A 54,117-nucleotide genomic window follows, 5' to 3' on the forward strand; every position below is an offset into this window, starting at 1 on the left:
GCGCCGGCCGGCCTCGTCGAGCCGGCCGGCGCTCGCAGTTCAGCCCAGCTTCTTCAGCAGCCCAGCTTCTTCAGCAGCTCGGCGGCGAGCGGGGCGGAGGAGGCGGGGTTCTGTCCGGTGACCAGGTTGCGGTCGACGACCACGTTGGGCGCCCACGGCTCGCCGGCCTGGACGTCGACGCCCGCCTCTTCGAGCCGCGTCTGCAGCAGCCACCTGGCCTTGTCGGCGAAGCCCGCCTGCGTCTCCTCGGCGTTGGTGAACGCGGCCACCCGGTAACCGGCGAAGACGTTGGAACCGTCGCCCTTCTCGGCGGCGAGCAGCGCGGCCGGGGCGTGGCAGACCACGCCCAGCGGCTTGCCGGAGCCGAGCGCGTCGACGAGGAGCCGGCCGGAGGCGGCGTTGACGGCGAGGTCCTCCATGGGGCCGTGGCCGCCGGGGTAGAAGACGGCGTCGTAGTCGTCCAGGCGGACGTCCTCCAGCCGGATCGGGTTCTCGATCTCGGCCATGGAGGCGAGGACGGCGGCGATCCGGTCGGCGCCTTCCTGGCCGCCGTTGACCTCGGGCGCGAGGCTGCCGCGGTCGACGGCCGGGACGACGCCGCCGGGCGTGGCGACGACGATCTCGTGACCGGCTGCCTTGAACGCCTCGTACGGGGCGACGGCCTCCTCGGCCCAGAAGCCGGTGGGGTGCTTGGTGCCGTCGGCCAGCGTCCAGTAGTCGGCGCCGGTCATCACGAAGAGGATCTTCGACATGGTGCTTCTTCCGGGAGGGGAGAAAGTTCTCGCTCTCGAACGTAGGGCTCCGAGCCATTCGTTTCCAATGAGGACTCCAATGCCGGACATTGGAACTCCTATGGCTACATTTGATGCGTGAGCGACAACCCCCTCGATCTGAACCTGCTGCGCACGTTCCTCGCGGTGTACCGGTCGGGTTCGTTCACCGGTGCCGCCCAGCTGCTGGGGCTGTCGCAGCCCACGGTGACGACACAGATGCGCACCTTGGAACGGCAGACGGGGCGGGAGCTGTTCGAAAGGCTGCCGCGAGGGGTCGCGCCGACGGCCGTGGCGGACGAGCTCGCGGTGCGGGTCGCGCCGGGGCTCGACCTGCTCGCCGCCGTGGCCGGACCGGATCCTGCGGACGGCCGTACGGCCGAGCCGGTGCACCTCGCCGGTCCCGCCGAGCTGCTGTGCACCAGCGTGCTGCCGGTGCTGGCGCCGCTCGTGGCGGACGGGGTGCGGCTGCGGGTGGCGACGGGCCTGACCGACGCGCTGCTCGAGGAGCTGCGGGCGGGCCGCCACGACCTGGTGATCGCCACGCTCCGCCCCCGGGGCCGTGCGCTGTCCGCGGTGCCGCTGCTGGACGAGGAGTTCGTGCTGGTGGCGGCGCCCGCGTGGGCCGAGCGGCTGAAGGAGCCGCTCGCCGCCGACGGCCCCTCTGTGCTGCACCCGGTTCCGCTGGTGACGTACGCGGAGGACCTGCCCATCGCCCGCCGCTACTGGCGGCACGTCTTCGGCCGCCGGCTCTCCTGCCCCGCCGCCGTCACCGTGCCGGACCTGCGCGGAGTGAAGGCCGCGGTCGTCGCCGGCGCGGGCTTCACCGTGCTGCCCCGCTATCTGTGCGCCGGTGAACTGGCCTCCGGATCCCTCGTCCCCCTGTACGAGCCCGACGACCCTCCGATCAACACCGGCTACCTGGTCGAGCGACCGGGCGTCCAGGACAACCCGGACGTGATCCGCGTCCGCGACCACCTGCTGCGTGCCGTCGGCGGCCGGTGACGGCACGGCCCGTGGACCACCAGACCTGCAGTCGTGGAGAGCGGCACGTCCCGGACGCCGTCACTCAGTGGGCACGCTCCTCGCGCGGGTGCCTCTCGGCGGCCCCGGGCAGGGGGCGAGGGGCGCTCCCGCCGGAGGTCTCCCCGGGAACCGGAACCGGCTGCCGGTAGCGCGTGGAGGTGTCGATCCCCGGCGCGGTCCGGCCGAGCCGCTGGGCCGTGGCCCTCGCCTCGTCGTCGTCCGGTACGGACACGGCGAGGAGCCGGAAGGGAGCCGAGGGCCGCAGTTCCAGGACGACGGCGGGTCTGCCGGGCCGCAGGGCCACGAAGTCCGCGCCGCCGGTGTGGCCGCGCGTGCCGATGGACCAGCCGCCGGGAATCCAGGTGCCGCGCTGCCGGACTCCGCGCAGGGCGCGCCACCAGGCGGCTTCGACCGTCACCCGGCACACCGCCGCCAGCGGCACCCGCACGTCACCGCGGCGGGCGGCCGCCCTTTGCCACCACGACAGGCGTACGACCACGTCGTCCCCGTCGACGAGAATGCGTGCCATCGCTCAGCTCCTCCGTTCCATACTCGTCGCTCCGCCGCGCGGCCGCCGTCCGCCGCCGCGGGCGTTGCCGCTCGGCAGCCGAGCTCCCGAAGCCGCGGACACGTCGGTGCGTGCCCCGTGTCGTGGCGGTGTTGTCCGGGTACCCGGCCGGGGCGCCGGAGGGAGGTGCCGTGTGTCCGTCCGGTCGTCCGAGTGCGAGCAGGCGCACCTGCCGGGCGCGAGCCGTCGTACGACCCCACGTCGTGGCCCGGTGACGAGCACGGCGCAGGTGTGGAAGGAGTCGACTGGGCATGCGGTTTCATGATCGCGTCCACGCCGGCCGGGAGCTGGCAGAGCGGCTGCGCATCCGGCAGGAGGCGGGGGCACTGACGCATCCGGTCGTGCTGGCCCTGCCGCGTGGCGGGGTGACGGTGGCCCGCGAAGTGGCGCGGGCGCTGGAGGCACCGCTCGACGTGGTGGTCGCCCGCAAGATCGGCGCGCCGTTCCAGGAGGAGCTGGGCGTCGGGGCGCTCGCCGGTGACGATCCTCCGCTGTTCGACAAGCTGACCCTGGACGAACTCGGTCTGACCGAGGAGGCCCTGGAGGAGGCGGTGGAGCGGGAGCGGGCCGAGCTGCACCGCCGGGAGCAGCGGTACCGGGAGGGCCGGCCCGCGCCCGAGGTGCGCGACCGTACCGTGATCGTGGTGGACGACGGGGTGGCCACCGGGGCGACCGCGCGCGCGGCGCTGCGCTGGCTGCGCCGGCAGTCGCCGGAGCGGCTGGTGCTGGCGGCGCCGGTGTGTTCGCCGCAGGCGGCCGAACTGCTGCGCGGCGAGGCCGACGAGGTGCTCTGCCTGCAGCGGCCGACCGTGTTCCTGGCCGTGGGGGAGTGGTACGAGGACTTCGAGCAGCTGACGGACGACGACGTGCTCGCCGCGCTGCACGGGCAGTGACGCCAGGGCGTGCCGGGCCGGAGCGGAGGCCGCGATGGAGTTGGTCGAGGAACGTTCCTTCCGCTACCGCATCGAGCCGCACGCGGGCATGCGGGTGCCCGGGGTCGTGTTCGCGTCCCGGGAGCTGCTCCGGGACGCCGAGCAGTCCCTGGAACAGGTCGTGCACGTGGCCATGCTGCCCGGCGTCGTCGCCGCCTCGTACGCCATGCCCGACATCCACTGGGGGTACGGCTTCCCCATCGGCGGTGTCGCCGCCACCGACGTGGACGCCGGCGGGGTGGTCTCGCCGGGCGGCGTCGGCTTCGACATCTCCTGCGGGGTGCGGCTGCTGGCCGCCGACTGCGACGGCGACACACTCCGGCCCGCGCTGACCGCCGTGATGGACGGCCTGGACCGGGCGATTCCGCGCGGGGCCGGTCCCGGCGGCGTGTGGCGCCTCACCGGCCCCGGAGAGCTGGAGCGGCTGCTGGACGGCGGCTCCCGCTACGCCGTGGAACAGGGCCACGGGGAGGAACGCGACCTGCTGCGCTGCGAGGACGGGGGCGCGGTCGCCGACGCGGACGTGACCCAGGTCGGGGAGCGGGCCCGGGAGCGGGGCCTCGGCCAGGTGGGCAGCCTGGGCTCCGCCAACCACTTCCTGGAGGTGCAGCAGGTCGCCGAGGTGTACGACGGCCCGGCCGCGGCCGCCTTCGGGATCGGGCCGGGCCAGGTGTGCGTGATGATCCACTGCGGCTCGCGCGGGCTCGGACACCAGATCTGCACCGACCATGTGCGGTTCATGGACCGCGCCATGGCCCGCTACGGCATCTCCGTGCCCGACCGGCAGCTCGCCTGCACGCCCGTCGACTCGCCCGAGGGCCAGGACTATCTCGGGGCCATGGCCGCCGCCGCCAACTACGGCCGGGCGAACCGGCAGTTGCTGTCCGACGCGGCGCGTGGCGTGTTCCGGCGCGCCGCCGGTACGAGGCTGACGCTGGTGTACGACGTCTCCCACAACCTGGCCAAGATCGAGACGCACCCGGTGGACGGTCAGCGGCGGCGGCTGTGCGTGCACCGCAAGGGCGCCACCCGTGCCTTCCCGCCCGGTCATCCCGAACTGCCCGAGGACATAAGGGAGTTCGGGCAGCCGGTGCTGATCCCCGGCACCCTCGGCACGGCCTCGTACGTGCTCGCCGGCGTGGAGCGGGGCGACGCCTTCCACTCCACCTGCCATGGTGCGGGCCGCACCATGAGCCGTCATCAGGCCGCGCGCAGCATCACCGGCAGTGAGCTGCGGGCGCGGCTGCGGCACGCCGGCATCGCCGCGCGCCCGAAGTCCTGGCGCGGCCTGACGGAGGAGACACCGGAGGCGTACAAGGACGTCGACGCAGTCGTCGCCGCGAGCGAGGGCGCGGGGCTGTGCCGGAAGGTGGCCCGACTGGTGCCGCTCGGGGTGGTGAAGGGCTGACACCGGCGGCCTGCGGGCGCCCGGGCGGCAGGGGTGCGCGGGTGCGGTCACACGTCCACGATCACCGTGCAGGACCATCCGTACGCGTCCGGGCCGATGTGCAGCTCCTGCCAGGAGGCACCCTTGGGCGCCGCACCGATGACGGTGACGTTCGCCAGGTCGGCGAGCGACAGCCGTACCGCCAGCCCGCCGTCGTCGGTGGGCTCCGCCTCCACGTCGACGGGGACCCGGCCGGTCACCTCGAGCCGGTAGACCACCTCGTCCAGCAGCGCGACCAGCAGGTCCGCGTCGTCTCCGGGGGCGAGACGGACCCGTTCCATCGTGGTGGGGTGCGCCTCGGACACATCGGCGAAGGCCTCGACCATGGCGCCTACGGCCTCGGTCAGGCACTGTTCCCGGGTGGTGCCCCAGGCCTGCAGACGGGTGTCGGCCGTGTGCGGCATCGAGCGGTGACCGTTCTCGCCCTCGCGCCGCGCGCGCAGCTCGTCGCTGATGTCACCCACCATGGCCGCCGTGGTCCCTTCTGCGACTCCCCCTCGGGTTCCATCGTCACTCGCCGGGCCCGACGGCGCCATGTCTGCTCCCCGCCGCCCGGTGCGGACAGCCGGTGTGGCCGGGGTCCGCCGGGAACCGCGCGCGGCGCATACCGCACGAGCCGGTTTGCCTGTGCCGTCCCTGGCTACGCGGGCGGTCGAGGCGGTACGCCTCACCATCTCGGATCCGGGAGGTGCCCGATGACACGGCGGATACGTGACGTGATGTCGCCAGGCGCGGTGGCGGTGGAGCCCATGACCACGGTGGAACGGGCGGCGCTCCTCATGCGGGAGCACGACATCGGTGACGTGCTGGTCGCCTACGACTGCGATCTGTTCGGAGTGCTCACCGACCGCGACATCGTGGTCCGGACGCTCGCCGTGGGACTGGACCCGCACACCACCACGGCCGGCACGGTGTGCAGCCGGCCTCCGGTGCTGACCCTGACTCCCGAGGACACCACGGACCACGCCGTCGAGCTGATGCGCCGGCACGGCCTGCGCCGGCTCCCCGTCGTGGAACGCGGCGGCTGCCCGGTCGGGTTCGTCAGCATCGGTGACCTGGCGGCCGTGGAGGACCCCCACTCGGCGCTGGCGGAGATCAGCAGGGCGGAACCCAACCACTGAACCGTCCCCCGCCGGCATCGTCGAGACGACCGCCGACCGCCGGGTGAAGTCCTGTGCGGTGGGGAAGACCGGATCGATGGCATGGCGGCGGTGGCGGATCGGGGGGAGTCCGGTGGAAACGGGTACGGGCAGCCCGGCCTGCGCCGGCAGCTCGGGCACTCCGGCCGCGCCGGCAGCCGGCCCGCGTGACCCACCGCTCGGCGTCCGCACCGGCCGGTACCCGCAAGCCCATCGCCCCGCCCATGACCGCCGCCCCCTTTCCCCGCTTGACCGAGCCTGACGCCGTTGCCGCAGGTCCCGATGCCGTCGAGGCCGCCGACGTGGCCGCGGGGACGGGGCCGGGCGAACAGTGGGTATGGAGCGGGTGACAGCCGTCAGGGCGCGAGCACCCGGGCCCGGCAGGCCGACGGTGTGCCCCAGGAGGTGCGCAGTGCGCGGGCCTTGCGGATCCACAGGGACAGGTCCGGTTCCTCGGTGTAGCCGAGGGCGCCGTGCAGCTGCAGGGCGGTGCGCGCCGCGGCGTACGCGGCCTCACAGGAGCAGACCTTCGCCGCGGCGATCTCGCGCCCGCACCCGGCGTCGCCCCGCTCCATCGCCAACGCGGCCGCGTGGAGCAGCGGTTGGCTGAACTCCAGGGCGATCAGCGTGTCGGCCAGCCGGTGCTTGACGGCCTGGAAGGAGCCGATGGCGACCCCGAACTGCCTGCGCGTGCACACGTGTTCGACGGTCCGGTCGAGCAGGGTGCGGCCCAGCCCGAGGGCCTGCGCGGCGGTGGTCAGCGCCGCGACCTCGGCGGCGTGCGCGGCCGCGGCGGCGACGGCCGGCCCCCGGGCCAGCACGGTGCCGCCGAGCGGCCGGGCCGGCCGCCGGGCCGGGTCGAGCGAGCGCTGTACGGGACCGTGCGCCTCGGCCAGGCGCAGGGTGTCGCCCTCGACGACGAACACCGCGTCGGCGGCGTCCGCGTCCAGTGCGTAGGGGCTGTCGGGGGACAGCAGGCAGACCGAGGCGACGACCTTGCCGGCAGCGATCCCCGGCAGCCATGCCGCGGCCGTCGTCGCATCGCCCAGCCGGTCCAGGAGGGCCGCCGCCGCGACCGTCTCGGCCAGCGGGCCCGGCACCGCGTGGCGCCCCAACTCAACGAAGCCCACGGCGAGTTCGACCGGCCGGGTGCCCAGGCCGTCATGACGCTCCGGTATCCCGAGCGCGAACACCCCGGCCTCGGCCAGCCTGTTCCACAGCGCGCGGCCGGGGCCGGTGTCACCGGCGGCCCAGGACCGTACGACGTCCGGCGTGCCCGCCGCCGTCAGCATCGCGTCCAGTGAACGGGCGAAGTCGCGCTGCTCGGCGTCGAGGAGGAAGCGCATCACCGGCGTCCCTTCGGCAGGCCGAGCAGCCGCTCGGCGATGATGTCGCGCTGGATCTCGTTGGTGCCCGCGTAGATGGGGCCGGCCAGGGAGAAGACGTAGCCCTCGGCCCAGCCGCCGTGCGCGGGTGCCTCGTCGGCGTCGTCGGCGAGGTCGCCGTAGGGGCCGAGGAGATCGAGGGCGGTCTCGTGCAGGGCGATGTCCAGCTCGGACCAGAACACCTTGTTGAGGCTCGACTCCGCCCCGATCGGGCTTCCCGCAGCCAGGCGTGAGGCGGCCGCGTAGGCGAACAGCTGGTAGGCGCGGGCGCCGATCACCGCGTCGGCGACCCGGTCGCGCAGCGCGGTGTCGGACGGGTCGGCGGCGGAGTGCCACAGCGCGGTGAGGCGGTCGGCGGCGGCCGTGAACCGGCCGGGGCTGCGCAGGGTGAGCCCGCGCTCGTTGCCCGCCGTGCTCATCGCCACCCGCCAGCCCTGGCCGGGCTCGCCGATGACGTCCGCGTCGGGCACGAACACCTCGTCGAGGAAGATCTCGGCGAAGGCGGGCTTGCCGTCGAGCCGCCCGATGGGCCGGACCGTCACCCCCTCCGCGTCCAGCGGGAACATCAGGTACGTCAGCCCGTGGTGCGGCAGGTCGGCGTCCGGGTCGCTGCGGAACAGTCCGAAGGCGCGGTCGGCGAACGCCGCCCGCGACGACCAGGTCTTCTGGCCGCTCACGCGCCAGCCGCCCTCGGTGCGTACGGCCGTGGAGCGCAGCGAGGCGAGGTCGGAGCCCGACTCCGGTTCGGACCAGGCCTGCGCCCAGATCACCTCGCCGCCCGCCATGGGCGGCAGGACGCGGGCGCACTGCTCCGGCGTGCCGTGCTCGAGGAGGGTGGGGGCGAGCAGGTTGATGCCGTTCTGGCTGACCCGGCCGGGCGCACCGGCCGCGTAGTACTCCTCCTCGAAGATCAGCCACCGCAGCACCGAGGCGCCCCGGCCGCCGTACTCCTCGGGCCAGGAGACCACCGACCAGCGGTCGGCGAACAGGGTGCGCTCCCAGTCCCGGTGGGCCGCGAACCCCTCCGCCGTCTCCAGCGAGGGCAGCGGGGTGCCGGGCACATGGTCGGCGAGCCAGGTGCGGGCCTCGGCGCGGAAGGCGTCGTCCGCGGCGGAGAAGTCGAGGTCCATCAGCTGCCCGCCTCCCTGCTTGGGCGCGGTGTCCCGGCGATCCGGGCCGCCGACTCCCCGCTGTTCATGGTGGCCGCGGCGACGGGGTCGTGGCGTGCGGAGCGGACGGGTTCCCTCGGCGCGGTGCGGGCAGCGGGCATCCGCCCTCCTTCCCTAACAAGTGTTTGGTAGGTTAACGTACGGCCCGTCAGCCGTCGAGAGCCGACCGGAGCCCTCGTCGCCGAGCGCGTACTCGGCCTGCCGAAGGAGGCCCGTCCGTGACCACGCCCCCGCCGCCCTACGTCCCCGGCCACGCCCTCCTTCAGGGCCGTACCGCCGTGGTCACCGCCGCCGCGGGCGCCGGCATCGGGGGTGCGACCGCGCGCCGGCTGCTGGAGGAAGGCGCCCGTGTCGTGCTCTCCGACGCCCACGCCCGCAGGCTCAAGGAGTCGGAGGCCGCGCTGGCCGCGGAGTTCGGCGCGGACCGTGTCGCGGCGCTGCCCTGCGACGTCACCGCAGAGGGCCAGGTCGGCGCCCTCTTCGACTTCGTGGAGGAGCGGCACGGGCGCCTGGACGTCGTTGTCAACAACGCCGGACTCGGCGGGACCGCCGACCTGGTCGAGATGACCGACGAGCAGTGGGCCAAGGTCCTCGACGTCACCCTGGGCGGCACCTTCCGCTGCACCCGCGCCGCGCTGCGCCGGATGAAGGCGGCAGGCGCCGGGGGCGTCGTCGTCAACAACGCGTCGGTGATCGGCTGGCGGGCGCAACGGGGCCAGTCGCACTACGCCGCCGCCAAGGCCGGAGTCATGGCCCTCACCCGCTGCGCCGCCGTGGAGGCCGCGGAGTACGGCGTGCGGGTGAACGCCGTCTCGCCCAGCCTCGCCATGCACCCGCACCTGGTGAAGGTCACCACGCCGGAACTGCTGGAGGAACTCACCGCCCGGGAGGCCTTCGGCCGCTGGGCCGAGCCGTGGGAGGTGGCCAACGTCATCGTCTTCCTGGCCAGCGGCTACTCCTCCTACCTGACCGGGGAGGTCCTGTCCGTCAGCAGCCAGCACGCCTGAGCCCCGCGGGCGCCCTCCGCCAGAAGGGTCCGCGTACCTGGCGAGCCGGCCGTGTTCCCACCGACACCGCAGGCATCACCGATCCCCCGCACCGATCCCCCACACCGACCCCCAAGGAGTGGCCGTGGCCGAGGCATACATCGTGGAAGCCGCCCGCACCCCGGTCGGCAGGCGGAGCGGCGGGCTCGCCGCCGTCCACCCGGCCGATCTCGGCGCCCATGTGCTGACGGCGCTGATGGAGCGCTCGGGCGTCGACCCGGCCGCCGTCGAGGACGTCGTCCTCGGCTGCGTGGACACCGTCGGCCCGCAGGCCGGCGACCTAGCCCGCACCTGCTGGCTGGCCGCCGGGCTGCCCGAGGAGGTGCCGGGCGTGACGGTGGACCGCCAGTGCGGTTCCTCCCAGCAGGCCCTGCACTTCGCCGCGCAGGGAGTGCTCTCGGGCACGCAGGACCTGGTGGTCGCGGGCGGCGTGCAGAACATGTCGATGATCCCGATCGCCTTCGCCACCCGCCAGGCCGCCGAACCCCTGGGGCTCACCCAGGGCCCCTACGCCGGCTCCGAGGGCTGGCGGGCCCGCTACGGCGACCGGCCGGTCAACCAGTTCACCGGCGCCGAGATGATCGCCGAGAAGTGGGGCGTCTCCCGCCGCGACATGGAGGAGTTCGCCCTGCGCTCCCACCAGCGGGCCGTCCGCGCGATCGACGAGGGCCGCTTCGACCGCGAAGTCGTCCCCTACGGCGGGGTGACCCGCGACGAGGGTCCCCGCCGCGACACCACCCTGGAGAAGATGGCGGGCCTGAAGCCGGTGGTCGAAGGCGGCCGGCTGACCGCGGCCGTCTCCTCCCAGGTCTCCGACGGCGCCTCCGCCCTGCTGATCGCGAGCGAACGAGCCGTACGGGAGCACGGTCTGACGCCCCGCGCCCGCGTCCACCACCTCTCGGTGCGCGGCGAGGACCCCATCCGGATGCTGTCCGCGCCGATCCCGGCCACGGCGTACGCCCTGAAGAAGGCCGGGATGACCCTTGACGACATCGACCTCGTGGAGATCAACGAGGCCTTCGCCTCCGTGGTGCTCGCCTGGCTGAAGGAGACCGGCGCCGACCCGGAGAAGGTCAACGTCAACGGGGGAGCCATCGCCCTCGGTCACCCGCTGGGCGCCACCGGCACCAAGCTCATGACCACGCTGCTGCACGAACTGGAGCGCACCGGCGGACGCTACGGCCTGCAGACCATGTGCGAGGGCGGCGGCCAGGCCAACGTCACCATCGTCGAGCGGCTCTGACGCAGGGGAGCCCGCTACTCGGCCGGGGGCAGTCCGCGGAGTGTGGCCCGGGCTTCCGCCATGATCCGGTCGACGAGCTCGGCGCAGGACGGAAGGTCGTCGATCAGACCGGCGACCTGACCGGAGGCCATCACGCCCAGATCGGTCCGGCCCTCGACCATCGACGCCCTGAGCAGCATGGGGGTGTTGGCGGCCAGCAGCACCTGACTCCACGTCAACTCCTTGCCGTGCCGCATGGCCAGACCGTCGCGGACCATCCGCGTCCAGCTCATGCCGGACAGCGCCTTGAAGGACGCCGCGTGCCGTACGGCGCGCAGCAGCGCCCTCGCCCGGCCCGAGCGTTCGAGGGAGTCGACCAGCTCGGTGCGCAGCATCCGGTGGGGGAGTCCGTCGACCTTGGTCGTGACGGTGACGTCGTCCACCGTGGCCGCCAGGTAGCGGGCCTTGACCGCGTCGGGGACGGTGCTGTCGGAGGTGAGCAGGAAGCGGGTGCCCATGGCGATGCCTGCGGCGCCGTGGGCGAGCGCGGCGACCAGTCCGCGGCCGTCGTGGAAGCCGCCGGCCGCGACGACCGGGATGCCGACCGCGTCGACCACCTGGGGAAGCAGGACGGAGGTGGCAACCTTCCCGGTGTGCCCGCCGCCCTCCCCGCCCTGCACCACCACCGCGTCGGCGCCCCACGCGGTGACCTTCTCGGCGTGCCGCCGGGCGCCGATGGACGGGATGACGACCACACCGGCGTCCTTCAGCCGGGCGATCAGCTCCCGGGAGGGCGCGAGCGCGAACGAGGCGACCCGCACCCCCTCCTCGACGATGATCCGCACCCGCTCGGCCGCGTCCGAGGCGTCCGCCCGCAGATTGACCCCGAAGGGCGCGTCGGTACGGGACTTGACCTCGCGGACGGCCGCGCGCAGCTGCTCGGTCGTCATGGTGGCCGAGGCGAGGATCCCGAGCGCGCCCGCGGCGGCGGTGGCGGACACCAGACGGGGACCGGCCACCCAGCCCATTCCCGTCTGCACGATGGGGTGCCGTACACCGACGAGCCCGGTCAGCGGGGTGGCGATCGCGAAGTCGCTCACGCGGGCACCTCGCGCTCGCGCAGCGCCCTCGGGTCGATGACCTCGCGGATCAGCCGCAGCTCTTCGGGGGTGGGGTCCCGGGTGTACGGCACCTCGTCCGGCACGGTGAGCGCGAAGCCGGTGGCCTCGGCGACCTGCTCGACCGTGACCCCGGGGTGCAGCGAGCGCAGCCGCATCGTCCGGTCGGGCGTCCGGAAGTCGAAGACGCCCAGGTCACTGACGACGTCCGCGATGCGGTGGTGGCGGGACGCGGAGGGACCGGCCGCGGCGGCACGGTCATAGCCGACGCCGCAGACCATGTCCACCTGCGCGACGAACACCCGCTTCGAGTGCCGCGGGACCCAGTAACTGGTCGGATTGTTGAGGGTGTTGGCCGGGGCGCCGCGCACGCCCAGCAGCTGCCGGGTGGGCCGGGCCCAGTCGCCGATGCAGGAGATGTTCTGGTTGCCGTACCGGTCGAGCTGGCTCGCGCCCATCATCACGTGCCGCCGCCCGGTCGCGGCCAGGGCCAGGTGCTGCCGGAACGGCAGCCAGCCCTCGACCACCCCGGCCCTGGCGCCGACCGCCGGGACGTCGCCGATCAGCAGGGCCTCGCCGTCGGTCAGCAGCAGGTCGGGGGAGAAGGTCAGCTTCGCCAGCCGCGCCCCGATCGTCGGGACGGTGCCCATCGGGCTCGCCAGTATCTCCCCCGCATCCCGCCATGCCTCGGCGCAGGCCACGACGCAGTACTCGGCGCGCGTCGCCTTCGCCGTCGTACGGGTGTCACTCATGCGCCGCCTCCTCGTGGAACGCCGCCACCGCGGCCTGGTACGCCGCCTCGTCGCCGGACAGGAACCGCTCGGCGAAGGCCCGCCAGGCCTCCGGGTCCCGGGCGGCCCGTGCGTAGGCCCGCTGGAACGCCTCGTCACGGTCGTGGTCGGGGACGCAGGAGGTGAAGTGGGCGCCGTTCGGTGTCTCCACGACGCCGTTCACGAACGCGCGCTTGACCAGCAGGGTCTGCGGCCCGGCGTCCTTCAGCAGGTCGGAGCTGTCCACGATCCGCTCGCAGGAGACGTAGGCGGCGTCGGCGGCCTCGCAGAACAGGTCGTCGAAGTACGGGTCGGGGCCGAGGTACTGGGCGTTGCCGTGCACGTCCGCCCGGTTGAGGTGCACCAGCGCGGCATCAAGGCGCAGGGCCGGGACGGCGACGAGCTCCTCGCCGTCCTCGTACGGCGAACGCACAGTCCGCAGGCGGGGGTTGACCCTCATCACGTCGGATCCGAGACCGGCCCGGACCGGCATGAAGGGCAGCCGGTGCGCGGCCGCCGTCAGCCCCCACATGAACATCGCCTCGTCCAGCTCCACCAGTTCCAGCGCGCCGCGCTGCCGGGCCGCCGTGAAGTGCGGCTCCAGCGGGATGGAGTCGAGGGTGGCGAAGGCCGCGACCAGTGTGTGGATCTTCCCGGCGGCGGCCAGCAGGCCGACGTCCGGGCCGCCGTAGGAGACGACGGTCAGGTCGGTGACGTCCGAGCACAGCAGCGCCCGCACCAGTGCCATCGGCTTGCGCCGCGAACCCCAGCCGCCGATGCCGATCGTCATGCCGCTGTCCAGCCGGCCGACGACCTCCTCGGCGGTCATGGTCTTGTCCCTGCTCACGGCTGCTGCTCCTCGTCCCTGCCGGTGAATTCCCGGTCCTTGCCGAAGGTGCCGCGGACCCGGTCGGCGACGCCGCTGAGGTTGGCCTCGAAGGTGAAGCCCTGCTCGAAGCGGTAGCTGCGGCGCACGTCGACCGGGTCGATGCCGTTGATCGCCGCCTTGGCCAGGCGGATCAGGGACCCGTCCTTGGCGCCGATCTCCCGGCCCAGTTCCAGTGCGGCATCGAGGAGTTGAGCGCGCGGGACCACCCGCCACACCGAGCCGTGCCGGTGCAGTTCCTCGGCGGTGACGGTGCGCGAGGTGTAGTACAGGGTCCGCATCAGGTGCTGGGGCACCAGCCGGGCGAGATGGGTGGCCGCGCCGAGGGCGCCACGGTCCAGCTCGGGCAGGCCGAAGACCGCATCGTCGGCGGCGACGATCGCGTCGGCGTTTCCGGCCAGTCCGATGCCGCCGCCCAGGCAGAAGCCCTGTACGGCGGCGACCACCGGGACCTCGCAGTCGTACACGGCGGCGAACGCCTCGGAGCAGCCGCGGTTGGCGCCGATGAGGGCCTCGTGTCCGGCCGTGCGCTGCATCTCCTTGATGTCGACGCCGGCGTTGAAGCCGCGGCCCTCGGCGGTGAGCACCACGCACCGGACCTTCGGGTCGGCGCCGGCGGCGCGCACGCGGGCGGCCAGTTCGTACCAGCCCCTTACGGGAAGGGCGTTGACCGGCGGGAAGTCCACGGTGACGACGGCGACGCCTTCTTCGGGGACGGAGGTGGAGACACCCATGAGCAGATCAGCTACCTTTCCACCAAACGTTTGTTAGGCGAGAAGGTAGCAGCGGAGCGCGCGCTGCGGGAGGTGTCCTTTGGCGGCGGTCATCGATCTCACCGGTCGCGTCACGGTGGTCACCGGCGGAACCCGGGGCGTCGGCGCCGGCATCGCCCGGGCGTTCCTGGAAGCGGGCGCGGACGTCGTGACCTGCGCGCGGCGGCCCCCGGAGGAACCCGTCGAGGCGGCCGGCCGCACCGCCCGCTTCCTCCCCGTCGACCTCCGCGACGCCGACGCGGTCGACGCCTTCTTCGCGCGGGTGCGGGGCGAGTACGGACGCCTGGACACCCTCGTCAACAACGCCGGGGGCACCCCCTTCCGGATGCTCGGCGAGGGCGGAGCCGGCCGGCACGCCCGGGTCGTGGAGCTGAATCTCCTCGCCCCTCTCACCGCGTCGCTCGCCGCGTACGAGGTGATGCGCGGTCAGCGGGTCGGCGGGTCGATCCTGATGATCGGCAGCGTCAGCGGGACCCGCCCCTCACCCGGCAGCGCCGCGTACGGCGCGGCCAAGGCCGGCCTGGACCACCTCGCCCGCTCCATGGCCGTGGAATGGGCACCGCGGGTGCGGGTCAACACGGTCGTCCCCGGCATGGTCCGCACCGAACTGTCGCACCTGCACTACGGGGACGAGGACGGCCTCGCCGCCGTCGGCCGCACCGTCCCCCTCGGCCGCCTCGCCGCGCCCGCCGACGTCGGCGACGCCTGCGTCTTCCTCGCCTCCGACCGGGCCGCCTACATCAGCGGGGCGAGCCTGCACGTCCACGGCGGCGGCGAGCGCCCCGCCTTCCTCGACGCGGCAAGTGTCAACAAGTGACGCGCTCTTCGACACCCACGAGAGGACTCCTCCCATGACCGGACTGTGCACCGGACGCGTGGCCGTGATCACCGGTGCGGGCCGTGGCCTGGGCCGCGCCCACGCCCTCGCCTTCGCCGCCGAGGGAGCCAAGGTCGTCGTCAATGACCTCGGCGTCGGCCTCGACGGCGCCGGCGGGACCGCCGGACCCGCTCAGCAGGTGGTCGACGAGATCCGCGCGCTCGGTGGCGAGGCGGTCGCGCACGGAGGCGACATCGCCACCGCCGAGGGCGCGGCCTCCCTCGTCGCCACCGCGCTGGACACCTACGGCCGCCTGGACACGCTGGTCAACAACGCCGGCTTCCTGCGGGACCGCATGCTCGTCAACCTCGACGAGGACGCCTGGGACGCGGTCGTGCGCGTCCACCTCAAGGGCCACTTCCTGCCGCTCAGGCATGCCGCCGCGCACTGGCGCGCCGAGACGAAGGCGGGCCGCATGCCCGGCGCCCGCGTGATCAACACCAGCTCCGGAGCGGGACTGCTGGGCAGCGTCGGCCAGGGCAACTACTCGGCCGCCAAGGCCGGGATCGTCGGCCTGACCCTCGTCGCCGCCGCCGAACTGGGTCGCTACGGCGTCCAGGTCAACGCCATCGCCCCGGCCGCCCGGACCCGGATGACCGAGCGGACCTTCGCCGGGACCATGGCCGCCCCTCGGGGCGGCGGCTTCGACGCCATGGCCCCGGAGAACGTCTCCCCGCTCGTGGTCTGGCTCGGCTCCGCCGCCTCAGTGGGAGTCACGGGCCGGGTCTTCGAGTCCGAGGGCGGCCGCATCACCGTCATGGAGGGCTGGCGCCCGGGCCCCACCGCCGACAAGGGCGCCCGCTGGACCCCGGCGGAGGCGGGCGAGGCAACCCTGAAACTGCTCGCCGAGGCGGAGGCGCCGCGGGCTGTCTACGGCGCGCAGTGAATTCCCGCACTCCGCGAGCGTTCGCACCGGCCCAGGGGCTGGGCGCTGTGGAGGGCCCGACCCCGCCTTGATCGGCGCACCGTCCCCAACGGCCGCAGTGCCCCGGCCGTCGCGCCGAGCATCCCGCGGCGCGTCCAGGCCGGTGTGCTGACGGGGGCGGCGCCCGGCGACTGCCGATGGCCGGCGAGGAAGTCGGCCATCGTCGTGACCAGTTCCGGCGAGCCGGCCGCCGTCCAGTGGTCTCCGGGCACCGCGACCCCGGTGGCCTGCGGCAGGGCCCTGACCAGCTGGTCGGCCGAGGAGGCGGCACCGCTGTCGTCGGCGCCCACCGCGACGAGCGTCGGTACCGTGACCCGGCCGAACGCCTCGGGCGGCGTGGCGAGGAGTGGATCGAGGACATGGAAGAGCGCGACCGGCTCCGCGCCGCCGGAGCGGAGCCGGCGTTCGGAGCGTCACATGCAGCCGGCGTTCGGAGCGTCACATGCAGCGCCCCGCCGAGCCGGCTCGATCCGTCGGGAGCGATGCGTACGGCGCACCGCCTCTCCCGGAGGGCGCGCCGCACGCATGGGGAGGGCCGGGGTGTGCCTAGCCGAGGGTGAAGTCGTCGGCGTGGACGTCGGACTGGCCGTACCAGCCGTGGACGTAGACGGTGACGCTTCCGCTGCCGCCCGTGGTGAATCTGACGGTCAGCTGGTTCCAGTTCGTGTTGTTCGACCAGGTGCTCGCGGTGGCGCCGCCGCTGACCCCGATGTAGGCGTAGGGGCCCTGCACCCAACCGGTGAGCGTGTAGCTGTGGTTGGGGGACAGGGTGACGTTCTGGTCGCACTCGCCGGTGCTGCTGGAGCTCGGGGTGACCTGGAGGGCGTGGCTGCCGCTGTGGACCGGGCTGGAGACCACCGAGCTGCCGCCCGTGCAGGTCCAGGGGCCCAGGCTGCCGGTTTCGAAGCCGGCGTTGGTCAGCGAGCCCCCGCCGCCCCCGCCTCCGCCGCCACTGGAGGTCACGGTGAGCGTGTAGGTCGCGCTGTGGCTGCCGCCGGCAGCGGTCCCGGTGACGGTGATCGGGTAGGTGCCCGCGGCGACGGAGGAGCCGACCGTCGCCGTCAGCGTCGAGGTGCCGCCGGACGCCACGGTCGCGGGGCTGAAGGAGACGCTGACGCCGGAGGGCGCGCCGGAGGCGGAGAGGCTGACGGATTCGGCGCTGCCGGAGGTGACGGCCGTGGCGACGGTCGCGGTCGTGGAACCACCCTGGGCGACCGAAGCGGAGCCCGGCGACAGGGACAGGGAGAAGTCGCTCGTCGTGCCTCCGCCTCCGCCGCCCGAGCTGCCCTCGTACGGCACGAACGCGTCCGTGAACGCGAGGCTGTTCTGGCTGATCTCGCTGCACGTGGGGAGAGAGTTGGCGCTTCCGCTGCACGGCTGGTCCCGGTTGACGGACCAGAAGGCGAGCCGTCCGACGCCGTTCTGCGCGGCGAAGTTCTCCACGGTCCGGGCATCGGCGAGCGTGAACGTCGAACCGTCGTCGTTCTTGCCGATCATCGGGGTGATCCCGAGGTCGGCGTAGGTGTAACCGGAGTCGACGGACTGCATCTGCGCCAGCGTGGCCTCGGCCGCGTCGACCGCTCCCTGGCCCATCTCGGTGCCCGTGCCCGCGTAGTAGTCCATGGCCATGATGTTGACCACGTCGATCCTGATGCCCGCGTTCTTGGCGGCTTTGAGGATGTTGACGCCGTCGTTGGTCAGGCCACTGGTCAGCACCGGCAGGGTCATGGAGAACTGCAGGCCGGGGTTGGACGCCTTGAGGTCCTTCATCGCCTGCATCTGGCGGGCCGCGGCCCCGGTGTCCGCGACGGCGGCGCCCTCGACGTCGAAGTCGAGCCGGGTGACGCCGTAGTCGTTGATGAGGGCCTGGTATCCGGCGTCGATGCTGCTCTGGGTGGAGCATGTCCAGGCCAGCGGCTCACCGCTCGCCCCGCCGGAGGAGATGATGACGGACGCGCCCTCGGACTTCGCCCTGGCTATTTCGGGGTCGGTGTAGGAGTCGTTGCCGATGGGGAGGGTGTCGCCCCAGATCTGGTTGCAGCCCTCGCCGAGCACGAACGCCGCGGTATAGGCCTTGAGTTGGTGTCCGGTGATGGCGGTGTCGAGGAGTCCTTCCTGACTGTTGGACATGTCGACGTAGGGAGCCACGGAGTAGACGCTGCTCGCCGCCGCCGCGGCGCTGCCGGCCGGTGCCAGTGCCACGGCGGCGCCAGTGGCCGCGAGCGCGAGCGCGCAGGCGGAAGCCGCAAATCTTGCCAGGTGCATGACAGTGCCCCTTCTGGGGATGCCTCGGGCGTGGAGTGGTGGGGTGGTGCCGTGCGAGCCGAGTTGGTACATACCAAAGCGCCGGCGGGTCACCTCGTCAAGAGGACTAGACCAACTCGGTCCCTCCGGATTTCAGAAGCCTCTGACGGCGCGTGGAGTCCGGGGGGCTGAGGAGGCCGGCTGCCACGGCGGGCGTTGGTTGGTCGCGCGCGGGCCGTATTAGGCTGGGTGACCGTGTAACCGGCACGTCGAGTGACCGCGCCGGGCTCGAGCTTCAGGGAGTGACCGATGACCGTGGGAACCGAGCGGGCCGTCCTGGCAGGCGGTTGTTTCTGGGGCATGCAGGATCTGATCCGCAAGCAGCCGGGCGTGGTGTCCACGCGCGTCGGCTACAGCGGCGGCGACACGCCGAACGCCACGTACCGCGATCACGGCGACCACGCCGAGGCCATCGAGATCGTCTTCGATCCCACGGTGACGAGCTACCGCGACGTCCTGGAGTTCTTCTTCCAGATCCACGACCCGACCACGCGGGACCGCCAGGGCAACGACATCGGGCGCAGCTACCGGTCCGCCATCTTCTACGGTGACGAGGAACAGCACCGCGTCGCCGTGGACACGATCGCGGACGTCGAGGCGAGCGGGCTGTGGCCGGGGAAGGTGGTCACGGAGGTGGAGCCGCTGGGTGACTTCTGGGAGGCGGAGCCCGAGCACCAGGACTACCTGGAGCGCTACCCCAACGGCTACACATGCCACTTCCCGCGACCGAACTGGACGCTGCCGAAGCGGCAGTCGTCCACGACGGACTGAGCCGGGGCGGGGAGCGGAAACTCCGAAGGTCGTCGACGAGCATCCGGCCGGGTCAACTCGGCCTGGGTCAACTCCGCGCGCCTGGAAGGCCGTAGCGGCTGCACGCCCTGCACCGGGCCGCGTGGCACGGCGCCGCGCCGACACGGTCGTACGGCGGCCGGCGGACGCTGACGGCCGGCCGCCGACGGCACTCGTGTGCCGTGGACATCGCCGTCCGGCGCAGGCACGAGCACCGCACCGCACTGCTCCGCCCGGACCTCGGACACCCCCTGCCGTCCGAGGCGATAGCCCGCCTCCGGGAACACCTGCACCGCCTGATCCGGGCCCGGGCGGTGTGGGGTACGGCTCTCATCCGCACCCGCGGACCTGCCACGGCGTCCGAGGCCGTCGACGTCCCACGCACCGCCGCCCGTCCGTCCGCAGGCAGGACACGGCCGTCGACCGCCGTGCCCCGGGGTCCGTGAATCGCCGTGTCCGGTCCGTCTCCGGATCTCAGGCCGGCCGATGCCCGTCCCCGGGGGTCGGAGGCAGCGCGAGGTGGGCCAGGTCGTCCGGCCGGGGTGTGGTCACCGGCCACAGGGGAGCGGCTTCGCCGTCGGCGAGCGCGGCAGGCGCGTCGGTGAGGTTCATCCGCTCGCGCAGCCGGCCGTAGAAGTCCGTCGGGCCCAGCCGGACCGCCTTCAGCCGGCGCGGTGCGGCGTACACGCCGATCCAGTCCCCGGGGCCCAGCACCCCGCGCAGCTGGCCGTCGATGCTGACGGCGGCCTGGCCCGAGCGTTCGAGGATCTTGAGCGCGACGGGCTCGTCGGGGGCGGCCACGACCGAGCGGTTGAACACCATGTGCGGCGCGACCGGCGTGAAGACCAGGCCCTCCGCACGCGGCGAGACCACCGGGCCGCCCGCGGCGAAGCTGTACGCGGTGGAGCCCGTGGGCGTGGCCACCAGCAGCGCGTCGGCGGAGTAGCTGGCCAGCAGCCGGCCGGCCAGATAGACCCCGACCGACACCTGCCGGTCCCTGGCCAGCTTCTCCACGACGACGTCGTTGAGCGCGGTGACGTTGAGCGCGACGCCCCATTCGTTCCCGGCCTCGCACTCCGCGCGCACCCGGGGCGGCGGCAGCATGGGGCCGCGGCCGTACTGCAGCAGCGCCTCCATCTGCGCGGGCACCTCGAGCCGGCACGAGGCTCGCATGGTGAGGAGCATCCGGCTCTCCACGGTGATCCGCTCGGACCGGACCGCGTCCAGCGCCGCGCGCACCGCCGAGGCCGGGACCTCGGTGAGGAAGCCGACGCGGCCGAGGTCGACGCCGAGGACCAGGGCGTCGTTCTCGGCCGCCAGCCGGGCGCCGCGCAGAAAGGTGCCGTCCCCGCCGAGGGTGACGATGAGATCGGGATCGCCCGCCGCGTCGACCTCCTCCCGGGCACTGTGGCGTGCCCCTTCCCGCCACACGTCGATGTCCGCGCATCCCACGGCGTGCTCCGCGCACCACTCGCGCACCACGCGCGCGCCGGCCATGGCCTCGGCACGGCCGCCGTGCACCACCAGGCCGATACGGTTCACCGTCATACCCACCTCCGAGCCGGCTGCTCCCGCCCGCCATCCTCACCGCGCACCGCCCCGCCGCCGCACACGCCACGCCGCCGACGCGGCCGCATGGGCAGGCGTGCGTGTGAAGGCGAGCCTCCCCGGTGTGTGGGCGTTCCGGGTGACGTCCCCGACGTCGTGGATCTTCCGCACCCTGCCCGGCCCGCCGCGTGCGTGGCGCTGACCTCCGCCGGTCTGTACGTGCCGTTCTCCCTCCAGGTCACCCTCGGCCAGGACTGTCCGCCCTCCCGTGCCGGCACGGCCGCGGGAACGACCCCGGGTCCGGCCGTCAGCGTCGGCGGACCGGCGAGCGCGCTCATCGGCCGGCTCGCCGACGCCACGACCCCGCGGTCCGCCCTCACCCCGCTCGTCCTCATGCTCGCGCTGAGCTGGCTGATGCTGCGCACCCTGCCCGAGCCCGCAACTCCGCCGCCCCCGACCGCAATTCCAGCGGAAGGAGCCGAGAAGAGGCCGGAACGAGCCGGGAAGAAGCCGGAACGAGCCGGGAAGAGGCCGGAACGAGCCGGGAAGAAGCCGGAACGAGCCGGGAAGAGCGACGAAACGCGTCCCCACCCGACGGCTCCGCCCCGGTGACCTGCGGCGATCCCCCCTCATCGTGTCCGCCGCCGTAAAGAAGGCGAAACGGCCGGGTAATGGCGTGGCGCGAACCTTCCCTGCAACGCCCCGGGGCCCACCGGGGCGGACCGCAGGAAGAGGGAGCAGCCGTGACGGAGACCGTCGACAAGCAGGCGCCGCCAGCCCCGCCGTCCTCCCCGGGCGGCCGGACGTACAACGGGTGGACCCGGAACGACACGCTGGAGGACTACTCACTGCGCTACGCGCCCAAGTCCTTCCGCCGCTGGACGCCGTACGTCGTGGCCACCACGGCCCTCGGCGGCATCGCCTATCTCGCGGACTTCGCCATCGGCGGCTCGATCGCCGTCTCCCACGGCTTCTCCAGCGCCATGGTGGCGATCCTGACCGCGGCGGTGGTCATCTTCCTCACCGGCATCCCGATCTCGTACTACTCGGCGAAGTACTCCATCGACATGGACCTGCTGACCCGGGGTGCCGGATTCGGCTATCTGGGCTCGACGCTGACCTCGGTGATCTACGCGAGCTTCACCTTCATCTTCTTCGCCCTGGAAGGCTCGATCATGGCGCAGGCCCTCGAACTGGGCCTGCACATACCGCTCCCCGTCGGCTACGTCATCTGCTCGCTGATCATCCTGCCGCTCGTCGTCCACGGCATGACCGCGCTGTCCAGGATGCAGGTGTGGACCCAGCCGGTCTGGCTGGTGCTGATGGTCGCGCCGTTCGTGTCCGTAGCGATCCAGGAGCCGGGAAAGTTCGCGGAGTTCACGCACTTCGCGGGTGACTCGCCCACCGGTTCCGGCATCAGCATGCTCGGGGTCGGGGCGGGCGCGGGCGTCGCCCTGTCGCTGATCGCGCAGATCGGGGAGCAGGTCGACTACCTGCGCTTCATGCCCGACAGGACGGCCGGCAACGGCAGGCAGTGGTGGGCCGCGGTCCTCGGCGCCGGACCCGGCTGGGTGGTGCTGGGCGCGCTGAAGCAGATCGGCGGCGCATTCCTCGCCTTCTTCATCGCCGGAAGCGTCGGGCTCGCCAAGGCCGACGAGCCGATCCAGCAGTACGTCCACGGGTTCGGGACCTTCGCCGCGCCCGTCGCCCTGGGACTGGCCACGTTCTTCGTCATCCTGTCCCAGATTAAGATCAACTCGACGAACGCGTACTCCGGTTCGCTGTCCTGGTCGAACTTCTTCTCCCGGCTGACCCACCGACACCCCGGCCGGGTCGTCTACATCTTCCTCAACGTGGGCATCGCCCTCGCCCTGATGGAGGGCGGCGTCTTCGGCTTCCTCAACACCGTCCTCGGGTTCTACTCCAACGTGGCGATCGCCTGGATCGGCGCGGTCGTCGCCGACCTGGTCATCAACAAGCCGCTGAGGCTGAGCCCGTCGTACATCGAGTTCAAGCGGGCCCATCTCCACCACTTCAACCCGGTGGGTTTCGGCTCCATGCTGATCGCGTCGGCGGTGTCCATCGCCGCGTACTTCGACGCCTTCGGCGCCTACGGCAAGGCGTTCTCCCCCTTCATCGCGCTGTTCCTGGCCATGGTGCTCTCGCCGCTGTTCGCCGTGCTGACCAAGGGCAAGTACTACATCGCCCGCGCGGACGTCCTGGAGGAGCCGCTGCTCGGACCCGACGGGCTGCCCTCGGCGGCCACCCTGACCTGCTCGGTGTGCGCGACCGGCTTCGAACGGCCCGACATGGCCGGCTGCCCGTTCCACCAGGGCACGATCTGCTCACTGTGCTGCAGCCTGGAGAAGGACTGCCACGACACGTGCAAGACCGCGCAAGCCCCGGAGGGCCCGGTCGAACTGGGCGTGCCCAAGGTGCGCGCCGTGGACTGAGGCAGGGCACAGGCAGTGCGTGCGGCGGCCGGTGACCGGCCGCCGCACGCCGTCGTCCGGTCACTCGTTCTGGAAGACCGCCGTGCTCACCTCGGCCGGGTTCTGGAACTGCTTCTTCCCGAGGTGGTCGATACGGTCGGTGATCTCCCTGGACGCATGGTTGTCCTTGGCGACCTTCTTGAGCTGCTCCGTGGCGGCCGGGTATTCGGCGCCGGACAGGGCTTTCTGCAGATCTGGGGGACGGATACCCGCCATGGCTCCTCCAGGCGGTGAGGCGGTGCTGGGTCCGTACGCCGGCGCCGCATGCTGCGCCGGGACCGGTCAGGTACCCGTCCCCCCGGCAGCGGATTCATGGATCCTCCCCGGCCATGGGAGGCCGAAGGGACGGGTACTCGGGGTCTTCGACAACCGGCACTCACGCGTGTGGGAGGCCCCGATGAGCGAGAGCACCCCGTCGCAGGCCGAGGGCGAGCGGGAGCCGGGCATCGCGGAGGCCGAGCAGCCCCCGCGTACGACTCCGTCCCAGGCAGAGGGCGAGGACACCGCGGACGAGAACGCCGAGGAAGGCGACGAGTGAGGAGGCGCCATGAGTACGGCACACACCAGCGTCCCCGAGGTGCTGGCCGCGCTGAAGGACGTGTCGTACCCGGCCGACAAGGAGCGCCTGGTCACGGCCGCGCAGCAGGCGGGCGCGTCGGACGAGGTGGTCAAGGCGCTGCGCGGCATACCCGCCGAGCAGTACACGGGCCGTGACGACGTGGCGAGGTCGGTACGGGTGGACCCGGACCTCGACCGCACCGCGGCACAGCGCGGGGAACAGGCACGGAAGGGCGGCAGGCCCGGCCTCTCCCAGCACCTGCGGGAGGAGCCGAGGACGCCGATCCAGGAGGAGTTCGACCGCTGAACGCGCGAGTGACGTCCGGGCCGTTGGGCGTCGTTCCCCGGTCATTCCCGAATCTTGACGGCCCCGGCGCGCCAATCCTAGCTTCGTACCTGAATAGACACGTCTAGACAGGTAGGCAGGTGGCTCGGCGATGACGCAACCGCAGGACCCGCTCGGCATCGCCGACGGAAGACCCGCCGGCCGCCCGATCCAGGTGGAGACGCACGGACTCGACGTCATCGGGGACGCCGAGCGCAAGGGCACCCCGCGCACGCTGTTCTGGCCCTGGTTCGGGGCCAATGTCTCCGTCCTCGGCCTGAGCTACGGCGCCTTCGCGTTCGGCTTCGGGATCTCCTTCTGGCAGGCCCTGGCCGCCGGCGTCCTCGGCATCGTCGGCTCGTTCCTGTTGTGCGGGTTCATCGCGGTCGCCGGGAAGCGCGGCTCGGCGCCCACGATGGTGCTCAGCCGGGCGGCGTACGGAGTGCGCGGCAACCGCCTGCCGTCGGTGATCTCCTGGATGCTCACCGTCGGCTGGGAAACCGTCCTCACCGCGCTCGCCACGATGGCCACCGCGACCGTCTTCGGCCGCCTCGGCTGGGGCGGCGGCACCGGGACCAAGGTCGCCGCCCTCGTGGTCGTGGCCGCGCTGACCGTCGTCGGCGGCGTCATGGGCTTCGACCTGATCATGCGGCTGCAGACGGCGATCACCGTGATCACCGGGGTCCTCACCGTCGTCTACGTCGGTCTCGTCGCCGACCACATCCACTGGAGCACGGTCAGCGCCGTTCCGTCGGGTACCGCGCAGGAGTTCATCGGCGCGCTGGTGTTCATGATGACCGGCTTCGGCCTGGGCTGGGTGAACGCCGCCGCCGACTACTCCCGCTATCTGCCCCGGAGTTCGTCCAGCCGGTCGGTCATCGGCTGGACCACCTTCGGCGCCTCGGTGGCTCCGCTGCTCCTGCTGGTCTTCGGCCTGCTGCTGGCCGGTTCCTCGCCGGCGTTGAGCAAGGCCGTCGCGGCCGACCCGATCGGCGCGCTCACCACGATCCTGCCGACCTGGTTCCTGGTGCCGTTCGCCGTGGTCGCCGTCCTCGGCCTGGTCGGCGGCGCCGTCCTCGACATCTACTCCTCGGGCCTCGCGCTGCTCTCCGCCGGCCTGCCGGTGCCCCGTTATCTGGCCGCCTTCCTCGACGGCCTCCTGATGATCGCCGGCTCGGTGTACATCGTGTTCTTCGCCGGCGACTTCCTCGGCCAGTTCATGGGCTTCCTCACCACGCTCGGCGTCCCCATCGCCGCCTGGTGCGGCATCATCCTCGCCGATCTCGCCCTGCGCCGCCGCGACTACGACGACGGCGACCTCTACCGCCCGCACGGCCGCTACGGCGACGTCCCCCTGCCGCCCCTGCTCCTCACCCTCGCCGCGACGGCCGTCGGCTGGGGCCTGGTCACCAACACCGCGGCGAGCTGGCTGACCTGGCAGGGCTATCTCCTCGGTCCGATCGGCCTCGGCGGCAAGACCGGAGCCTGGGCGTACGCCAACCTCGGCGTCCTGGTGGCGCTCGCGCTCGCCTTCCTCGGTCACCTGCTGACGGGCCGGGGCCGGGTCCGCGCGCAGGAGGCGCAGGCGCCGAGCCCGGCGACCGACGAGGGGGTGCTCCGCTCATGACCGCCGGCCACCTCGCCGTCATCGACATGCAGCGCGTCTTCGCCGACCCGGCGAGCCCATGGGCCACGCCCCGGTACGCCGACGCGGTGGCGGGCGTGCGCAGCCTGCTGCCGGCCTTCGCCGACCGCGTCACCTTCACCCGCTTCCTGGCCCCCGGGAATCCGGCCGGGGCCTGGCGCGCCTACTACGACGCATGGCCCTTCGCCCTGCAGCCCCCGGACGCCGAACTCTGGCACCTTTCGGACGAGTTCACCGGCTTGACCGGCCAGGTCGTGGACGCCAACACCTTCGGCAAGTGGACCCCGGAACTCGCCGCCCGCGTCGGCCCGGACGCCCGCCTTGTCCTGGCCGGTGTCAGCACCGAGTGCTGTGTGCTCTCCACCGCCCTGGCCGCCGCCGACGCCGGCACCGAGGTGCTGGTGGTCGCGGACGCCTGCGCGGGCGTGGACGACGACTCCCACCTCAAGGCCCTGCAGATCATGGAGCTGTACCGGCCGCTGGTCCGGGTCACCACCGTCGGCGACCTCCTCGCCGAGGCCGGGCCGTGACCGGCGTCCCGCTCAAGCACCAGCGGATCAGCGGGATCCTCGCCCGGGAGATCCGCGACGGCACCCGCCGAGCCGGTGAGCGGCTGCCCGGCGAACACACCCTCGCCGAGCGGTTCGGCGTCAGCCGTACGACCGTGCGCGCGGCCCTCGCCGAGCTGTGCGAGGAGGGCCTGATCGCCACCCGCACCGGGAAGGGCTCGTACGTCGTCTTCGACGGCCGTCCGCCGGAGCAACGGCTCGGCTGGGCCCGCGCCCGGGCCGTGCGGGGCGAGCCCACCACCGTCCGGACCCTCGCCGTACGCGAGACGCACGAGGGTGCCCTCGCCGCAGAACTCGCCCTGGAGGGAGACGAGTTCGTGTGCGTGGAGCAGGCCCGTGAGCTGGTCGCGGACGGCACCGTGGTGTCGTACGAGCGCAGTTTCCTGCCGCCGGTGCCGGTGATCCGCGAGCTGCCCGCCCGCGGCCTCGGCCAGGAGCCGGTCACCGAACTGCTGCTGCGGGCGGGGCTGCGGCCCGACCGCGGGGAGCAGCGGGTCTCCGGGCGGCCGGTCGACGCCCGGGAGGCGGAGCTGCTGCGGCGTGCGCCGGGGGACTGGTTCCTGGAGACGCGGCGGACCAGCCGAGCGGCCGACGGTTCCTTCGTCGAGCACGTCGTCGGCCTGCTCGACCCCGGCCACTTCGAGCTGACCCTCACGTTCGGCTGACGCCGACGCGCTCTCCGCGTCAGGAGCGCCCCGTGCCCCGGTAGAGGTCCAGCTCCCCGTCGAGCTCCACGGCGAGCACCGTGGCGTACTCGTCCACGTCGCCCGCCGCCGGCGCGTCCAGCCAGGTCACCCCCGGCACCTCGTGCAGTCCGCCGGTGACACGGTGGCCCAGCTCGGCGCCCGTGCCGAGCACGCTCACCCGGCGCACCCGGTTGCGCAGGCCTCGCACGGACACCGTCTCGCGCGGGACGTCGAAGCACACGAGGTACAGCGTCCGCCGGTCGGCAGACAGCGTGCTCGGGCCGTAGTGATGTCCCGGCGGCAGGCCGGTCACCGTGCCGTACACGGCCTCGGCGTGCCGACCGGTCCACGCCCCGAGCCCCGCCAGGCGCTCCGCCTGCTCAGCGGTGATCGTGCCGTCCTCGCGCGGGCCCACGTCGAGGAGCAGGTTGCCGCCCGCGCCGATCGTCTCCGTGAAGTAGCGCACCAGCTGACGCACCGACTTGTGGTTGTGGTCCCGGTGCTGGAATCCCCAGGAGTCGTTGACGGTCAGGCACAACTCCCAGGGGCCCTCGGGTGCTTGGAGCGGCACGCCCTGCTCAGGGGTGGCGTAGTCGCCGTGGCTCAGCATGCGCGCGTTGAGGACCGTCTCCGGGTTGCCGGCCAGGATCCGGGCGGCCAGGGCGTGCAGGCCCCACTGCTCCTCCGTGCGCTCCCACTCGCCGTCGAACCAGAGCAGATCCGGCCGGAACCGGTCCACCAGCTCCCCGACCTGGCCGTCCCGGTAGGCGAGGAACCGCGCCCAGGCCGCCGGATCCTCCTCGCCGGGCCGGGCGTGCGCCAGGGGGTTGGGAGGATCCTCGTCCGGCGCGGGGTGCCGGGTGCTCGCGTAGTCGGGGTGGTTCCAGTCCGAGTGGGAGTAGTACAGGCCCACCCGCAGGCCCCGCTCGCGCAGCGCGTCGGCGTATCCCGCGATCAGGTCACGCCCGGCCGGCGTACGGCGCGTCACGTTCAGGTCGCCGTGGGCGCTGTCCCACAGGGCCACACCGTCGTGATGGCGCGCGGTGAGCACGGCGTACCGGGCACCGGCACGGGCGAACAGGTCCGCCCAGGCGCGCGGGTCGTAGCGGGAGGCGGTGAAGCCGTCCAGCTGCTTCATGTACTGCTCATGGGACACCTGTCCGGTGTAGAACGACCAGGACTCCGGGACCCCGTCCACCGCGTAGACGCCCCAGTGGACGAAGATCCCCAGCTTCGCGTCGCGGAACCATGGCTGCATCGGCATGCGGCCACGCTAGGGCCTCCCGCACGGGCGACGGTGGCCTCTGTCCGTGGATTTTCACCGTCCCGGGCCACCGCCGGGGCCGGTCCACCACCGTATCTCTCGCTGATCCTCACGCATGTCCCGCGGCCCACCGGGTACGCGAGGCGGAGCACGCCCGGGCGCGGTTCCACCCCCCGGGTGGCCTGTACGACCGTCGCTACCTGGGGACATGCCATGGAGACACCTGCACAGAACGACCTGCCGACGCCGGCCCAGCAGGCGCTGGACGCGTTGGCCGTGAACGCCGAGGACCAGAGCGCGCTGGACGTCCTCGCCCACAGTGACGTGCTCGTCCCCGTGCCGGACGACGCGGTCGACGGGGAGGGCGCCGACGCCACCACCGTGGCCCTGCCCGTCCTGGAACAGCCCGGAGGCGATGCGGTCGTCCCCGTCTTCACCACGGAGGGCGAGATGGCCGGGCTCCTGCCCTTCGTCTCCCGCTACCGCCTCATCCCCCTCGGCGCCCTGGCCTCCCAGTGGCCCGACGAGGAGCTTTCCCTGGCCATAGACGGCAACTCCACGCACGCCTTGACGCTCACGTCACAGGGGGTGCGTACGTTGTTGGCGCGGTGACCGGCGCCCCTGAAAGCGGCGCGGGGCCGTATCGACATGCGGCTCCGCCGCGTGGGCGCGAGAAACCACGAACGACCCGCACCCGCACTCGCGCACGAAAGGAATCACCCACCCCATTGGGTGACAAAACGCCCGCGCCCCGGTGAAGGACGGCCGGAACTGCTCCCCGCCAAGGGTGGTCACACGTCTCCGGAAGGGAAAGATCCCCGGCGGTAGACAGAATGCCGCGCGCGAAGGAGTAGGGGTCGTGAGGGTCGTCCTGCTGGGTACTGCCGCCGGTGGCGGCTTCCCGCAGTGGAACTGCGCCTGCCCACTGTGTACGGCGGCAAGGGACGGCAAGCTGCCCTCCCGCACCCAGGAGTGCGCCGCCGTCACCGGCAACGGCCGCGACTGGTGGCTGCTGAACGCCTCACCCGATCTGCGCGCCCAGCTCACCGCCACACCGACGCTGTGGCCCGGCCCCGGCCCCCGGGACACCTCCCTGCGCGGGGTCCTGCTCACCGACGCCGAGGCCGACCACGTCACCGGCCTCGCCGAGCTGCGCGGAGCGGCGGGCCTGAAGGTCTACACCGCCCCGCCGGTCCGCGCCGTGCTGGCGCCCGCCCGGGCCGCCCTGGACCGCTACGCCCCCTGGGAGTGGGCGGACAGCCTGGCCGACGGCGGGTTCGTGCTGGCCGGCGGGCTGGTGGTCACGGCGCATCCGGTGGGCGCGAAGATCCCGAAATACGTGCCGGTGCAAGCGCCGGAACCGGCCGGCCCGTGGGTGACGGCGTACCGTGTCGAGAACCTGGCCAGCGGGGGAGTTCTGGTGTACGCGCCCTGTGTGGGTGCGTGGAGTCCGGAGCTGGACGAGTTGTGCGCCGAGGCCGACTGCGTGCTGCTGGACGGCACTTTTTACGCGGCCGACGAGATGGGCACGACGGTACGGTCCGGGGCCCGCCAGGCCGCCATGGGCCACCTCCCGGTCACCGGCCCGGACGGCACCCTCGCCGCCCTGGCCCGGCATCCCGGTGCACGCCGGATCTACACCCACCTCAACAACACCAACCCGCTGCTCGACCCGGAGTCACCGGCACGCGCGCGTGTCGCCGAGGCGGGCGTGGAGGTCCTGCCGGACGGGGCCGAGCTGGTGCTCTAGACGGGGCCGAGCCGGTGCGCCGGACGGCGTCGAGCCGGCGCTCCGGACGGGGAAGAGCCGGTGCTCTAGTGATCGTGCCCGGTGCTCAGGGGCTCCTGCTCAGTGCTCCGGCGATCCTGCCCGGTGAGCATGCGCTCCAGCACGGCGCGCTGCAGCGGCAGCACCTCGGCGTGCAGCGCGCGGCCCCTGGGGGTGAGCGCCACCCACACCCCGCGCCGGTCCTCCGCGCACACCGAGCGCTCCACCAGTCCGTCCTTCTCCAGCCGGCCGATCAGCCGGGACAGCGCGCTCTGGCTGAGATGGACCCGGCCGACCAGGTTCTGCACCCGGCACTGGTCGCCCTTCGCGGGCGACTCGGTCGCCAGGATGTCCAGCACCTCGAAGTCGCTGGCACCCAGCCCGTACGGATGCAGGGCCCGGTCGATCTCGCACATGGTGTGGGCGTGTACGGCGAGGATGTCCCGCCACCGTTCCTCGAGCCGGGCGTCGGCCGTCTTGACTGCCATACCCGCACCGTAGCACCGATCCGGCCAATCATTGAGTGTGCAACTAGTGCGGGTGCAAGCAGGCGACTCGTGCGAGCGGGGCCGGGACTCAGGCGGCCGGGTCCTGGAGAAGGCCGATCATGTTGCCGTCGGCGTCCTTCACGGAGGCGATCAGCCGGCCGTTGCCGACGTCCCGCACGTCCTGAACAACCTCGGCACCCGCCTCCAGCAGGGCCGCGAGCCGCTCCCGGAGATCGGTGACGTGCCAGAACGGCACCGGTCCGGTGAGCCCCTGGGCGTGTCCGTTCGGGTCGAGGCCGACGTCCTGCCCCTCGGCCTTGAAACCGACGTAGTAGGGCTGGTCCGCGTACGGCTCGACACCCAGCAGGGCGGTGAACAGGGCCTTGGCACTGTCCTTGTCCTTGACGGGGTAGATGATCGTCTGCACGCCGGCGGTCATGGCTCTCTCCTTCTGAGGTGCGTGACCCGACGGGGTCCCGTCGGTGCGTCTCACGCTAGGACCGGGGAGCCCGCCCCGGCTTCTTCGATCCTGACCGGTTGCGGGCTCCCCGAAGTCCCTACTCGTTGTGCAGCACCTCGGCGACGGTGAGGCGGGCCGCACGCCGGGCGGGTACCAGCGCGCCGACCACGGCGATCACGAGCCCCGCCAGCGCCAGTTCCGCCAGCTGCGGCACGTGCCAGACGTCCGTCATGTACGACGGCAGGGTGATGTCGATCCCCGCCGCCATGCGGGGGACGACCACCTCGTAGGCGGCGATGCCCAGCGGCACGCCCAGCACCGACCCGATCACGCCGAGCACCGCCATCGACGTCACCGTCATCACCGTCACCTGGCGCGGGGTCATCCCGATCGACTTCAGCATGCCCAGGTCGCGGCGCCGGTCGTGGGTGTTGAGCACGGCCGTGTTGAACACTCCGAGGGAAGCGACGAGGGCCAGTAGCAGGGTGAGGGCGGTCGCCGAGTCGATGACGGTCTCGGCGCCGCCGCTCGGGCCGGTCGGTTGAGTACTGAGCCCGTTGTCCACGGCTCGGGCGGCACGCGCGTACGCCGTCCCGTCCACGCCCTCGCGCAGCTTGACGTGATAGGCGAACGCCTTCCCGTCCGGGACCAGCGCGGTGAACGTCGGCCAGGTGCCCACGACCACCCGGTCGTCCTGCTGCATCAGCTCGCCGACCACGGTGACCTCCTCCTCGCGGCCGCTCCTGTGCAGCCGGAGGTGGTCACCGAGGTGCACCCCGTTGTGGCGCAGGAAGGCCGAGCCGACCACGACCTCTCCCGGACGGTGCATCCACCGGCCCCGGACGAGCACGTCGTCCAGGGGCAGGTCCGGCCCACGCCTGCCCTCGAAGATGACCCTCTGCGTGGAACCCTCGAGCCGCGCTTCCTCGTCCGCCCGGCCCGTCACCCGGGCCGCGCCCGGCAACGAGCCCAGCAGCGACTGGAGTTCCCGGTCGCCGTGGACCGGCAGCACCTGCTTGCCGTGGACGTAGTTGCTCGCGTACACCGTGACGTCGTACGCACTCTTGCCGCCGTCTCCGAAGAGGGTCATCGTCGTCGCCAGACCCGTCCCGAACGTCACTGTGGTCACCCCCAGCACCACCGCGGCCAGCGTGAGCGCGCTGCGCGCGGGCCGGGCGAACGCCAGCCCCGCCCCCAGGCTCACCGACCGCGGCAACCGCAGCCCCGCGAGCCGCCGTTGGAGGCCGAGCGCCCGCCCGGCACGCGGTGCGCTGCCCGCGCTGATGGCTCGCGCCGCGGACAGCCGCTGGGCCCGCACGGACGGGCCGAGCGCGGCCAGCACACAGATCAGCGGCATACCGAGCAGGGCCAGCCCGTTGACCCAGGGCGCGATGCCGATCCTGTCGTGCAGCACTCCCGAGTCCGGCCCCGTGAACACGAACTGGAAGAAGGGCTTGGCCAGCAGGTTGCCGGCGAGCGTGCCGAGCGCACAGCCCAGCACGGCCGGCACGCAGACCATCACGAGATAGACGCCCAGCACCTGCCCCGGAGTGAACCCGAGGGCCTTGAGGATGCCGATGTGCCGAAACCCCGACACCACCGCACCGCCGACCACGTTGGCGACGATCAGCACCGCCACCAGGACGCCGAGGATGCCGAACGCCATGAGGTACGGGGCGAATGCGCGGGCGTTGCTGCCGATCCGGTGCTTGAGCGACAGATACGTGTGCGATCCGCGCAGCGAGCCCTTGGGCAGCCCCTCGGTCACCCGGGTCAGGCCCGCGCGCAGCCCGCTCTCGGACGACGCGTCCCGGAACCGGTACGACATCTGCGTGGTGTTCGGATGCAGCGCCGCGATCTGGGCCGGGGCGACCCACACGTCCGCCGTGTCGCTCAGATCGAAGGCGAATCCGACGATGGTGAGGGTCGGCCCGGACGGCAGACGGAACTTCTTGCCGATGGTGCCGCCGGTCCACTCGGACTGCCGGTTGAGGACCATCTCGCCCGGCCGGGTCGGCCACCGGCCCGCCCACAGGTCCACCCGGTCCACCGCACCGCCGGGCCCGGAACGGCCCACAACCGTGATCTCGCCGCCGAGACCCAGGTCCGCCGCGCTGCGTGGAATGTCCACCAGCGCCTGCGGGAACGGACCGGCCACCGCCTCCACTCCGGGCTGCCTCGCGGCTCGTTCCAGCTGTGCGTCCGACACCTTCCCCGGGTCGAACTCGGCGACGACGTGCGGCCCGTGCTGTGCGCCGAAGACGTGGTCGAACGGCGCCGACGCGGCGTCCACCAGCCCCAGTGCGACCACGATCGACCCCGTCGACACCAGCGTGACCAGCCAGATGACGAGCGTCTGCAGTCCGCGTCTGCGTACGGCCGCCCGCGCGGCCTTCCAGACCGCCCTCATACCGACGGCTCCAGGGTGTGCTCACCGGTCACCCGGCCGTCGGCCAGCTGCACCAGCCGGCTCGCGCAGCGCTGCGCGAGCCGCTCGTCGTGCGTGACGATGACCAGGGTCTGGCCGATCTGGTTCAGGTCGATCAGCAGGTCCATCACCTGCTCCCCGGCCCGGCTGTCCAGCGCGCCGGTCGGCTCGTCCGCCAGCAGCAGCGCGGGCCGGTTCATCAACGCCCGTGCCACGGCGACCCGTTGCCGCTCACCCCCGCTGAGCACCGCCGGGTAGGCGTTGCGGCGGCCCGCGATGCCCAGCTCCTCGAACAGCTCCAGCGCCCGCCGCCGGGCCTGCCGGGCCGGAGTGCCGGTCAACTGGGCGGCCAGGGCCACGTTGTCCAGGGCCGACAGATCATCGATGAGGTTGAAGAACTGGAAGATCATGCCGATCCGGCGCCGCCGGTACAGCGCGAGCCCCTTCTCGCTCAACTCCCCGACGCTCTCGCCGTGGACGACGACACGGCCGGCCGTCGGCCGGTCGAGACCGGCGATCATGTTGAGCAACGTGGACTTGCCGCACCCCGAGGGGCCCATGACCGCGACCGCCTCCCCGGCCCCGATCTCCAGCGACACCCCGTCGAGCGCGACCGTCTCGCCGTACTCCTTGCGCACACCGTCGAGCTGTACGACGGTGTCTGCCGTTCCCACCTCGGTAACCATGGGCAGGAACGCTAGACGTGGGACGACCACCCCGGCATCCCTCCGCGGATGGCACTGGGGCACCGGACTCATCCTGCGGATGCAGACGGCTGAATCCCCAGGTCGATGTGGATGTCAGTGCCGTCTGCGACCATGAACGGCATGGGGGAGTACGACGTGCTGACGGCGGCGCTGGCGGTGGCGTGCGCGGCCGTTCTCGGGCTGACGGTGGCGCTGGTGCGCACCCGGCGCCGCTGGCAGGCGGCGGTCGGGGAGCGCGGCTGGCTGCTGGAGCGCGAGCGGGAGAGCGCCGCGGAGGCCGCCATCGCGGCCGAACGGGACCGGATCGCCCGCGAGTTGCACGACATCGTCAGCCACAACGTCAGCCTCATGGTCGTCCAGGCGAGCGCCGCCCGCGAGGTGCTGGGCACGATGCCGGACGAGGCGGCGACGGCGCTCAGAGCCGTCGAGGACGCCGGCCGGGGCGCGATGACCGACCTCAGACATCTGCTCGGACTGCTGGCCCCCGCACCGGACGGCACCGACGGCGACACCGACCCGGGACCGGTCGCGGTGAGCACACCGCTCGCCCCGCAGCCCGGCCTCGACCGGCTCGGCCCGCTCGTGGACCGGATATCCTTCGCCGGGCTGCCGGTCGAGGTCCGCATCTCCGGCGAACCGCGCCCGCTGCCCCAGGGCATCGACGTGACCGCCTACCGGATCATCCAGGAGGCCCTGACCAATGCACTCCGGCACGGCGACGGCGGCAAGGCGGAGGTGACCGTGCGCTACGCCGACCATGCCCTGCGCGTCGAGGTCCTCAACACCGGCCCCAGCGTGCTGACCGGCACCACCCCGGCCACTCCCGGACCGACGGCCGGCGGCACCGGCCGTGGCCTGCTCGGGCTGCGCGAGCGGGTCGCCGTCCACGGCGGTGACCTGGACGCCCGCCGCAGACTCGGCGGCGGTTACCGCGTCCGCGCCCGCCTGCCCTTGGACCGCCCGTGACGGCGGAGGAACGGCCCTTGGCCGTGGACGCGCCCGAGTGGGCGCCCCGGGTGCTGATCGCCGACGACCAGACGCTGATCCGGACCGGCTTCCGGCTGATCCTCACCGCCCGGGGCATCGAGGTGGTCGGCGAGGCCGCCGACGGCGCGGAGGCGGTGTCCGCGGCACGCGAACTGCGTCCGGACGTGGTCCTCATGGACATCCGCATGCCGGGCATGGACGGCCTGGAGGCCACCCGCCGCATCCTGGAGCAGACGCCCGGCTGCCGGGTGCTCATGCTGACCACGTTCGACCTGGACCGGTACGTGTACGAGGCCATCTCCCTCGGGGCCAGCGGCTTCCTGCTCAAGGACGTCACCCCGGAGCACCTGGCGGCGGCCGTACGCCTCGTCGGCACCGGCGACGCCCTCCTCGCCCCGCAGATCACCCGGCGCCTGGTGGAGCGCTACGCGGCCGAGGCCGAGCGGACACCCGAGGCCGTACCCGCCGACCTGACCGCGCTCACACCCCGCGAACGGGAGGTCCTGACCCTGCTGGGCCGCGGCCTGTCCAACACGGAACTGGCGGCCGAGCTGACCCTCAGTGAGGCCACGGTCAAGTCCCACGTGGCCCGCATCTTCGCCAAGCTGGGCCTGCGCGACCGCGCCCAGGCAGTCGTCGTCGCCTATGAGACAGGGCTGGTCGCGCCCCAAAGGGGCGCGAGGCAGTGTTAGATATGCGGCTCCGCCGCGTGGGCGCGACCGGCCATGACGGCGCAGCAGACGCCTGACGGCCGTTCTCGGCACCCCGTGAGGCGCCCGGCGGTCACGCAGATTCGCGCCGTACCAGCTCCGTAGGCAGGATCACCGCCGCCGCATCCTCCCCGCCGATCTGCGCGAGCAGCACCCGCACCATCTCGTTGCTGATCCGGTCCCACGGCTGACGGATCGTGGTGAGCTGAGGGGTCGCGGCCGTAGCCGCCGGCGAGTCGTCGAAGCCGCCGACAGCGATGTCATCCGGCACCCCCTTGCCGGCCCGGTGCAGGGCCGCCGGCACGCCCTGCGCCATCAGGTCGGAGGCGACGAACACCGCGTCGATGTCCGGGGCCTGCGCCAGCAGCCGCTCCGCACCCGCCTCGCCGCTCGCCCGGCTGTAGTCCCCGGAGACGATCAGGCGCTCGTCGACCCCGGTGCCCGCCTCGGCCAGCACCTCCTTGTACCCGGCGAGCCGCTCCACACCACCGGGGGTGTCCAGCGGGCCGGTGACCACACCGATCCGCCGCCGGCCCAGCGACAGCAGATGCCGGACCATGTCCCGGGCCCCGTCCCGGTCGTCCGCGGCCACGTAACTCACCTTGGAGCCGAGACCGATCGGCTTGCCGCAGGCCACGAGCGGCACGGCCACCTCCCGCAGCTCCTCGGCGACCGGATCGCCCGAGTGGCCGGACACCAGCAGTACCCCGTCGACGTGCCCGGCGGTGATGTACCTCGTGATGCGCCGCCGTTCGTCCTCGGTGCCCGCCAGCATCAGCAGCAGCGGGATGTCGTGCGCGGCCAGCGCCTGGGTGCAGCCGCGCAGCAGGACGTTGAAGTTGGGGTCCTCGAAGAACCGCTCCTGCGGCTCGGTCAGCAGGAACCCGACCGAGTCCGAGCGGCCGGTGATCAACGACCGGGCGTGCCGGTTCACGACGTACCCGGTCTTCCGGATGGCGGCGTTGACCGCCTCGGCCGCGGCGGGGCTGACGTAGTGCCCGCGTTGAGCACACGCGAGACGGTGCCGCGCGAGACGCCTGCCTCGCGTGCCACGTCGTGGATCGTCGGCGGTTTGCGCCGGCCCCCCGAATTGCCCATGGTCATGACTTTACGGCCCCGGAGAGCAGGTCGAGGCTCCAGAAGCGCTGAATCACCAGGAACAGCGCGATCAGCGGGAGCACCGCGAGGAACGCGCCCGTGATCACCAGCGTGTACAGCGCGGGCGTGTTGGAGCCCTGTTCCAGCAGTGTGTACAGGCCGAGCGTGAGCGGGAACCCCGCAACTCGCTCGCCCACGTGGCGCGCGGCTCCGAGGGCGCCATGTTGTTCCAGTGGCGCCAGTCCCGGCGCGGCGCCGAGAAGTTCCACTCGGCGATGCTTCCGCACGGCGGAACCGACACGCGCGTGTGGCGCGAGGTGGTCGAACTCGGCGCTTACGTGGACTCGTTGAGCACGATCCGCGGCACCCGCACCGAGGCCGACGTGGCCATGCTGTGGGACTGGCAGTCCTGGTGGGCGCAGAATCTCGCCTGGCGGCCCAGCGCGGACCACGACCCGCGCGAACGCACCGACGCCTTCTACGAGGCCCTCTACGACCGCCACCTCACGGTCGACTTCGCCCATCCGGAAGCCGACTTGTCGGCCTGTCGCCTTGTCGTCGTACCGGCCCTGTACCTGATGACGGAGGCGGCCGGGAACAACCTCACCGAGTACGTCGAGAACGGCGGGACGCTCGTGGTGTCGTACTTCTCCGGAATCGTCGACGAGCACGACGCCGTGCACGAGGGCGCCCACCCGGGTGCGCTGCGACGCCGACATGGTCCAGACAGGCAATGAGATCAACGCCGGCATCCTGTGGTCCGAGGGCTCGACGGACAACTGGAGCCAGCTGGCCGGTCTGCTCAACTCCGGCTACAACGCGGCCAAGGCGGTCGCGCTGCACCTGGCCAAGGGCGGGGACAGGTCGGGCATGGAGTGGTGGTTCGACAACGCGGTCGCCAACGGGGTGAAGTTCGACGCGATCGGCCTGTCGTACTACGGCTACTGGCATGGCCCGCTCTCCGACTTCCAGACCACCCTGGACGACGCGGCCACCCGCTACGGCAAGCCCGTCTTCGTCGCCGAGACGGCGTATCCCTTCACCCTGGCCCAGGACGACTCCCTGGAGAGCTAGTGGCTCCGCACGGATGGTTGACCAGGTAATCGGTTGGAGCCGCGGAGCCTTCGCTGGCTACGCTTCCTGGCATGAATCCCGTGATCGCCGTCCTGGCGTCTTCCGAGGTGGACTGCCTGGAGCGCCTGTGGGGGCAGCTCCTGGTCCACCACAGTCGGGAGGCGGCACACCTGGCGGCTCTCGGCGCGGTTCGTTCACCCGAGGACTCGTGGCGTCTGCGGCGGGGACAGTACCTTGAATGGCTGCAGGAGCCGCGCGCCGCGGTACTGGTCGCCCGGGACGGGAATCACCTGCGCGGCTATGCATTCGTGCGCATTCTGGACGCCCCGGGGTCATGGCAGTGGGGGGACCAAGTCGGGGTGCTGGAAACCCTCGTGGTTGATGACGAGGCTCGCGGCGCCGGAGTCGGGCAGGCCCTTGTCAGGGCCGTTCGCGAGCGTCTCGCCGAGTCGGGTGTCCAGGTCATGAAGATCTCCGTCATCGCGGGCAATGATGGCGCCCTGCGCTTCTACCAACGGGAAGGGGCCGTCGACTTCGTGAAGACGCTGGTCATGCCCGTCTCGGGGTGACGGCGCAGACCGGAGTGGTGCCCGCAACGATGATGTCGCCGTATTCGCGGGGGCAGAGCCCCGGCTGACCCCTCATGCGGCCTTGGCTGGGTATTGAGTCCAAGTGCGGATGGGTGAGTCGGGGGCGAAGTTGGTCTTCGGTTCGGCGCGTGCGTTGCGCCAGCGGACATAGGCGGCGATGGTGGCGTTCTGTTCGGCGTGGGTGCGGTGGTCGGTGCCGTTGAGGGCGAAGTAGCGCAGGGCGGCGAACTCCGATTCGATCCAGTTCAGCCAGGATCCGTAGGTCGGCAGGAAGATCAGCTCGACGTCGTTGTCGGCGACCCAGGTGCGGACCTCGGTGTGCTTGTGCGGGGAGAAGTTGTCCAGCACCAGGTACACCTTCTCTCCGGGCCAGCGGGTGCGCAGGGCTTTGAGCAGGCCGAGGAACTCGCGCCACCGCTTGCGTTTGCGGATCCGGTAGTAGATCTTCCCGGTGGCCAGGTCGAGAGCGGCGAGCATGTGCATCACGCCGCCATAGCGGTTGTAAGTGGCCCGCAGCCGGCGGGGCCTGCCGGCCGGACGCCATGCTCTGCCCTTTCGGGGCATCAGGTTGAGCGGCCCGAACTCGTCGACGCAGATCACCCGCCCGTCGGTCGGTGGGGTGTCGTACAGGGCCAGGACCCGGTGCATCTTGGCGATGAAGTCCGGATCGGTGGACGCCTTCCAGGTGGTCGTGGCCTGCCAGGAGACCTTGCCGTCGCGCAGGATGCGGCGCAGGGTCTCCCGGCTGATCGTCGCGACCACGTGTCGTTCGACCAGGTGGGCTGCGAGTTTGGCCGGGCTCCAGGTGGAGAAGGCCGCGATGTTCCAGTCGGCGGGGGACGTCCGGGCGATCAGGCGGATGTGCTCGCGCACCCGCTCACTGATCGTCTGGGGGCGTCCCCCGCTCCATTTTGGGTCCAGTGCGTCGAACCCCCGCTCGTTGAAGGCGTGGATGACGTCACGGACGTAGTCCTCGCTGACCTGCATCAGCGAGGTGATGTCCTTGGCCGTCTGGCCCTGGGCTGACATCAGCACCACGATCGCCCGCCGCAGCCGGACCGGGTCCTTCGCGGTCCGGCTGATCCGCTGCAGCCGACGCCCCTCGTCCATGCTGACCGGCCGGACGAAAACACTCGGTCGACGTCCCACGACCACCTCCAAGATCAAGTCCTGGAAACAGTCTGCTGACCACCGGGCAGCACGTCGATTACCCAGTCAACGATGCGAGCCGAGCCACTAGATCGACACCACCGGCGAGCTGGTCTCCGGCTACCCGGCGACCGTGGCCGGCCAGATCAAGTGGATGGGCGACGTGGCGAGCATCGTGGAGGCCGTCCGAACGGCCGCGGGCTCGGCGTCTTCTACTGGGAGGCGACCTGGACCGCCGTCTCCGGCAACGGCTGGGACCCGACCGACGCCATCTCCGGCAACGGCTGGGAGAACCAGGCCCTGTTCGGCTACGACGACAAGGCGCTGTCCTCGATGACGTGGTTCAGCCACCGCTGAACCACCGGTGACGGGCCCGGCCGTAAGGGGCGGCCGGGCCTCCGCCGATTTTCCGGGGGCATATGCGCCCGCGCCGGTCGTGCGGCCGTCCGGTACCGGACAACGACCGCCGAGTCCCGGACGCGACGGCGTCGGCCAGGCCACAGTGGGAACACTGCGTACGAGGAGGCCGGGGACGGAGGCGGACGGATGATGGGAACCCCCTCGGGCCGGATGCGGCAGACGATTCTGCAATGGCTCAAGGATCCGGCGGCCCACTTTCCGGCGCCCCGTCGCCGCGACCTCGCCGAGACAGGAGTCACCGCGCGCGCCGTGGCCGCCAAGCTGGGTGTGCCACGCCGGACGGCCGTCGCCCACCTGGACTTCCTCGCCCGGCTCGGCGTGCTGCGCACCCGCCGCAGCTGCCGGGGCACTTGTTACCGGCGTGACGAGATCCGCATCGCGGAGGTCGCCCGGGTCTTCGAGAAGGGGTGGTGAACGAACCCCATGGACCGACCCGCGGCACTCGTCCCGCTCCATTACGTCTCCCTGGGCGCCCGCGGCCCCGAGGACGTCGTCGTGGACGGGCACGGGCGCGTGCTGACCGGAGTGGAGGACGGCCGGATCCTGCGCGTCCGCGACCTCGGGGACCCGCGCGCGGCCCGCGTGGAGGTGCTGGCCGAGACCGGCGGCCGTCCGCTGGGACTCGAACCGTTGCCGGACGGCGGCCTGTTGGTGTGCGACGCGGAACGCGGACTGCTGCGCGTCGACCCCGGTGAAGGCGCCGCCGGCGCCGTCCGCGTGCTCGCGGACTCGGTGGCGGGGGAGCGGCTCCGTTTCTGCAGCAACGTCGTCGCCCTGCCCGACGGCACCGTGTACTTCACCGTCTCCAGCCGCCGCTACCCACTGGAGCACTGGATCGGCGACATCGTCGAACACACCGGCACCGGACGGCTGCTGCGCCTTCCGCCCGAGGGCGGCGAACCCGAAGTCCTGCTGGACGGGCTGCAGTTCGCCAACGGCCTGGCGGCCGGCGCCGACGGCTCCTTCCTGGTGATCGCCGAGACCGGCGCCTGCCGGCTCACCCGCTACCACCTCACCGGTCCGCGCGCCGGGCACGCCGACCTCTTCGCCACGCTGCCGGGCATGCCGGACAACCTCTGGCGCGAGGGCCCGGACGGTCCGCTCTGGGTCGCGCTCGCCGGCCCGCGGGTGCCGCCGCTGGACCTCCTGCACCGTGCTCCGCCCGCCGTGCGCGGCGCCGCCGCCCGGGCCGCCGTACGCGCGCCGTACCGCCCGAGCGGGACGATCGGGGTGACAGTTCTCGACGACACCGGGCGGACCGTCCGGCACCTCACTCGCCGCCGCTCCGGCTTCCGCATGGTCACCAGCGTCTGCGCGAGGGGCGACCACCTCGTCCTCGGTAGCCTGTGGGAGTCCGGCGTCGCGGTCTGCGCGCGGCCCGGGGCCGGCTGACACGGCGGTAGGCTGGTGCCCGGCCGTGATCACCCGTCGGGGCAGGCCGAACAGGAGACGCACCAGCATGACAGCCCCGGAAGCCGAGAGCCTCCGTGTCCGTCCCACCCCACGGCGGCGGTCCGAGTGGCGCGCCCAGACACCCGTCGTCGCGGTGGTCGCCCTCGGCGGCGCCCTCGGCGCGTGTGCCCGCTACGGCCTCTCCCTCGCCTGGCCCACGCCACCCGGCGGTTTCCCCTGGGCGACCTTCATCACCAACGTCCTCGGCTGTGCGGTGATCGGTGTCTTCATGGTGCTCATCACCGACGTGTGGGCCGCCCACCGCCTCGTACGCCCCTTCTTCGGCACCGGCGTGCTCGGCGGGTTCACCACGTTCTCCACCCACGCCGTCGACATCCGCAAGCTGGTCGACGCGGGCCGCCCGGGCCTCGGGCTCGCCTATCTCGCCGCGACGCTGTGCGCGGCCCTCGCCGCGGTGTGGCTGGCCTCGGTCGCTGCCCGCCGGGTGCTGATCGGGAGGAAGCGATGACGTCACTCACGGGCCGGGCCCTCCGGCTGACCGTCTACATCGGCGAGGACGACACCTGGCACCACAAGCCCCTCTACTCCGAGATCGTGCACCGCGCGCACGCGGCCGGGCTCGCCGGGGCGAGCGTCTTCCGGGGCATCGAGGGCTTCGGCGCGTCCTCCCGTATCCACACCTCCCGCCTGCTGTCCCTGAGTGAGGACCTGCCCGTGGCGGTCGTCGTGGTGGACACCGAGGAGCGGGTACGGGCGTTCCTGCCGCAGCTGGACGAACTCGTCGACGAGGGGCTCGTGACCCTGGAGGAGTGCGAGGTCGTCCGTTATGTGGGGCGCGGGGGTGGCGGCCCGGCCGGCACGGATCCGAAGGGTAAGAAGTCGTTGTGAACTGGCTGCTCGTCATCGCGGGGGCCGTGATCGGCGCACCGCTGCGCTATCTCACCGACCGTGCCGTGCAGGCCCGCCACGACTCGGTCTTCCCCTGGGGCACCTTCGTGGTGAACGTCACCGGCTCTCTGGTCCTCGGGCTGCTCACGGGCGCCCTCTCCGCCGGGGCGGCCGGTCCCCATCTGCAGCTGCTGGTCGGCACCGGCTTCTGCGGAGCGCTGACGACGTACTCGACCTTCTCCTACGAGACGCTGCGGCTGACCGAAGCCGGCTCCGGCCTCTACGCTGCCGCCAACGTCGTGGCGAGCTTGGCGGCGGGGCTCGCCGCCGCCTTCGCCGGCGTCTCGCTCGCCGCCGCACTGTGGGCCTAGGCGCTTGTCAGAGCGCTGGGCGCAACAAGTACTGTCTACAGCAATGTCGACCAACTCTCCTCAGAACTGGATCCCATGAGCGCCATCTCCGTCGGTCAGGCCGTCGTCCTCGGAGTAGTCGAGGGGGTGACCGAGTTCCTCCCGGTGTCGTCCACCGGTCACCTGAAGATCGCCGAGGGGCTCATGAACATCCCCGTCGACGACAAGTCCGTCGTCGGCTTCTCCGCCGTCATCCAGGTCGGCGCCATCGCCGCCGTGCTCGTGTACTTCTTCAAGGACATCAAGCGGATCGTCTCCGCCTGGTTCCGCGGTCTGACCAACCGTGAGGAGCGCTACCACCACGACTACAAGTTCGCCTGGTGGGTCATCTACGCCACCATCCCGATCGTCGTGGTCGGCCTGGCCGCCAAGAAGCTGGTCGAGGGCCCGCTGGGCTCGCTGTGGGTGGTGGCCGGCTCGCTGATCGTCGGCTCGGGTGTGATGTGGGCGGCCGACCAGATGGGCCGGCACAAGCGCGGTGAGGACGACACGTCGTTCAAGGACGCGATGTGGGTCGGCTGCTCGCAGATCCTCGCCCTGCTCTTCCCCGGCTTCTCCCGCTCCGGCGCCACCATGTCCACCGCGCTCATCCTGGACCTGGACCGCGTCGCCGCAACCCGCCTGTCCTTCTTCCTCGGCATCCCGGCCCTGACCGGCGCCGGCATCTACGAGCTCAAGGACGCCCTCGGTGCGGGCGTCGGCGCCGCCCCGCTGGCCGTCGGCACGATCGTGTCGTTCGTGGTCGCCTACGCCTCCATCGCCTGGCTGCTGAAGTTCGTCGCCAAGCACTCGTTCAACGCCTTCGTGATCTACCGGATCATCATCGGCGCGGGCCTGCTCGGCCTGCTCGCCACGGGTGTGCTCGACGCCTGACCCAACTCGCCTGATCGCCCACGGGGTGCGGATGCCTGCATTCAGGCGCCGCACCCCGTGAATGTTTCCTTACGGGACGCCTTGACAGTCCTGGCACGCAACCCGCAGGATCGCTCCCGTGAACCTGTCAGACAGCCAGACAGGTGGCTCGGGTCCGCGGCGCGTCAGCGCCATGGAAGCGGTCCTGGCCCACCTCCGCGACGCCATCGAACGCGGCGAGTACGCCATCGGCGACAAGCTCCCCTCCGAGGCCGAGCTGTGCCGCACCCTCGAGGTGTCCCGGCCCGTGCTGCGGGAGGCGCTGCGCGCGCTGCAGACGATGGGCCTCACGGTCTCCCGGACCGGCAAGGGCACCTTCGTCGTCGCGAACGCCGTGGAAGACCCCACATTCGGCGACTACGCGGCCAGCGACCTGCTCGAGGTGCGCCGGCACATCGAGATCCCGGTCGCCGGATACGCGGCCGCACGCCGCACCCCGGAGAACCTGGACCACCTGGCCCACCTGCTCGACCGCATGGAGCGGGAGACGGACACCACGGCCTGGGTCGCGATGGACACCCTCTTCCACCTCGCGATCGCCGAGGCCGCCCAGAACCCGGTCTTCCGCCGGGTCATCGAGGAGATCCGCGACGCACTGGCGCGTCAGTCGGCCTTCCTCAACGAACTGGGCGGCCGCCGCGAGCAGTCCAACCGCGAGCACCGGGCCATCGTCGAGGCGCTGATCGACGGTTCCGAACACGACGCCGTTCAGGCCATGAGCCACCACCTGGACCGCGTCGAGACGACCCTCACCGACATCGTGCGTCCCCAGCGGACGGACGATCTCCCCACGGAAGGCGGACCCGAGGCGTGAGCGAGCAGCACCTCAAAGACGAGACGCGCCCCTCGTCCGGCCATGTCGACGCCGGAGACGCCGGCTACAGCAAAGGCCTGAAGCACCGGCACGTCAACATGATCGCCATCGGCGGAGCCATCGGCACCGGCCTCTTCCTCGGCGCCGGCGGCCGGCTCGCCGACGCCGGACCCTCCTTGTTCATCGCCTACGCCGTCTGCGGCGTCTTCGCCTTCCTGGTCGTACGCGCCCTCGGCGAACTCGTCCTGTACCGCCCGTCCTCCGGCGCCTTCGTGTCGTACGCGAGGGAGTTCCTGGGCGAGAAGGGCGCCTACACCGCGGGCTGGATGTACTTCCTCAACTGGGCGACCACCGGCATCGCCGACATCACGGCGGTCGCCACCTACACCCACTACTGGGGCATGTTCTCGGACATCCCGCAGTGGGTGATCGCGCTCATGGCCCTGGCCGTGGTCCTCACCGTGAACCTGATCTCGGTGAAGATCTTCGGCGAACTGGAGTTCTGGTTCGCGATCGTCAAGGTCTCCGCGCTGGTCGTCTTCATGTGCATCGGCATCTTCCTGCTGGTCACACAGCACCCGGTGGCCGGCCACCACCCCGGCCCGTCCCTGATCACGGACAACGGCGGCATCTTCCCCAACGGCCTGCTGCCGATGCTGCTGATCATCCAGGGTGTCGTCTTCGCCTACGCCTCCGTCGAGCTGGTCGGCGTGGCCGCCGGTGAGACCGAGAGCCCCGAGAAGATCATGCCGAAGGCGATCAACTCGATCATGTGGCGCGTGGGCCTGTTCTACGTCGGCTCCGTCGTGCTGCTGTCCATGCTGATGCCCTGGAACGCGTACAGCGCCGGCCAGAGCCCCTTCGTGACCGTCCTGTCGCACATCGGCGTCCCCGCGGCCGGCGACGTGATGAACCTGGTCGTGCTCACCGCCGCCATGTCCTCGCTGAACTCCGGCCTGTACTCCACCGGGCGCATCCTGCGCTCCATGGCCATGAGCGGCTCGGCCCCGAAGTTCACCGCGCGAATGAGCCGCAGCCAGGTCCCCTACGGCGGAATCCTCCTCACCAGCGGTATCTGTGTCCTCGGCGTGGGCCTCAACTACGTCGTCCCCGCCGACGCGTTCGAGATCGTCCTCAACTTCGCGGCGATCGGCATCCTCGCGACCTGGGGCATGATCATGCTCTGTCACCTGCTCTTCTGGCAGAAGACCCAGAAGGGCGAGCTGACCCGGCCGTCGTACCGGCTGCCGGGCTCCCCCTGGACCGAGGTCGTGACGCTGGCGTTCCTCGCCTCCGTCCTGGTCCTCATGTACGCCGACGGCGGCGCCGGACGCACCACCGTGCTCTGTCTGCCGCTCATCGTCGCAACCCTGGTCGCGGGCTGGTACGGCATCCGCGGCCGGATATCCCGCACGTCCACCGGCGCCGACGCGTGACCCGCGTACCGGCCGACCCCGACCCATCGATGCAGGCAGTGATGTACAGCAGTTCCCCCGCCGACGCACCCGTCGTCCGCGAACCCCTCCACGCCCCCGTCGCCCACCTCGTCCGCGGGGGAGTAGTCGAAGGCATCCACTACGGCTCCGTCGTCGTCCTCGGCGCCGACGGCAAGGTGGACTTCCAACTCGGCGACATCGAGGCCGCTTTCTACCCGCGCTCGGCCGTCAAGCCCCTCCAGGCCGTGGCCATGCTGCGGGCCGGGCTGCCGCTCGACGGCGCGCTGCTGTCGCTGGCCGCCGCCAGCCACTCCGGCGAGGAGCGCCACCTCGCCGGCACCCGGCGCATCCTCGAACTCGCCGGGCTCACCGAGAACCACCTGCGCAACGTCCCCGACATGCCCTTCGACCCGGTCGTCCGCGACGCGTGGGTGCACGAGGGCCGCCTCCCCTCCCGGCTCGCCCAGAACTGCTCCGGCAAGCACGCCGCCATGCTGTGGACCGCCCAGCTCAACGGCTGGTCCCTGGAGGACTACCTCGATCCGGGGCACCCGCTCCAGCAGGCGATCCAGGAGATCGTCGAGGACCTGACCGGCCAGCGGGTCGCCCGGGTCACCGTGGACGGCTGCGGCGCGCCGCTGTTCTCCATCTCCCTGCACGGCCTCGCCCGCGCCCTGTCCCGGATCACCTCGGCGCCCCCCGGCACGCCCGAGGCCCGGGTCGCCGACGCGATGCGCGAGCACGCCGAGATGGCCTCCGGCTCGGGGCGCGATGTCGCGGCGCTGATGGGGGCCGTGCCGGGGTTGCTCGCGAAGGACGGTTTCGAGGGCGTTCAGGTTGCTGCCCTCCCTGATGGCCGTGCCATCGCCGTGAAGATCGCGGATGGGGCGAACCGGGCGCGGATTCCGGTCGCGGCGGCGGCGCTCGCTCGCGCGGGCGTGGACCCCGGGTTGCTGACCGAGTTCGCTGGGGAGCCGCTGCTCGGGGGTGGGGAGCCGGTGGGGTGCGTGCGGGCTGCGCGTGCGCTGGATCCGGTTCCGTTCACTACCTGCGCGTAGCGCTCCGCCGGATCGGCCGTCTTGGATCTGCGGGTCCGTCGTGATTGATCGCGCCCGCGGCGGAGCCGTATATCGCACACAGCCCCGCGCCCCTTCCGGGGCGCCTTCACCTCCGTACCTCAGAAAGAGGACCGTTTTCCTCATGACCGCCGCCACCACCCGCAGCGAGCACGATCTGCTCGGCGACCGTGACGTACCTGCCGACGCGTACTGGGGTGTGCACACCCTGCGCGCGACGGAGAACTTCCCCATCACGGGCACCCCGATCTCCGCCTACCCGCATCTGATCGACGCCCTGGCCGCCGTCAAGGAGGCCGCCGCTCTCGCCAACGAGGAACTCGGGCTGCTGGCACCGGAGAAGGCGCGTGCGATCGTCGCCGCCTGCCGGGAGATCCGGGCGGGCAAGCTGCACGACCAGTTCGTCGTCGACGTCATCCAGGGCGGCGCCGGCACGTCCACCAACATGAACGCCAACGAGGTTGTGGCCAACCGGGCGCTGGAGCTGCTCGGTCGCGCCAAGGGGGAGTACGCGTATCTGCACCCCAACGAGGACGTCAACCTCGGTCAGTCGACCAATGACGTCTACCCGACCGCCGTCAAGATAGCGACGGTGTTCGCGGTCCGTGGACTGCTCAAGGCGATGGCCGTACTGCAGGACTCGTTCGCCCGCAAGGCCGTCGAGTTCCGGGACGTGCTCAAGATGGGCCGTACACAGTTGCAGGACGCCGTGCCGATGACGCTCGGTCAGGAGTTCTCTGCATTCGCCGTCATGATCGAGGAGGACCGCAGCCGTCTCGCCGAGGCCGTCGAGTTGATCCATGAGATCAACCTGGGCGCCACGGCCATCGGTACGGGACTCAACGCACCCGCCGGGTACGCCGAGGCCGCCCGCCGGCACCTGGCCGACATCACCGGCCTGCCGCTGGTCACCGCCGCCAACCTGGTCGAGGCCACCCAGGACTGCGGTGCCTTCGTCCAGGTGTCCGGTGTGCTGAAGCGGATCGCGGTCAAGCTCTCCAAGAGCTGCAACGACCTGCGGCTGCTGTCCTCCGGGCCGCGTGCCGGCCTCGGCGAGATCAACCTGCCGCCGGTGCAGGCCGGTTCGTCCATCATGCCGGGCAAGGTGAACCCGGTGATCCCCGAGGTGGTCAACCAGGTCGCCTTCGAGGTGATCGGCAACGACGTCGCCATCACGATGGCCGCCGAGGCCGGACAGCTCCAGCTCAACGCCTTCGAGCCGATCATCCTGCACTCGCTGTCGGAGTCCGTCACCCATCTGCAGAGCGCCTGCCTGACCCTCGCCGAGCGCTGCGTGTCCGGCATCACCGCCAACACCGAGCGGCTGCGCGCCACCGTGGAGAATTCCATCGGCCTGGTCACCGCCCTCAACCCGCACATCGGGTACACGGCAGCCACCGACATCGCCAAGGAGGCACTCGTCACGGGGCGTGGCGTGGCCGAACTGGTGCTGGAGAAGGGGCTGCTGCCTGCCGAACGGCTGACGGATCTGCTCCGGCCGGAGGTGCTGGCGGGCAGCGGAACGGAGCCGGTGATCTGACGGGAGGGAACCCGCGTGCCAGGCCGATGCGGCGCCCCCGGCCAAACCGACACGCGGGTTCCGGCACACCCACGGATGAACCCCTCGGCGCCGCACCGAGCCCACCGCATCCCGGATGCGGTGGGCCGCGCGGTGACTTTGCCCCGTCCGGGGGTCCCGGAGCCTACCGGCCGATCGGCGGAGCCCGACTCGCCCTTATCCGGAAAATGCTACTAACGCACATATGGTGAATTCGCGGCCTTGGTAAAGGCCGTCTCCTGTCCTGGCAAACGGCCCACCCATCACCCTGCGCCGGACGGAGTGACGGAATCATTCGGTGAATCCAGGAGAATTCATGCGTGTTGCCGTGACAGGTGGCGGCGGTTTTCTCGGGTCGCATCTCTGCGAAGCACTTCTCAGGCGCGGTGACGAGGTCGTGTGCCTCGACGACTTCTCCACCGGCAACCCGGCGAACATCACGCCCTTCCTCGGAAATCCCGCCTTCGAACTGATCCGGGCCGACGTCAGCCGGTCGGTCGACGTGGGGGGCCGCGTGGACGCGGTGGCCCACCTGGCCAGCCCCGCCTCGCCTCCCGACTACCTCAGACGCCCTCTTCAGACGCTGGCCGTGGGCAGCCGCGGCACCGAGAACGCGCTCCGGCTCGCGGCCCGGCACGACGCCCGCTTCGTACTCGCCTCCACGAGCGAGGTGTACGGAGACCCCGAAGTACACCCCCAGGACGAGACGTACTGGGGACATGTGAATCCCGTCGGACCACGCAGTGTGTACGACGAGGCCAAGCGGTTCGCCGAAGCGCTGACCCAGGCCTACCGGTCGCACTGCGGAACGAACACGGGAATCGTCCGCATCTTCAACACCTATGGCCCGCGCATGCGTCCGCACGACGGCCGGGTCGTCTCCAGTTTCGTGGTCCAGGCCCTCGCCGGGGAACCCCTGACGGTCTACGGCGACGGAAAGCAGACCCGCAGTTTCTGCTACGTCGACGATCTCGTGCGCGGCATCATGGCCATGCTCGACCATGACGAACCCGGACCGGTGAACCTCGGAAACCCCGTCGAACTGACGGTGTTCGACCTGGCCGAACTCGTCCTCGACCTGACGGGTTCACGGGCCGAGATCCAGTTCCACCCGCTGCCCGTGGACGACCCCACCCGCCGCCGGCCGGTCATCGCCCGGGCGTCGGAGCGGCTCGGCTGGGTTCCCGAGGTGGGCATCGAGGACGGACTGCGCCGGACGGTGCGCTGGTTCGCCGACCGGCCCGCCGACATCGCCGCCGCCCTCACCGCGATCCGGGGCGGGCAGCTGGACGGCGGTTCCGCGGCGGAGCCCCGACTGCCGGGTCCGACCCTCGCGGCGTCGTGACCCGGACGGACCCCGGCCTCGGAGCCGGCGCCGCGCTCGACCTCGCCCCGCAGGCACCGGACACCGAAGCGGCGCTGGGCACCCACCTGCGGACCCTGTCGGCGGGCAACGTCGTCGACGCGCCGGCCGACGGACCCGTCTTCGGCAACCCCCGCAGATCGCTCTCACCGACACCCGGGACCTGGATCCCGCGGCTGCGCCGCACGGACCGGATGACCGTGACGGTGCTCGCGGTGTGCTGGCTGGCCGCCCTGGTGTGGTTCTGGGAGTGGTGGGTGCGCCCGGAGCACCGGGTCGGCTGGACGGGCTTCGCGGTGAACAGCGCGCTGCTGCTGTACCTGTCCCTGCTGCCCATGTACTTCCTCGTCGCGGTGCTGCGGCTGCGCGCCCTCGACCCGGCCGTCGAAGTGCCCCCGCTGCGCACGGCGTTCGTGGTGACCCGGGCCCCCTCCGAACCCTGGCAGGTCGCGCGCACCACCCTGAACGCGATGCTGTGCCAGGACTACCCCCACCGCTACGACGTGTGGCTGTGCGACGAGGACCCCACCCGGGAAATCCTCGACTGGTGCGCGGCCCACGGCGTGCGCGTCTCCTGCCGCCGTGGTCTGGCTGCCTACCACCGGGACACCTGGCCGCGCCGCACCCGGTGCAAGGAGGGCAACCTCGCGCACTTCTACGACAACTGGGGCTACCGCGACTACGACGTGGTGGCCCAGCTCGACGTGGACCACGTGCCCGGGCCCGGCTATCTGCGGGAGATCGCACGGCCGTTCGCCGATCCGGCGGTCGGCTATGTGGCCGCCCCCAGCGTGTGCGACGCCAACGCCCGTACGTCGTGGGCGGCCCGGGGACGGCTGCACCGCGAGGCCACCTTCCACGGGCCGATGCAGCTCGGCCACTCCGACGGCCTCGCCCCGCTGTGCATCGGCTCCCACTACGCCGTACGCACGCGTGCGCTGCGGGACATCGGCGGGCTCGGACCCGAGCTGGCCGAGGACTTCTCGACCACCTTCCTGCTCAACTCGGCAGGCTGGCACGGGGCGTTCGCGATCGACGCCGAGGCGCACGGCGACGGCCCCCTCACCTTCGCCGCGATGGTGACGCAGGAGTTCCAGTGGTCGCGGAGTCTGGTGGTCATGCTGCTCGGCATGCTCCCCAGGCACCTGGGCCGGATGCCGGGGCGGCTCAGGATGCGGTTCGCCTTCGCCCTCTCCTACTATCCGCTGCTGGCGCTGACCACGACCGCCGGACTGCTGCTGCCACCGGTCGCCGCGGTCACGGGCATTCCGTGGATCAACGTCAACTACGTCGCATTCCTGGCGCACTTCTGGGCCATGTCGGTCTGCCTCGTGCTGCTCACCGCGCTGCTGAAACGGCGTGGGCTGCTGCGGCCCGTGGACGCGCCGCTGCTGAGCTGGGAGGGCTGGCTGTTCGGGCTGACCCGCTGGCCGTTCGTGGCGTGGGGCGTCACCGCCGCGCTGCTGCAACGCCTGCGCCCCAAGCACGTCGTCTTCAAGGTGACGCCCAAGTCCCGTGACGGCCTGGAGCCGTTGCCGCTGCGCCTGGTGCTGCCCTACCTGCTGATCACCGTCGTCCTGTCCGGCGCGGCAGTCGTCGGCGAGCTGACCGGACCCGCGATCGGCTATGTGTTCCTCTCCCTCCTCGGCTCCCTGTCCTACGCGATGGTGACGCTGGCGGTGGGCGCCCTGCACATCCGGGAGACCGCCCGGTCCGCCGGCGTCGGCATCCGCCGGGCCCTGCGCACCGCCGCGCTCCCGCTGACCGCGGGCCTCGTCGCACTCTTCCCGCTGGGCTACGGCCTGCTGCTGTTCCCGGCCTACCTGCACGGGTTCATCTCCGGGTGACGGCCGCCGCCCCTGCCCTCTTCCTCTGTCTCCCCCGACGAAACGAGGTACTCCCATGCCAGAAACGGTCCTGGTGACCGGCGGCGCAGGTTTCATCGGCAGCCACACCTGTGTCGAACTGCTCGACCACGGCTACGAAGTCGTCGTCGTGGACAACCACGTCAACAGCTCTCCCGAGGCGCTGGACCGCGTCGCCAAGGTCGCGGGACGGCCGCTCGCCGCCGTCCACCGCGTCGACGTGCGCGACCGGAAGGCCCTCTTCGAGGTGTTCGCCGCCCATCCGGTGGACGCGGTCATCCATTTCGCGGCCCACAAGGCGGTCGGTGAGTCGGTGACCCTTCCGGTCGAGTACTACGACACCAACGTGGGCGGCACCTGCACCCTGCTGTCGGTCATGCACGAGCACGGGGTCCACCGGCTGGTGTTCTCCTCGTCCTGCTCCGTCTACGGCGACGCCGACACCGTGCCGCTGACCGAGCAGAGCCCCGTGGCGCCCACCAACCCCTACGCCCGCACCAAGCTCACGGGTGAACGGATCCTGCAGGACGTGTGCGCCCACCTGGCGGACATGAAGGTGCTGGCCCTGCGCTACTTCAACCCCGTCGGGGCCCATCCGAGCGGTCTGCTCGGCGAGGACCCGCGCGGAGTCCCCAACAACCTCATGCCGTACGTCGCGCAGGTGGCGGTCGGCCGCCGGGAGCAGCTCAGCGTCTTCGGCGACGACTACCCCACCCCCGACGGCACCGGGGTGCGGGACTACATCCACGTGGTGGACGTCGCCGAGGGACACCGGGTGGCCCTCGAACACCTCGACGACCGCCCCGGCATGCGGGTGTTCAACCTCGGCACCGGCGCCGGCGCCTCCGTGCTCCAGCTCGTCGCGGCCTTCGGCCAGGTCAGCGGGCGCCCGGTGCCCCACCGGATCGTCGGGCGCAGAGCCGGCGACGTCGCCGAACTCGTCGCGGACGCGAGTGCGGTGGCCGACGCCTGGGGCTGGACCACGACTCGTGATCTCACCGCCATGTGCCGGGACGCCTGGCGGTTCCAGGAACGCAACCCCGACGGCTACTTCGCAGGCTCCCCCGGGACCGGCGCCCCACAGACAGGAGACTCCCCATGCGACTGACCGTCATCGGCACCGGCTATCTCGGGGCCGTGCACGCCGCGTGCATGGCCGAGATCGGACACGAGGTCCTCGGGGTCGACAGCGACGCGGGCAAGACCGAGGCCCTCGCCGCCGGCCGGGCACCGTTCCACGAACCGGGGCTGCAGGAGATCCTCGCACGGAACACCGAGAACGGCCGGCTGCGCTTCACCACGTCCCTGCGGCAGGCCGCCGACTTCGCCGGCCTGCACTTCGTGTGCGTCGGCACACCGCAGCGCCCCGGTTCGCTCGCCGCCGACCTGAGCCATGTCGAGGCGGTCGTGGACGGCCTGGCGCCGCTCCTCACCCGTGACACCCTGATCGTCGGCAAGTCGACCGTCCCGGTGGGCACGACCCGGTCGCTCAGCCGCCGGGTGGCGGCGCGCGTCCGCCCCGGCGTGGCGGCCGAGGTCGCCTGGAACCCCGAGTTCCTGCGCGAGGGTTACGCCGTTCAGGACAGCCTGTGCCCCGACCGGCTGGTCGTGGGGGTCACCGCACCCGGCGCCGACGAACTGCTGCGCCATGTGTACGAGCCGTTGATCCGGGCCGGTGTGCCCTACCTCAGCACCGATCCGGCCACCGCGGAACTGGTGAAGGTCGCCGCCAACTCCTTCCTGGCGACGAAGATCTCGTTCATCAACGCGATGGCGGAGGTCTGCGACGCCTCGGGCGCCGACGTGGTGACGCTCGCCGACGCCCTCGGCCATGACGCGCGCATCGGGCGCCGGTTCCTCTCCGCCGGCCTCGGGTTCGGCGGTGGCTGCCTGCCCAAGGACATCCGCGCGTTCCTGGCCCGGGCCGAGGAACTGCGGGTCGGGGAGGCGGTGTCCTTCCTGCGCCAGGTCGACCGGATCAACGACCGGCAGCGCCGGCGGACGGTCGACCTCGCCCGTCAGCTGGTGGGCGGCACCCTCGCCGGCCGGCGGGTCGCCGTGCTGGGCGCCACCTTCAAGCCGGACAGCGACGACGTACGGGACTCACCGGCGCTCGCCGTCACCGCGGAGATCGTCGCACAGGGCGCCGAGGTGCGGGTGCACGACCCGGCGGGCCTCGACAACGCGCGTGCCGCGTTGCCGGCTCCGCTGTACTGCACGGATGTCATGGAGGCCTGCCGGGACACGGACGTGGTCCTGCACCTGACCGA

The 54,117-nt window shown here is 72.0% G+C and carries 56 protein-coding genes and 5 pseudogenes (1 of these 61 only partly in view); 39 read left to right on the forward strand and 22 right to left on the reverse strand.

Annotation, left to right across the window (positions count from 1 at the left end; all coding sequences use genetic code 11):
* Positions 1-53 precede the first annotated feature (53 nt).
* Positions 54-752: a type 1 glutamine amidotransferase domain-containing protein gene (locus tag ACWGJ5_RS35425; protein WP_453313731.1), complete on the reverse strand. Its 699-nt coding sequence runs from the start codon at positions 750-752 to the stop codon at positions 54-56.
* Between the two features lie 117 nt (positions 753-869).
* Here ACWGJ5_RS35425 and ACWGJ5_RS35430 point away from each other — a divergent pair, with 117 nt between their 5' ends.
* Positions 870-1,775, forward strand: coding sequence for a LysR family transcriptional regulator (locus tag ACWGJ5_RS35430; protein ID WP_453313732.1), 906 nt, complete (start codon positions 870-872; stop codon positions 1,773-1,775).
* 64 nt (positions 1,776-1,839) lie between these two features.
* Here ACWGJ5_RS35430 and ACWGJ5_RS35435 read toward each other — a convergent pair whose 3' ends face one another.
* Positions 1,840-2,325, reverse strand: coding sequence for a hypothetical protein (locus ACWGJ5_RS35435; RefSeq protein WP_453313733.1), 486 nt, complete (start codon positions 2,323-2,325; stop codon positions 1,840-1,842).
* Positions 2,326-2,615: 290 nt separating this feature from the next.
* Here ACWGJ5_RS35435 and ACWGJ5_RS35440 point away from each other — a divergent pair, with 290 nt between their 5' ends.
* Both ACWGJ5_RS35440 and ACWGJ5_RS35445 read left to right on the forward strand, forming a co-directional pair.
* Positions 2,616-3,257, forward strand: a complete 642-nt coding sequence (locus tag ACWGJ5_RS35440) for a phosphoribosyltransferase (protein WP_453313734.1) — start codon at positions 2,616-2,618, stop codon at positions 3,255-3,257.
* A 34-nt stretch (positions 3,258-3,291) separates the two neighbouring features.
* Positions 3,292-4,704, forward strand: coding sequence for an RtcB family protein (locus tag ACWGJ5_RS35445; protein ID WP_453313735.1), 1,413 nt, complete (start codon positions 3,292-3,294; stop codon positions 4,702-4,704).
* A 47-nt stretch (positions 4,705-4,751) separates the two neighbouring features.
* Here the strand turns inward: ACWGJ5_RS35445 and ACWGJ5_RS35450 are convergent, their stop codons facing one another.
* Positions 4,752-5,210, reverse strand: a complete 459-nt coding sequence (locus ACWGJ5_RS35450) for an archease (protein ID WP_453313736.1) — start codon at positions 5,208-5,210, stop codon at positions 4,752-4,754.
* Between the two features lie 228 nt (positions 5,211-5,438).
* On the opposite strand from ACWGJ5_RS35450, the gene ACWGJ5_RS35455 reads away from it, so the two are divergent.
* Positions 5,439-5,864, forward strand: a complete 426-nt coding sequence (locus ACWGJ5_RS35455; protein ID WP_228622336.1) for a CBS domain-containing protein — start codon at positions 5,439-5,441, stop codon at positions 5,862-5,864.
* Between the two features lie 374 nt (positions 5,865-6,238).
* Here ACWGJ5_RS35455 and ACWGJ5_RS35460 read toward each other — a convergent pair whose 3' ends face one another.
* Genes ACWGJ5_RS35460 through ACWGJ5_RS35470 form a run of 3 tightly spaced genes read right to left on the reverse strand, consistent with a single transcriptional unit; the run spans position 6,239 to position 8,537 of the window.
* Positions 6,239-7,228 (reverse strand): acyl-CoA dehydrogenase family protein, encoded by a 990-nt coding sequence (locus tag ACWGJ5_RS35460; protein ID WP_453313737.1) that lies wholly within the window; start codon positions 7,226-7,228, stop codon positions 6,239-6,241.
* Positions 7,228-8,397 carry an acyl-CoA dehydrogenase family protein gene (locus ACWGJ5_RS35465; protein ID WP_453313738.1) on the reverse strand — a complete coding sequence of 390 codons (1,170 nt, stop codon included), beginning with the start codon at positions 8,395-8,397 and terminating at the stop codon, positions 7,228-7,230. Before ACWGJ5_RS35465 ends, ACWGJ5_RS35460 begins: the two co-directional genes overlap by 1 nt.
* Complete coding sequence (locus ACWGJ5_RS35470; protein WP_453313739.1) at positions 8,397-8,537, reverse strand: hypothetical protein; 141 nt, start codon at positions 8,535-8,537, stop codon at positions 8,397-8,399. Before ACWGJ5_RS35470 ends, ACWGJ5_RS35465 begins: the two co-directional genes overlap by 1 nt.
* Positions 8,538-8,654: 117 nt before the next feature.
* On the opposite strand from ACWGJ5_RS35470, the gene ACWGJ5_RS35475 reads away from it, so the two are divergent.
* Together ACWGJ5_RS35475 and ACWGJ5_RS35480 are read left to right on the forward strand one after the other, a co-directional pair.
* On the forward strand, positions 8,655-9,443 hold the full coding sequence (locus tag ACWGJ5_RS35475) for an SDR family oxidoreductase (RefSeq protein WP_453313740.1): 789 nt from the start codon (positions 8,655-8,657) through the stop codon (positions 9,441-9,443).
* 124 nt (positions 9,444-9,567) lie between these two features.
* Entirely contained in the window at positions 9,568-10,725 is a 1,158-nt protein-coding gene (locus ACWGJ5_RS35480) for an acetyl-CoA C-acetyltransferase (RefSeq protein WP_453313741.1), read from the forward strand.
* 14 nt (positions 10,726-10,739) lie between these two features.
* On the opposite strand, the gene ACWGJ5_RS35485 is transcribed toward ACWGJ5_RS35480, so the two are convergent.
* Genes ACWGJ5_RS35485 through ACWGJ5_RS35500 form a run of 4 tightly spaced genes read right to left on the reverse strand, consistent with a single transcriptional unit; the run spans position 10,740 to position 14,212 of the window.
* Positions 10,740-11,789 (reverse strand): NAD(P)H-dependent flavin oxidoreductase, encoded by a 1,050-nt coding sequence (locus ACWGJ5_RS35485; RefSeq protein WP_453313831.1) that lies wholly within the window; start codon positions 11,787-11,789, stop codon positions 10,740-10,742.
* A gap of 11 nt (positions 11,790-11,800) precedes the next feature.
* Entirely contained in the window at positions 11,801-12,574 is a 774-nt protein-coding gene (locus ACWGJ5_RS35490) for a CoA-transferase subunit beta (RefSeq protein ID WP_453313742.1), read from the reverse strand.
* Positions 12,567-13,421, reverse strand: coding sequence for a CoA transferase subunit A (locus ACWGJ5_RS35495; protein ID WP_453313832.1), 855 nt, complete (start codon positions 13,419-13,421; stop codon positions 12,567-12,569). Before ACWGJ5_RS35495 ends, ACWGJ5_RS35490 begins: the two co-directional genes overlap by 8 nt.
* A 14-nt stretch (positions 13,422-13,435) precedes the next feature.
* On the reverse strand, positions 13,436-14,212 hold the full coding sequence (locus ACWGJ5_RS35500; RefSeq protein ID WP_453313743.1) for an enoyl-CoA hydratase family protein: 777 nt from the start codon (positions 14,210-14,212) through the stop codon (positions 13,436-13,438).
* Positions 14,213-14,291: 79 nt separating this feature from the next.
* Here ACWGJ5_RS35500 and ACWGJ5_RS35505 point away from each other — a divergent pair, with 79 nt between their 5' ends.
* Positions 14,292-15,068, forward strand: coding sequence for an SDR family oxidoreductase (locus tag ACWGJ5_RS35505; protein ID WP_453313744.1), 777 nt, complete (start codon positions 14,292-14,294; stop codon positions 15,066-15,068).
* A 34-nt stretch (positions 15,069-15,102) separates the two neighbouring features.
* Positions 15,103-16,014, forward strand: a complete 912-nt coding sequence (locus ACWGJ5_RS35510; protein ID WP_453313745.1) for an SDR family oxidoreductase — start codon at positions 15,103-15,105, stop codon at positions 16,012-16,014.
* On the opposite strand, the gene ACWGJ5_RS35515 is transcribed toward ACWGJ5_RS35510, so the two are convergent.
* A complete protein-coding gene (locus ACWGJ5_RS35515; RefSeq protein ID WP_453313746.1) occupies positions 15,999-16,343 on the reverse strand; it encodes a hypothetical protein in 345 nt (114 codons plus the stop codon). The two genes, ACWGJ5_RS35510 and ACWGJ5_RS35515, sit on opposite strands and share 16 nt — an antisense overlap.
* A gap of 256 nt (positions 16,344-16,599) precedes the next feature.
* A complete protein-coding gene (locus ACWGJ5_RS35520) occupies positions 16,600-18,318 on the reverse strand; it encodes a carbohydrate binding domain-containing protein (RefSeq protein ID WP_453313747.1) in 1,719 nt (572 codons plus the stop codon).
* Between the two features lie 288 nt (positions 18,319-18,606).
* Here ACWGJ5_RS35520 and msrA point away from each other — a divergent pair, with 288 nt between their 5' ends.
* Together msrA and ACWGJ5_RS35530 are read left to right on the forward strand one after the other, a co-directional pair.
* Entirely contained in the window at positions 18,607-19,128 is a 522-nt protein-coding gene (gene msrA / locus ACWGJ5_RS35525) for a peptide-methionine (S)-S-oxide reductase MsrA (protein WP_453313748.1), read from the forward strand.
* Positions 19,129-19,328: 200 nt separating this feature from the next.
* Positions 19,329-19,592: a hypothetical protein gene (locus tag ACWGJ5_RS35530; protein ID WP_453313749.1), complete on the forward strand. Its 264-nt coding sequence runs from the start codon at positions 19,329-19,331 to the stop codon at positions 19,590-19,592.
* Positions 19,593-19,620: 28 nt separating this feature from the next.
* Here ACWGJ5_RS35530 and ACWGJ5_RS35535 read toward each other — a convergent pair whose 3' ends face one another.
* Complete coding sequence (locus tag ACWGJ5_RS35535; protein ID WP_453313750.1) at positions 19,621-20,694, reverse strand: NAD(+)/NADH kinase; 1,074 nt, start codon at positions 20,692-20,694, stop codon at positions 19,621-19,623.
* Between the two features lie 126 nt (positions 20,695-20,820).
* Between ACWGJ5_RS35535 and ACWGJ5_RS35540 the strand changes: the two genes are divergently transcribed.
* Positions 20,821-21,306 (forward strand): hypothetical protein, encoded by a 486-nt coding sequence (locus tag ACWGJ5_RS35540; protein WP_453313751.1) that lies wholly within the window; start codon positions 20,821-20,823, stop codon positions 21,304-21,306.
* A 131-nt stretch (positions 21,307-21,437) separates the two neighbouring features.
* Positions 21,438-23,147, forward strand: coding sequence for a purine-cytosine permease family protein (locus ACWGJ5_RS35545; protein WP_453313752.1), 1,710 nt, complete (start codon positions 21,438-21,440; stop codon positions 23,145-23,147).
* Positions 23,148-23,207: 60 nt separating this feature from the next.
* On the opposite strand, the gene ACWGJ5_RS35550 is transcribed toward ACWGJ5_RS35545, so the two are convergent.
* On the reverse strand, positions 23,208-23,402 hold the full coding sequence (locus ACWGJ5_RS35550; RefSeq protein ID WP_453313753.1) for a DUF2795 domain-containing protein: 195 nt from the start codon (positions 23,400-23,402) through the stop codon (positions 23,208-23,210).
* 181 nt (positions 23,403-23,583) lie between these two features.
* Here ACWGJ5_RS35550 and ACWGJ5_RS35555 point away from each other — a divergent pair, with 181 nt between their 5' ends.
* The 5 genes from ACWGJ5_RS35555 to ACWGJ5_RS35575 all read left to right on the forward strand — a co-directional run bounded on the left by ACWGJ5_RS35555 (position 23,584) and on the right by ACWGJ5_RS35575 (position 26,948).
* Positions 23,584-23,724 (forward strand): hypothetical protein, encoded by a 141-nt coding sequence (locus tag ACWGJ5_RS35555; RefSeq protein WP_228622349.1) that lies wholly within the window; start codon positions 23,584-23,586, stop codon positions 23,722-23,724.
* 9 nt (positions 23,725-23,733) lie between these two features.
* Complete coding sequence (locus ACWGJ5_RS35560) at positions 23,734-24,051, forward strand: DUF2795 domain-containing protein (protein ID WP_453313754.1); 318 nt, start codon at positions 23,734-23,736, stop codon at positions 24,049-24,051.
* A gap of 130 nt (positions 24,052-24,181) precedes the next feature.
* Positions 24,182-25,696 carry a purine-cytosine permease family protein gene (locus ACWGJ5_RS35565; RefSeq protein WP_453313755.1) on the forward strand — a complete coding sequence of 505 codons (1,515 nt, stop codon included), beginning with the start codon at positions 24,182-24,184 and terminating at the stop codon, positions 25,694-25,696.
* A complete protein-coding gene (locus ACWGJ5_RS35570; protein WP_453313756.1) occupies positions 25,693-26,244 on the forward strand; it encodes a cysteine hydrolase family protein in 552 nt (183 codons plus the stop codon). Before ACWGJ5_RS35565 ends, ACWGJ5_RS35570 begins: the two co-directional genes overlap by 4 nt.
* Positions 26,241-26,948, forward strand: coding sequence for a GntR family transcriptional regulator (locus tag ACWGJ5_RS35575; RefSeq protein ID WP_453313757.1), 708 nt, complete (start codon positions 26,241-26,243; stop codon positions 26,946-26,948). The genes ACWGJ5_RS35570 and ACWGJ5_RS35575 overlap by 4 nt, the downstream gene beginning before the upstream one ends.
* A 19-nt stretch (positions 26,949-26,967) precedes the next feature.
* Here the strand turns inward: ACWGJ5_RS35575 and ACWGJ5_RS35580 are convergent, their stop codons facing one another.
* Positions 26,968-28,233 (reverse strand): alpha-L-fucosidase, encoded by a 1,266-nt coding sequence (locus tag ACWGJ5_RS35580; protein WP_453313758.1) that lies wholly within the window; start codon positions 28,231-28,233, stop codon positions 26,968-26,970.
* A 213-nt stretch (positions 28,234-28,446) separates the two neighbouring features.
* On the opposite strand from ACWGJ5_RS35580, the gene ACWGJ5_RS35585 reads away from it, so the two are divergent.
* A complete protein-coding gene (locus ACWGJ5_RS35585) occupies positions 28,447-28,845 on the forward strand; it encodes an SseB family protein (RefSeq protein ID WP_385312799.1) in 399 nt (132 codons plus the stop codon).
* 247 nt (positions 28,846-29,092) lie between these two features.
* Positions 29,093-29,983, forward strand: coding sequence for a pyrroloquinoline quinone biosynthesis protein PqqB (gene pqqB, locus ACWGJ5_RS35590; protein WP_453313759.1), 891 nt, complete (start codon positions 29,093-29,095; stop codon positions 29,981-29,983).
* Between the two features lie 65 nt (positions 29,984-30,048).
* On the opposite strand, the gene ACWGJ5_RS35595 is transcribed toward pqqB, so the two are convergent.
* The 4 genes from ACWGJ5_RS35595 to ACWGJ5_RS35610 all read right to left on the reverse strand — a co-directional run bounded on the left by ACWGJ5_RS35595 (position 30,049) and on the right by ACWGJ5_RS35610 (position 34,063).
* Positions 30,049-30,489, reverse strand: coding sequence for a MarR family winged helix-turn-helix transcriptional regulator (locus ACWGJ5_RS35595; protein ID WP_453313760.1), 441 nt, complete (start codon positions 30,487-30,489; stop codon positions 30,049-30,051).
* An 88-nt stretch (positions 30,490-30,577) separates the two neighbouring features.
* Positions 30,578-30,928 carry a VOC family protein gene (locus tag ACWGJ5_RS35600; RefSeq protein WP_453313761.1) on the reverse strand — a complete coding sequence of 117 codons (351 nt, stop codon included), beginning with the start codon at positions 30,926-30,928 and terminating at the stop codon, positions 30,578-30,580.
* Between the two features lie 118 nt (positions 30,929-31,046).
* Entirely contained in the window at positions 31,047-33,359 is a 2,313-nt protein-coding gene (locus ACWGJ5_RS35605) for an FtsX-like permease family protein (RefSeq protein ID WP_453313762.1), read from the reverse strand.
* Entirely contained in the window at positions 33,356-34,063 is a 708-nt protein-coding gene (locus ACWGJ5_RS35610; protein WP_453313763.1) for an ABC transporter ATP-binding protein, read from the reverse strand. Before ACWGJ5_RS35610 ends, ACWGJ5_RS35605 begins: the two co-directional genes overlap by 4 nt.
* 141 nt (positions 34,064-34,204) lie before the next feature.
* Between ACWGJ5_RS35610 and ACWGJ5_RS35615 the strand changes: the two genes are divergently transcribed.
* Together ACWGJ5_RS35615 and ACWGJ5_RS35620 are read left to right on the forward strand one after the other, a co-directional pair.
* Positions 34,205-35,050, forward strand: coding sequence for a sensor histidine kinase (locus ACWGJ5_RS35615; protein ID WP_453313764.1), 846 nt, complete (start codon positions 34,205-34,207; stop codon positions 35,048-35,050).
* A gap of 23 nt (positions 35,051-35,073) precedes the next feature.
* Positions 35,074-35,763 carry a response regulator gene (locus tag ACWGJ5_RS35620; RefSeq protein ID WP_453313833.1) on the forward strand — a complete coding sequence of 230 codons (690 nt, stop codon included), beginning with the start codon at positions 35,074-35,076 and terminating at the stop codon, positions 35,761-35,763.
* Between the two features lie 91 nt (positions 35,764-35,854).
* On the opposite strand, the pseudogene ACWGJ5_RS35625 reads toward ACWGJ5_RS35620, so the two are convergent.
* Positions 35,855-36,885, reverse strand: a pseudogene (locus ACWGJ5_RS35625) (LacI family DNA-binding transcriptional regulator).
* Positions 36,882-37,055: pseudogene (locus ACWGJ5_RS35630) on the reverse strand (carbohydrate ABC transporter permease); the annotation flags it as partial. The pseudogenes ACWGJ5_RS35625 and ACWGJ5_RS35630, both read right to left, overlap by 4 nt.
* 3 nt (positions 37,056-37,058) lie before the next feature.
* Here ACWGJ5_RS35630 and ACWGJ5_RS35635 point away from each other — a divergent pair.
* The 3 genes and pseudogenes from ACWGJ5_RS35635 to ACWGJ5_RS35645 form a co-directional block, all read left to right on the forward strand.
* Positions 37,059-37,589: pseudogene (locus ACWGJ5_RS35635) on the forward strand (beta-galactosidase); the annotation flags it as partial.
* Positions 37,588-37,950: pseudogene (locus ACWGJ5_RS35640) on the forward strand (glycosyl hydrolase 53 family protein); the annotation flags it as partial. The pseudogenes ACWGJ5_RS35635 and ACWGJ5_RS35640, both read left to right, overlap by 2 nt.
* A gap of 74 nt (positions 37,951-38,024) precedes the next feature.
* Positions 38,025-38,522 (forward strand): N-acetyltransferase family protein, encoded by a 498-nt coding sequence (locus tag ACWGJ5_RS35645; RefSeq protein WP_453313765.1) that lies wholly within the window; start codon positions 38,025-38,027, stop codon positions 38,520-38,522.
* A gap of 72 nt (positions 38,523-38,594) precedes the next feature.
* On the opposite strand, the gene ACWGJ5_RS35650 is transcribed toward ACWGJ5_RS35645, so the two are convergent.
* Positions 38,595-39,692, reverse strand: coding sequence for an IS630 family transposase (locus ACWGJ5_RS35650; protein ID WP_453313766.1), 1,098 nt, complete (start codon positions 39,690-39,692; stop codon positions 38,595-38,597).
* Positions 39,693-39,783: 91 nt separating this feature from the next.
* Here ACWGJ5_RS35650 and ACWGJ5_RS35655 point away from each other — a divergent pair.
* The 15 genes and pseudogenes from ACWGJ5_RS35655 to ACWGJ5_RS35725 form a co-directional block, all read left to right on the forward strand.
* A pseudogene (locus tag ACWGJ5_RS35655) lies at positions 39,784-40,049 on the forward strand (glycosyl hydrolase 53 family protein); the annotation flags it as partial.
* 189 nt (positions 40,050-40,238) lie between these two features.
* On the forward strand, positions 40,239-40,526 hold the full coding sequence (locus ACWGJ5_RS35660; RefSeq protein ID WP_453313767.1) for an ArsR family transcriptional regulator: 288 nt from the start codon (positions 40,239-40,241) through the stop codon (positions 40,524-40,526).
* A gap of 9 nt (positions 40,527-40,535) precedes the next feature.
* Positions 40,536-41,504, forward strand: a complete 969-nt coding sequence (locus tag ACWGJ5_RS35665) for an SMP-30/gluconolactonase/LRE family protein (protein ID WP_453313768.1) — start codon at positions 40,536-40,538, stop codon at positions 41,502-41,504.
* Between the two features lie 67 nt (positions 41,505-41,571).
* On the forward strand, positions 41,572-42,033 hold the full coding sequence (gene crcB, locus ACWGJ5_RS35670; protein WP_453313769.1) for a fluoride efflux transporter CrcB: 462 nt from the start codon (positions 41,572-41,574) through the stop codon (positions 42,031-42,033).
* The gene (locus ACWGJ5_RS35675) at positions 42,030-42,413 is read left to right on the forward strand and encodes a DUF190 domain-containing protein (RefSeq protein WP_453313770.1); all 384 of its coding nucleotides are present in this window, start codon (positions 42,030-42,032) and stop codon (positions 42,411-42,413) included. Before crcB (ACWGJ5_RS35670) ends, ACWGJ5_RS35675 begins: the two co-directional genes overlap by 4 nt.
* The gene (gene crcB, locus ACWGJ5_RS35680) at positions 42,410-42,784 is read left to right on the forward strand and encodes a fluoride efflux transporter CrcB (RefSeq protein WP_453313771.1); all 375 of its coding nucleotides are present in this window, start codon (positions 42,410-42,412) and stop codon (positions 42,782-42,784) included. The genes ACWGJ5_RS35675 and crcB (ACWGJ5_RS35680) overlap by 4 nt, the downstream gene beginning before the upstream one ends.
* Positions 42,785-42,859: 75 nt before the next feature.
* The gene (locus ACWGJ5_RS35685; RefSeq protein ID WP_453313772.1) at positions 42,860-43,696 is read left to right on the forward strand and encodes an undecaprenyl-diphosphate phosphatase; all 837 of its coding nucleotides are present in this window, start codon (positions 42,860-42,862) and stop codon (positions 43,694-43,696) included.
* A gap of 118 nt (positions 43,697-43,814) precedes the next feature.
* Positions 43,815-44,549 carry a FadR/GntR family transcriptional regulator gene (locus ACWGJ5_RS35690; protein ID WP_228622366.1) on the forward strand — a complete coding sequence of 245 codons (735 nt, stop codon included), beginning with the start codon at positions 43,815-43,817 and terminating at the stop codon, positions 44,547-44,549.
* A complete protein-coding gene (locus ACWGJ5_RS35695) occupies positions 44,546-45,985 on the forward strand; it encodes an amino acid permease (protein ID WP_453313773.1) in 1,440 nt (479 codons plus the stop codon). Before ACWGJ5_RS35690 ends, ACWGJ5_RS35695 begins: the two co-directional genes overlap by 4 nt.
* Positions 45,986-46,026: 41 nt before the next feature.
* Positions 46,027-47,043 (forward strand): asparaginase, encoded by a 1,017-nt coding sequence (locus ACWGJ5_RS35700; protein ID WP_453313774.1) that lies wholly within the window; start codon positions 46,027-46,029, stop codon positions 47,041-47,043.
* A gap of 142 nt (positions 47,044-47,185) precedes the next feature.
* Positions 47,186-48,601 carry an aspartate ammonia-lyase gene (gene aspA, locus ACWGJ5_RS35705; protein ID WP_453313775.1) on the forward strand — a complete coding sequence of 472 codons (1,416 nt, stop codon included), beginning with the start codon at positions 47,186-47,188 and terminating at the stop codon, positions 48,599-48,601.
* 334 nt (positions 48,602-48,935) lie between these two features.
* Positions 48,936-49,964, forward strand: a complete 1,029-nt coding sequence (locus ACWGJ5_RS35710) for a UDP-glucuronic acid decarboxylase family protein (protein WP_453313776.1) — start codon at positions 48,936-48,938, stop codon at positions 49,962-49,964.
* A complete protein-coding gene (locus tag ACWGJ5_RS35715) occupies positions 49,961-51,829 on the forward strand; it encodes a glycosyltransferase family 2 protein (protein WP_453313777.1) in 1,869 nt (622 codons plus the stop codon). Before ACWGJ5_RS35710 ends, ACWGJ5_RS35715 begins: the two co-directional genes overlap by 4 nt.
* A gap of 55 nt (positions 51,830-51,884) precedes the next feature.
* On the forward strand, positions 51,885-52,955 hold the full coding sequence (gene galE / locus ACWGJ5_RS35720) for a UDP-glucose 4-epimerase GalE (RefSeq protein WP_453313778.1): 1,071 nt from the start codon (positions 51,885-51,887) through the stop codon (positions 52,953-52,955).
* Positions 52,946-54,117, forward strand: partial view of a UDP-glucose dehydrogenase family protein gene (locus ACWGJ5_RS35725; RefSeq protein ID WP_453313779.1) — the 5' portion only. It continues 256 nt past the right edge of the window; the window shows 1,172 of its 1,428 coding nt (coding positions 1-1,172); the start codon lies at positions 52,946-52,948; the stop codon falls past the right edge of the window. The genes galE and ACWGJ5_RS35725 overlap by 10 nt, the downstream gene beginning before the upstream one ends.

This window comes from Streptomyces sp. NPDC054783 (genome assembly GCF_053611725.1).

Coding starts and splice junctions, on each gene's coding strand:
- ACWGJ5_RS35580 (WP_453313758.1), bottom strand. CDS start 28,233: ATGCCGATGCAGCCATGGTTCCGCGACGCGAAGCTGGGGATCTTCGTC.
- ACWGJ5_RS35510 (WP_453313745.1), top strand. CDS start 15,103: ATGACCGGACTGTGCACCGGACGCGTGGCCGTGATCACCGGTGCGGGC.
- ACWGJ5_RS35500 (WP_453313743.1), bottom strand. CDS start 14,212: ATGGGTGTCTCCACCTCCGTCCCCGAAGAAGGCGTCGCCGTCGTCACC.
- ACWGJ5_RS35565 (WP_453313755.1), top strand. CDS start 24,182: ATGACGCAACCGCAGGACCCGCTCGGCATCGCCGACGGAAGACCCGCC.
- ACWGJ5_RS35455 (WP_228622336.1), top strand. CDS start 5,439: ATGACACGGCGGATACGTGACGTGATGTCGCCAGGCGCGGTGGCGGTG.
- ACWGJ5_RS35495 (WP_453313832.1), bottom strand. CDS start 13,421: ATGACCGCCGAGGAGGTCGTCGGCCGGCTGGACAGCGGCATGACGATC.
- ACWGJ5_RS35605 (WP_453313762.1), bottom strand. CDS start 33,359: ATGAGGGCGGTCTGGAAGGCCGCGCGGGCGGCCGTACGCAGACGCGGA.
- ACWGJ5_RS35440 (WP_453313734.1), top strand. CDS start 2,616: ATGCGGTTTCATGATCGCGTCCACGCCGGCCGGGAGCTGGCAGAGCGG.
- ACWGJ5_RS35710 (WP_453313776.1), top strand. CDS start 48,936: ATGCGTGTTGCCGTGACAGGTGGCGGCGGTTTTCTCGGGTCGCATCTC.
- ACWGJ5_RS35660 (WP_453313767.1), top strand. CDS start 40,239: ATGATGGGAACCCCCTCGGGCCGGATGCGGCAGACGATTCTGCAATGG.
- aspA (WP_453313775.1), top strand. CDS start 47,186: ATGACCGCCGCCACCACCCGCAGCGAGCACGATCTGCTCGGCGACCGT.
- ACWGJ5_RS35595 (WP_453313760.1), bottom strand. CDS start 30,489: ATGGCAGTCAAGACGGCCGACGCCCGGCTCGAGGAACGGTGGCGGGAC.
- ACWGJ5_RS35470 (WP_453313739.1), bottom strand. CDS start 8,537: ATGCCCGCTGCCCGCACCGCGCCGAGGGAACCCGTCCGCTCCGCACGC.
- ACWGJ5_RS35490 (WP_453313742.1), bottom strand. CDS start 12,574: ATGAGTGACACCCGTACGACGGCGAAGGCGACGCGCGCCGAGTACTGC.
- ACWGJ5_RS35645 (WP_453313765.1), top strand. CDS start 38,025: ATGAATCCCGTGATCGCCGTCCTGGCGTCTTCCGAGGTGGACTGCCTG.
- ACWGJ5_RS35685 (WP_453313772.1), top strand. CDS start 42,860: ATGAGCGCCATCTCCGTCGGTCAGGCCGTCGTCCTCGGAGTAGTCGAG.
- msrA (WP_453313748.1), top strand. CDS start 18,607: ATGACCGTGGGAACCGAGCGGGCCGTCCTGGCAGGCGGTTGTTTCTGG.
- ACWGJ5_RS35520 (WP_453313747.1), bottom strand. CDS start 18,318: ATGCACCTGGCAAGATTTGCGGCTTCCGCCTGCGCGCTCGCGCTCGCG.
- ACWGJ5_RS35435 (WP_453313733.1), bottom strand. CDS start 2,325: ATGGCACGCATTCTCGTCGACGGGGACGACGTGGTCGTACGCCTGTCG.
- ACWGJ5_RS35570 (WP_453313756.1), top strand. CDS start 25,693: ATGACCGCCGGCCACCTCGCCGTCATCGACATGCAGCGCGTCTTCGCC.
- ACWGJ5_RS35460 (WP_453313737.1), bottom strand. CDS start 7,228: ATGCGCTTCCTCCTCGACGCCGAGCAGCGCGACTTCGCCCGTTCACTG.
- ACWGJ5_RS35610 (WP_453313763.1), bottom strand. CDS start 34,063: ATGGTTACCGAGGTGGGAACGGCAGACACCGTCGTACAGCTCGACGGT.
- ACWGJ5_RS35550 (WP_453313753.1), bottom strand. CDS start 23,402: ATGGCGGGTATCCGTCCCCCAGATCTGCAGAAAGCCCTGTCCGGCGCC.
- ACWGJ5_RS35465 (WP_453313738.1), bottom strand. CDS start 8,397: ATGGACCTCGACTTCTCCGCCGCGGACGACGCCTTCCGCGCCGAGGCC.
- ACWGJ5_RS35600 (WP_453313761.1), bottom strand. CDS start 30,928: ATGACCGCCGGCGTGCAGACGATCATCTACCCCGTCAAGGACAAGGAC.
- ACWGJ5_RS35615 (WP_453313764.1), top strand. CDS start 34,205: ATGGGGGAGTACGACGTGCTGACGGCGGCGCTGGCGGTGGCGTGCGCG.
- ACWGJ5_RS35445 (WP_453313735.1), top strand. CDS start 3,292: ATGGAGTTGGTCGAGGAACGTTCCTTCCGCTACCGCATCGAGCCGCAC.
- ACWGJ5_RS35585 (WP_385312799.1), top strand. CDS start 28,447: ATGGAGACACCTGCACAGAACGACCTGCCGACGCCGGCCCAGCAGGCG.
- ACWGJ5_RS35535 (WP_453313750.1), bottom strand. CDS start 20,694: ATGACGGTGAACCGTATCGGCCTGGTGGTGCACGGCGGCCGTGCCGAG.
- ACWGJ5_RS35425 (WP_453313731.1), bottom strand. CDS start 752: ATGTCGAAGATCCTCTTCGTGATGACCGGCGCCGACTACTGGACGCTG.
- galE (WP_453313778.1), top strand. CDS start 51,885: ATGCCAGAAACGGTCCTGGTGACCGGCGGCGCAGGTTTCATCGGCAGC.
- ACWGJ5_RS35700 (WP_453313774.1), top strand. CDS start 46,027: ATGTACAGCAGTTCCCCCGCCGACGCACCCGTCGTCCGCGAACCCCTC.
- ACWGJ5_RS35665 (WP_453313768.1), top strand. CDS start 40,536: ATGGACCGACCCGCGGCACTCGTCCCGCTCCATTACGTCTCCCTGGGC.
- ACWGJ5_RS35560 (WP_453313754.1), top strand. CDS start 23,734: ATGAGTACGGCACACACCAGCGTCCCCGAGGTGCTGGCCGCGCTGAAG.
- ACWGJ5_RS35675 (WP_453313770.1), top strand. CDS start 42,030: ATGACGTCACTCACGGGCCGGGCCCTCCGGCTGACCGTCTACATCGGC.
- crcB (WP_453313769.1), top strand. CDS start 41,572: ATGACAGCCCCGGAAGCCGAGAGCCTCCGTGTCCGTCCCACCCCACGG.
- ACWGJ5_RS35450 (WP_453313736.1), bottom strand. CDS start 5,210: ATGGTGGGTGACATCAGCGACGAGCTGCGCGCGCGGCGCGAGGGCGAG.
- ACWGJ5_RS35555 (WP_228622349.1), top strand. CDS start 23,584: ATGAGCGAGAGCACCCCGTCGCAGGCCGAGGGCGAGCGGGAGCCGGGC.